Annotated in this window: 53 protein-coding genes and 1 pseudogene (2 of these 54 only partly in view); 39 read left to right on the top strand and 15 right to left on the bottom strand. The window is 57.7% G+C overall.

Annotated features, from left to right (window positions below):
- The 3 genes in view from DSM110093_RS12940 to DSM110093_RS12930 are tightly spaced (at most 10 nt apart) and all read left to right on the top strand, a layout consistent with a single transcriptional unit that may run on beyond the window.
- Positions 1-263, top strand: partial view of an iron ABC transporter permease gene (locus DSM110093_RS12940; protein ID WP_243265476.1) — the 3' end only. It extends 796 nt beyond the left edge of the window; 263 of the gene's 1,059 nt are visible here — the last part of the coding sequence; its start codon lies beyond the left edge, outside the window; its stop codon occupies positions 261-263.
- Complete coding sequence (locus tag DSM110093_RS12935) at positions 260-1,021, top strand: ABC transporter ATP-binding protein (protein ID WP_243265475.1); 762 nt, start codon at positions 260-262, stop codon at positions 1,019-1,021. Before DSM110093_RS12940 ends, DSM110093_RS12935 begins: the two co-directional genes overlap by 4 nt.
- Before the next feature lie 10 nt (positions 1,022-1,031).
- The gene (locus DSM110093_RS12930) at positions 1,032-1,442 is read left to right on the top strand and encodes a pseudoazurin (RefSeq protein WP_243265474.1); all 411 of its coding nucleotides are present in this window, start codon (positions 1,032-1,034) and stop codon (positions 1,440-1,442) included.
- A gap of 395 nt (positions 1,443-1,837) precedes the next feature.
- Here the strand turns inward: DSM110093_RS12930 and zigA are convergent, their stop codons facing one another.
- From zigA to DSM110093_RS12905, 5 genes are all read right to left on the bottom strand, one after another.
- Positions 1,838-3,058: a zinc metallochaperone GTPase ZigA gene (gene zigA, locus DSM110093_RS12925; protein ID WP_243265473.1), complete on the bottom strand. Its 1,221-nt coding sequence runs from the start codon at positions 3,056-3,058 to the stop codon at positions 1,838-1,840.
- Positions 3,059-3,200: 142 nt separating this feature from the next.
- Positions 3,201-3,836 (bottom strand): DUF1826 domain-containing protein, encoded by a 636-nt coding sequence (locus DSM110093_RS12920; RefSeq protein WP_243265472.1) that lies wholly within the window; start codon positions 3,834-3,836, stop codon positions 3,201-3,203.
- Positions 3,833-4,321, bottom strand: a complete 489-nt coding sequence (locus DSM110093_RS12915; RefSeq protein ID WP_243265471.1) for a phosphoribosyl-AMP cyclohydrolase — start codon at positions 4,319-4,321, stop codon at positions 3,833-3,835. The genes DSM110093_RS12920 and DSM110093_RS12915 overlap by 4 nt, the downstream gene beginning before the upstream one ends.
- A 23-nt stretch (positions 4,322-4,344) precedes the next feature.
- On the bottom strand, positions 4,345-6,267 hold the full coding sequence (gene thrS / locus DSM110093_RS12910; RefSeq protein WP_243265470.1) for a threonine--tRNA ligase: 1,923 nt from the start codon (positions 6,265-6,267) through the stop codon (positions 4,345-4,347).
- A gap of 75 nt (positions 6,268-6,342) precedes the next feature.
- The gene (locus tag DSM110093_RS12905) at positions 6,343-7,503 is read right to left on the bottom strand and encodes a GTP-binding protein (RefSeq protein ID WP_243265469.1); all 1,161 of its coding nucleotides are present in this window, start codon (positions 7,501-7,503) and stop codon (positions 6,343-6,345) included.
- 87 nt (positions 7,504-7,590) lie between these two features.
- On the opposite strand from DSM110093_RS12905, the gene hisI reads away from it, so the two are divergent.
- Positions 7,591-8,064 carry a phosphoribosyl-AMP cyclohydrolase gene (hisI, locus tag DSM110093_RS12900; protein WP_243265468.1) on the top strand — a complete coding sequence of 158 codons (474 nt, stop codon included), beginning with the start codon at positions 7,591-7,593 and terminating at the stop codon, positions 8,062-8,064.
- A gap of 829 nt (positions 8,065-8,893) precedes the next feature.
- Here the strand turns inward: hisI and DSM110093_RS12895 are convergent.
- Positions 8,894-9,835 (bottom strand): LysR family transcriptional regulator, encoded by a 942-nt coding sequence (locus tag DSM110093_RS12895; protein ID WP_243265467.1) that lies wholly within the window; start codon positions 9,833-9,835, stop codon positions 8,894-8,896.
- 131 nt (positions 9,836-9,966) lie between these two features.
- Here DSM110093_RS12895 and DSM110093_RS12890 point away from each other — a divergent pair, with 131 nt between their 5' ends.
- Together DSM110093_RS12890 and DSM110093_RS12885 are read left to right on the top strand one after the other, a co-directional pair.
- On the top strand, positions 9,967-10,986 hold the full coding sequence (locus tag DSM110093_RS12890; protein ID WP_243265466.1) for an MBL fold metallo-hydrolase: 1,020 nt from the start codon (positions 9,967-9,969) through the stop codon (positions 10,984-10,986).
- A 146-nt stretch (positions 10,987-11,132) separates the two neighbouring features.
- Complete coding sequence (locus tag DSM110093_RS12885; RefSeq protein WP_243265465.1) at positions 11,133-13,097, top strand: TonB-dependent receptor; 1,965 nt, start codon at positions 11,133-11,135, stop codon at positions 13,095-13,097.
- Between the two features lie 93 nt (positions 13,098-13,190).
- Here the strand turns inward: DSM110093_RS12885 and DSM110093_RS12880 are convergent, their stop codons facing one another.
- The gene (locus tag DSM110093_RS12880) at positions 13,191-13,928 is read right to left on the bottom strand and encodes a hypothetical protein (RefSeq protein ID WP_243265464.1); all 738 of its coding nucleotides are present in this window, start codon (positions 13,926-13,928) and stop codon (positions 13,191-13,193) included.
- A gap of 73 nt (positions 13,929-14,001) precedes the next feature.
- Between DSM110093_RS12880 and DSM110093_RS12875 the strand changes: the two genes are divergently transcribed.
- The 7 genes from DSM110093_RS12875 (at position 14,002) to DSM110093_RS12845 (ending at position 20,934) form a co-directional block, all read left to right on the top strand.
- On the top strand, positions 14,002-14,481 hold the full coding sequence (locus DSM110093_RS12875; protein WP_243265463.1) for a MarR family winged helix-turn-helix transcriptional regulator: 480 nt from the start codon (positions 14,002-14,004) through the stop codon (positions 14,479-14,481).
- On the top strand, positions 14,478-15,617 hold the full coding sequence (locus DSM110093_RS12870) for a YHYH protein (protein WP_243265462.1): 1,140 nt from the start codon (positions 14,478-14,480) through the stop codon (positions 15,615-15,617). The genes DSM110093_RS12875 and DSM110093_RS12870 overlap by 4 nt, the downstream gene beginning before the upstream one ends.
- A gap of 21 nt (positions 15,618-15,638) precedes the next feature.
- Positions 15,639-16,622, top strand: a complete 984-nt coding sequence (locus DSM110093_RS12865) for a YHYH protein (protein WP_243265461.1) — start codon at positions 15,639-15,641, stop codon at positions 16,620-16,622.
- A gap of 106 nt (positions 16,623-16,728) precedes the next feature.
- Complete coding sequence (locus DSM110093_RS12860; protein ID WP_243265460.1) at positions 16,729-17,265, top strand: cytochrome b; 537 nt, start codon at positions 16,729-16,731, stop codon at positions 17,263-17,265.
- Positions 17,266-17,401: 136 nt separating this feature from the next.
- On the top strand, positions 17,402-19,690 hold the full coding sequence (locus DSM110093_RS12855) for a Bcr/CflA family efflux MFS transporter (protein WP_243265459.1): 2,289 nt from the start codon (positions 17,402-17,404) through the stop codon (positions 19,688-19,690).
- A 25-nt stretch (positions 19,691-19,715) separates the two neighbouring features.
- On the top strand, positions 19,716-20,357 hold the full coding sequence (locus DSM110093_RS12850; protein WP_243265458.1) for a PEBP family protein: 642 nt from the start codon (positions 19,716-19,718) through the stop codon (positions 20,355-20,357).
- A gap of 46 nt (positions 20,358-20,403) precedes the next feature.
- Positions 20,404-20,934: an RICIN domain-containing protein gene (locus tag DSM110093_RS12845; RefSeq protein WP_243265457.1), complete on the top strand. Its 531-nt coding sequence runs from the start codon at positions 20,404-20,406 to the stop codon at positions 20,932-20,934.
- Between the two features lie 457 nt (positions 20,935-21,391).
- On the opposite strand, the gene DSM110093_RS12840 is transcribed toward DSM110093_RS12845, so the two are convergent.
- Positions 21,392-22,369, bottom strand: coding sequence for an AraC family transcriptional regulator (locus DSM110093_RS12840; RefSeq protein ID WP_243265456.1), 978 nt, complete (start codon positions 22,367-22,369; stop codon positions 21,392-21,394).
- 157 nt (positions 22,370-22,526) lie between these two features.
- On the opposite strand from DSM110093_RS12840, the gene DSM110093_RS12835 reads away from it, so the two are divergent.
- The 9 genes from DSM110093_RS12835 to DSM110093_RS12795 all read left to right on the top strand — a co-directional run bounded on the left by DSM110093_RS12835 (position 22,527) and on the right by DSM110093_RS12795 (position 30,180).
- On the top strand, positions 22,527-22,976 hold the full coding sequence (locus DSM110093_RS12835; RefSeq protein WP_243265455.1) for a cupin domain-containing protein: 450 nt from the start codon (positions 22,527-22,529) through the stop codon (positions 22,974-22,976).
- Between the two features lie 3 nt (positions 22,977-22,979).
- Positions 22,980-23,822 carry an alpha/beta hydrolase gene (locus DSM110093_RS12830; protein WP_243265454.1) on the top strand — a complete coding sequence of 281 codons (843 nt, stop codon included), beginning with the start codon at positions 22,980-22,982 and terminating at the stop codon, positions 23,820-23,822.
- Positions 23,819-24,289 carry a cupin domain-containing protein gene (locus DSM110093_RS12825; protein ID WP_243265453.1) on the top strand — a complete coding sequence of 157 codons (471 nt, stop codon included), beginning with the start codon at positions 23,819-23,821 and terminating at the stop codon, positions 24,287-24,289. The genes DSM110093_RS12830 and DSM110093_RS12825 overlap by 4 nt, the downstream gene beginning before the upstream one ends.
- Positions 24,286-25,530 (top strand): flavin-dependent oxidoreductase, encoded by a 1,245-nt coding sequence (locus DSM110093_RS12820; protein ID WP_243265452.1) that lies wholly within the window; start codon positions 24,286-24,288, stop codon positions 25,528-25,530. The genes DSM110093_RS12825 and DSM110093_RS12820 overlap by 4 nt, the downstream gene beginning before the upstream one ends.
- Before the next feature lie 92 nt (positions 25,531-25,622).
- The gene (locus DSM110093_RS12815; protein ID WP_243265451.1) at positions 25,623-26,792 is read left to right on the top strand and encodes an ABC transporter substrate-binding protein; all 1,170 of its coding nucleotides are present in this window, start codon (positions 25,623-25,625) and stop codon (positions 26,790-26,792) included.
- 73 nt (positions 26,793-26,865) lie between these two features.
- Positions 26,866-27,792: a branched-chain amino acid ABC transporter permease gene (locus tag DSM110093_RS12810; RefSeq protein WP_243265450.1), complete on the top strand. Its 927-nt coding sequence runs from the start codon at positions 26,866-26,868 to the stop codon at positions 27,790-27,792.
- On the top strand, positions 27,792-28,739 hold the full coding sequence (locus tag DSM110093_RS12805) for a branched-chain amino acid ABC transporter permease (RefSeq protein ID WP_243265449.1): 948 nt from the start codon (positions 27,792-27,794) through the stop codon (positions 28,737-28,739). Before DSM110093_RS12810 ends, DSM110093_RS12805 begins: the two co-directional genes overlap by 1 nt.
- Positions 28,736-29,482: an ABC transporter ATP-binding protein gene (locus tag DSM110093_RS12800; protein WP_243265448.1), complete on the top strand. Its 747-nt coding sequence runs from the start codon at positions 28,736-28,738 to the stop codon at positions 29,480-29,482. Before DSM110093_RS12805 ends, DSM110093_RS12800 begins: the two co-directional genes overlap by 4 nt.
- Complete coding sequence (locus tag DSM110093_RS12795; RefSeq protein WP_093928278.1) at positions 29,479-30,180, top strand: ABC transporter ATP-binding protein; 702 nt, start codon at positions 29,479-29,481, stop codon at positions 30,178-30,180. Before DSM110093_RS12800 ends, DSM110093_RS12795 begins: the two co-directional genes overlap by 4 nt.
- Before the next feature lie 106 nt (positions 30,181-30,286).
- Here DSM110093_RS12795 and rlmF read toward each other — a convergent pair whose 3' ends face one another.
- Complete coding sequence (gene rlmF / locus DSM110093_RS12790; RefSeq protein ID WP_243265447.1) at positions 30,287-31,192, bottom strand: 23S rRNA (adenine(1618)-N(6))-methyltransferase RlmF; 906 nt, start codon at positions 31,190-31,192, stop codon at positions 30,287-30,289.
- 486 nt (positions 31,193-31,678) lie between these two features.
- Here rlmF and urtA point away from each other — a divergent pair, with 486 nt between their 5' ends.
- From urtA to DSM110093_RS12760, 6 genes are all read left to right on the top strand, one after another.
- On the top strand, positions 31,679-32,965 hold the full coding sequence (gene urtA, locus DSM110093_RS12785) for an urea ABC transporter substrate-binding protein (RefSeq protein WP_243265446.1): 1,287 nt from the start codon (positions 31,679-31,681) through the stop codon (positions 32,963-32,965).
- A 78-nt stretch (positions 32,966-33,043) separates the two neighbouring features.
- Positions 33,044-34,972, top strand: a complete 1,929-nt coding sequence (gene urtB / locus DSM110093_RS12780; protein WP_243265445.1) for an urea ABC transporter permease subunit UrtB — start codon at positions 33,044-33,046, stop codon at positions 34,970-34,972.
- 3 nt (positions 34,973-34,975) lie between these two features.
- A complete protein-coding gene (gene urtC, locus DSM110093_RS12775; RefSeq protein ID WP_243265444.1) occupies positions 34,976-36,157 on the top strand; it encodes an urea ABC transporter permease subunit UrtC in 1,182 nt (393 codons plus the stop codon).
- Positions 36,154-36,909 (top strand): urea ABC transporter ATP-binding protein UrtD, encoded by a 756-nt coding sequence (gene urtD / locus DSM110093_RS12770; RefSeq protein WP_243265443.1) that lies wholly within the window; start codon positions 36,154-36,156, stop codon positions 36,907-36,909. The genes urtC and urtD overlap by 4 nt, the downstream gene beginning before the upstream one ends.
- Positions 36,896-37,591 carry an urea ABC transporter ATP-binding subunit UrtE gene (gene urtE / locus DSM110093_RS12765; protein WP_243265442.1) on the top strand — a complete coding sequence of 232 codons (696 nt, stop codon included), beginning with the start codon at positions 36,896-36,898 and terminating at the stop codon, positions 37,589-37,591. Before urtD ends, urtE begins: the two co-directional genes overlap by 14 nt.
- A gap of 121 nt (positions 37,592-37,712) precedes the next feature.
- Entirely contained in the window at positions 37,713-38,168 is a 456-nt protein-coding gene (locus DSM110093_RS12760; RefSeq protein ID WP_243265441.1) for a GNAT family N-acetyltransferase, read from the top strand.
- A 223-nt stretch (positions 38,169-38,391) separates the two neighbouring features.
- Here DSM110093_RS12760 and DSM110093_RS12755 read toward each other — a convergent pair whose 3' ends face one another.
- Positions 38,392-39,330 (bottom strand): LysR family transcriptional regulator, encoded by a 939-nt coding sequence (locus DSM110093_RS12755; protein ID WP_243265440.1) that lies wholly within the window; start codon positions 39,328-39,330, stop codon positions 38,392-38,394.
- A 199-nt stretch (positions 39,331-39,529) separates the two neighbouring features.
- Between DSM110093_RS12755 and DSM110093_RS12750 the strand changes: the two genes are divergently transcribed.
- The 7 genes from DSM110093_RS12750 (at position 39,530) to DSM110093_RS12720 (ending at position 47,220) form a co-directional block, all read left to right on the top strand.
- Positions 39,530-40,609 (top strand): TRAP transporter substrate-binding protein, encoded by a 1,080-nt coding sequence (locus DSM110093_RS12750; protein WP_243265439.1) that lies wholly within the window; start codon positions 39,530-39,532, stop codon positions 40,607-40,609.
- A gap of 63 nt (positions 40,610-40,672) precedes the next feature.
- A complete protein-coding gene (locus tag DSM110093_RS12745; protein ID WP_243265438.1) occupies positions 40,673-41,224 on the top strand; it encodes a TRAP transporter small permease subunit in 552 nt (183 codons plus the stop codon).
- Positions 41,221-42,846 carry a TRAP transporter large permease subunit gene (locus DSM110093_RS12740; protein ID WP_243265437.1) on the top strand — a complete coding sequence of 542 codons (1,626 nt, stop codon included), beginning with the start codon at positions 41,221-41,223 and terminating at the stop codon, positions 42,844-42,846. Before DSM110093_RS12745 ends, DSM110093_RS12740 begins: the two co-directional genes overlap by 4 nt.
- A 48-nt stretch (positions 42,847-42,894) precedes the next feature.
- A complete protein-coding gene (gene ilvD / locus DSM110093_RS12735; protein ID WP_243265436.1) occupies positions 42,895-44,607 on the top strand; it encodes a dihydroxy-acid dehydratase in 1,713 nt (570 codons plus the stop codon).
- Entirely contained in the window at positions 44,604-45,509 is a 906-nt protein-coding gene (locus DSM110093_RS12730) for an NAD(P)-dependent oxidoreductase (RefSeq protein ID WP_243265435.1), read from the top strand. The genes ilvD and DSM110093_RS12730 overlap by 4 nt, the downstream gene beginning before the upstream one ends.
- A complete protein-coding gene (locus DSM110093_RS12725; protein WP_243265434.1) occupies positions 45,506-46,273 on the top strand; it encodes an SDR family oxidoreductase in 768 nt (255 codons plus the stop codon). Before DSM110093_RS12730 ends, DSM110093_RS12725 begins: the two co-directional genes overlap by 4 nt.
- 23 nt (positions 46,274-46,296) lie before the next feature.
- Positions 46,297-47,220, top strand: a complete 924-nt coding sequence (locus DSM110093_RS12720; protein ID WP_243265433.1) for a 2-hydroxyacid dehydrogenase — start codon at positions 46,297-46,299, stop codon at positions 47,218-47,220.
- Between the two features lie 30 nt (positions 47,221-47,250).
- Here the strand turns inward: DSM110093_RS12720 and DSM110093_RS12715 are convergent, their stop codons facing one another.
- From DSM110093_RS12715 to rsgA, 3 genes and pseudogenes are all read right to left on the bottom strand, one after another.
- Entirely contained in the window at positions 47,251-47,532 is a 282-nt protein-coding gene (locus tag DSM110093_RS12715) for a hypothetical protein (RefSeq protein WP_243265432.1), read from the bottom strand.
- Between the two features lie 30 nt (positions 47,533-47,562).
- Positions 47,563-47,979, bottom strand: a pseudogene (locus DSM110093_RS12710) (CopG family transcriptional regulator).
- 152 nt (positions 47,980-48,131) lie between these two features.
- Positions 48,132-49,166, bottom strand: a complete 1,035-nt coding sequence (gene rsgA, locus DSM110093_RS12705; RefSeq protein WP_243265431.1) for a ribosome small subunit-dependent GTPase A — start codon at positions 49,164-49,166, stop codon at positions 48,132-48,134.
- A gap of 736 nt (positions 49,167-49,902) precedes the next feature.
- On the opposite strand from rsgA, the gene DSM110093_RS12700 reads away from it, so the two are divergent.
- From DSM110093_RS12700 to DSM110093_RS12685, 4 genes are all read left to right on the top strand, one after another.
- Positions 49,903-51,474, top strand: a complete 1,572-nt coding sequence (locus DSM110093_RS12700) for an ABC transporter substrate-binding protein (RefSeq protein ID WP_243265430.1) — start codon at positions 49,903-49,905, stop codon at positions 51,472-51,474.
- An 82-nt stretch (positions 51,475-51,556) separates the two neighbouring features.
- A complete protein-coding gene (locus DSM110093_RS12695) occupies positions 51,557-52,513 on the top strand; it encodes an ABC transporter permease (protein WP_243265429.1) in 957 nt (318 codons plus the stop codon).
- 2 nt (positions 52,514-52,515) lie between these two features.
- Positions 52,516-53,334, top strand: a complete 819-nt coding sequence (locus tag DSM110093_RS12690; RefSeq protein ID WP_201722017.1) for an ABC transporter permease — start codon at positions 52,516-52,518, stop codon at positions 53,332-53,334.
- Positions 53,335-53,352: 18 nt separating this feature from the next.
- Positions 53,353-54,969 (top strand): ABC transporter ATP-binding protein, encoded by a 1,617-nt coding sequence (locus DSM110093_RS12685; protein ID WP_243265428.1) that lies wholly within the window; start codon positions 53,353-53,355, stop codon positions 54,967-54,969.
- Between the two features lie 19 nt (positions 54,970-54,988).
- Here DSM110093_RS12685 and DSM110093_RS12680 read toward each other — a convergent pair whose 3' ends face one another.
- Positions 54,989-56,320, bottom strand: a complete 1,332-nt coding sequence (locus DSM110093_RS12680; protein ID WP_243265427.1) for an aspartate aminotransferase family protein — start codon at positions 56,318-56,320, stop codon at positions 54,989-54,991.
- A gap of 4 nt (positions 56,321-56,324) precedes the next feature.
- Positions 56,325-56,744, bottom strand: partial view of a phosphotransferase gene (locus DSM110093_RS12675; protein WP_243265426.1) — the final stretch only. It continues 693 nt past the right edge of the window; the window shows 420 of its 1,113 coding nt (coding positions 694-1,113); its start codon lies off the right edge, out of view — the gene reads right to left on this strand; its stop codon occupies positions 56,325-56,327.

Raw genomic sequence — 56,744 nt, 5'->3', positions numbered from 1 at the left:
TCATGGTCGGCGTTCTCGTCTCGAAGGTGGGGGCAATCGGCTTTGTCGGGCTGGTCGTTCCCCATGCTATGCGGTTTCTCGTAGGCACGCGCCACGACCGCTTAGTGCCCGCATCTGCCCTGGCCGGGGCAGTGTTCCTCGTCGCGGCCGATGTGATCAGCCGCGTTATAGTCCCGGGTCAGGTCCTCCCCATCGGAGTGGTGACTGCGCTCGTCGGCGCCCCGGCCTTTGCGCTGATCCTCGTTCGAGGTGCGCGGCGATGAGGATAGAGGTGCAGGCCCTGTCGGCGCGTGTGCATCGCACGCCGCTCCTTCAGGACATCACTCTCCGGATCGAACCTGGAGAGCTGTTCGGCCTGATCGGCCCCAACGGATCGGGCAAGTCGACGCTGATGCGCTGTCTGGCCGGGCTGCATCGGGCTTCCGTCGGGCGCGTCTTGGCTGAAGGTGCGGACCTTGTAAGGATTCCGGCTCGGACGCGCGCGCAACGCATCGCCTTCGTTGAGCAGCAAGCCGACACGACGGATCGCCTGACCGTCCTCGAAGCAGTTAAACTGGGGCGGACGCCCTACCTCTCGCCTCTGCGCGGGTGGCGCGGGGCCGACGATGCTGCGGTGTCGGACGCCCTTGGCGCGGTGGAGATGACCGCATTCGCCGATCGCCTCTGGCATACCCTCTCGGGCGGCGAACGGCAGCGCGTCCACATCGCCCGTGCGCTTGCGCAGACACCCGATCTCCTCCTGCTCGACGAGCCCACCAACCACCTCGACATCCGCCATCAGCTTTCGCTCATGGAGCTGGTCGGGAGCCTGCCGATAACCCGCGTCGTCGCGCTGCACGATCTGAATCAGGCCACGGCCTGCGACCGTATCGGGGTGCTCAGCGGTGGTCGCCTTTTCGCCACCGGCTCCCCGACCGAAGTTTTAAGCGAGCCGCTGCTTGCCGAAGTTTTCGGCGTGGCGGCCATGCGCCATTCGGCTCCGGACGGATCGCCACGCCTCCACTTTTCTCATGCTCTGTAAAGGATCACCCATGCGACTTCTGACCGCACTGATCATCTTTCCGCCGTCCATTGGATACGCCGAAACCCATGATGTGAAAATGCTCACGTGCGGAGACACCGGCGCGATGGTCTACGAGCCCGCCCATCTGCAGATCGCCCCCGGCGACACGGTCCGTTTCCAGCCAGCACAGCACGGCCACAACGCCGCGTCCATTTCCGAGATGTTGCCCGACGGTGCCGAACGCTTCATTGGGAAAATCGACGAAGAGGTCTCGGTCAGCTTCGGGATAGAGGGACGCTATGGCATCAAGTGCTCGCCGCATTACGCTATGGGGATGGTAATGATCGTCGATGTGGGAGAGGTTGATGACGCAGCGCCCCTGCCGTCTGCGTTGCCTACCCGTGCGCGAGCGCGGATGTCGGAGCTTCTTGGTCCATGACTGGCGAGTGACAGACAGAACTCGGCCCGCCGTTGATACATGAACTCCTGTGAACCGGGCCCACGTTCATGGCACGGCAAACGTTTGCTCCGTCCGGCACAGGCGACCGCAGCGAATGGCAGGAACGAACCCGTAATGACCGATGCTGCGCTATGCATGCCGCCACCGCACGCCGGAGGTTATGGCAGGGCCTGCGGCGGTCATCGACGGTGGATCGGTGGGCGGCGGGTTCGAAGCGTCCTATCGGCTGAATACATCTACCGACCCACTACCATCTACTTTGTTGCGATCCTCTCTGCGGTGTCCGTCTCCCTGTCGGGGTTGACGAGACATAGCTGGGAGACGCCTCGCCGGGCCGGGATGGTCTCCCGGCCCTGTATGTTCCGATGGTTGAGTCAGGCCGCTTCGGGAGCGCGTCGCCACCCCGGGAAGGGGTCGGGCAGATCTTCCCACTGGTGGGGTGCGAAGGTGCGTTCGTCGCCGACAAGGGCCGCATCGAGGGCTGCTGTGATTGCTGCCTTGTCCATGCCCGCGCCGATGAACACCAGTTCTTGCCGGCGATCACCGTAGGGTTCTTGCCAGTGTTGCGCGAGGTAGTCGCGCGCCTGCGGGTGATCGGGCCAGCGTTCGCGCGGCACCGTCGCCCACCAGTTGCCCATCGGCTTGATGCTGCTGAGCGCGCCGGCCAGCGAAAACTCCGCCAGCCAGTCCGGACGCGTCGCGATCCAGAAATGCCCCTTGGCACGGATCACGCCGGGCAGATCACCGCTGAGAACATCATGGACCTTCTGCGGGTGGAACGGCCGCCGAGCCCGGTAAACGAAGGACGACACGCCATACTCCTCGGTTTCCGGCACGTGATCGGCGAAGCCATAAAGCTCTTTGGCCCACATCGGGTGCAGATGCGCCTTGTCGAAGTCAAACAGCCCTGTACCCATGATGCGGTCGGCCGGAACCTTGCTTTGGTCGGTTTCGATAATCTGCGCATCGGGGTTCAGCGAAGCGATGATCTTACGCGCGGCATCGAGTTTTTCGGGCCCGGCATCGGACACCTTGTTGAGCACCACAACATCGGCAAATTCAATCTGGTCAACCAGCAAATCGACAAGGGTGCGGTCGTCCGCCTCGCCCAGGCTCTCGCCACGGTCACGAATGAAATCGTGGCTGGAATAATCGTTGAGCAGGTTTACCGTATCGACCACCGTCACCATCGTATCAAGCCGCGCGGCGTCAGACAGGCTTTCGCCGTTTTCGTCACGGAAATCGAAGGTCGCGGCCACCGGAAGCGGCTCTGAAACGCCGGTGCTTTCGATCAGCAGGTAGTCGAAGCGTCCCTCCTCGGCGAGGCGGCGCACTTCGACCAGCAGATCGTCGCGCAGCGTGCAGCATATGCAGCCGTTGGTCATCTCGACAAGCTTTTCCTCGGTCTGGCTCAGGTCGGCACCGCCGTCGCGCACGAGATCGGCGTCGATGTTGACCTCGGACATATCGTTGACGATCACCGCGACGCGGCGCCCTTCGCGGTTGTTTAGAACGTCATTGAGAAGCGTGGTCTTCCCGGCGCCGAGAAAGCCCGACAAGACGGTGACAGGCAGGCGGGTATTGCTGGGTGACATGGTGATCTCCTTGAGTGGAATGTTATAACATTACATTATTATGTTTGAGGGTGGCCCTGCAACCTGATTTACAGCCCGCGAGCGCCACGTAGGTCGCTTGCAATCAGAACGCCCCGAAATCGAAGACTAAGGGGCGTGCCTATCAGTGAAAATATCCGGCATCGTCTTCCTGCTCAGGATCGGCGATCGGGTCGAGCACCAGCAGCAGGCGTGTTTCTCCGGTCCCCGCGATCGGGGGCGAGCGATGCAGCAGACCCGCCGGTGGGCTTTCCGGCCAGCGCGTCCCGCGCAGAATGATTGGCGATCCAGTGGGGACTGTCAGAATCTCGACAGGGTCGTTGCCTGTTTCTGAGATGCCGCATTGCGTGCCGGTTCCGCGATAAGTGCACACCAGACGAGCGGTCACTGCGTCGATGTGGAACTTGCTGCAAGCATTGGTGTCGACGACGTCGAGGCGCAGCTGCACATGGTCGCAGCGCATCAGATCGCCGAAAATCAGTGCCAGTGCCGAGGCGTCTTCGATCAACATATTGCGCTCCGGGCAGTCCGGCATTTTGTGGAAATCCGTGATCTCGATCAGCGCGTTGCACACCGCCTCGGGCCGCAGGATGACGCGGGCGCGGGGCAGCTGGCTGGGGGGCAGGGCGTCGATCCAGTCTTGGAAACCGCGCAGCGGGGCGCGTTCCCAGACCGTCGCGGCGGTGCCGGGGGTATGAATGGCCGACATCCCAGAAGAATTGGTGCAGCGCTTCAACGGCGCGGTCGTGTCGAGGATCATGTTGCTGCCTTTGACGGCTGATAGGGCAAAGAGGAATGGTGCAAGACGATCCGCAGGGTGCCTGCCGCGTCCCTCTTGTAGCCGAAGCTCTTGTCGACCGTGGTGACGGTACCGTCCTTGTTGGTTAGGGTGATCCAGCCCATCCACATAGCGACATCGCCTTGGATGAAGCTGGCCGAGGTGATACTCTCGGAGGCGACCCAGCCCATGATCGCAAAGCCGTTGTCCAGCGGGTATTCCTCGGAATGGCCGCAGAAATAGGCGAGGGCCCCGGCCTTGGTCGGGCGGAAGGTCTTAGCGCCGCTGGCCATAGTGGGTTTGAACAGGACCGGACCGAGGTCGTAGCCATAGTAGCTATCGATATTGGCCGAGGCGACCTCGCGTGCGGCGTCGATCCCGCCCGCGTCAAATGCCTTGGAGATGGCGATTTTGCCATTGCCCCAGGTCTTTAGCGCTTGGTCGATGTCATCTTGGGTGATCTGCATGGGGTGTCCTTCTGTCCTGTCTGTCAATCTGCGGTGCTGGGGCGCTGGCTTTCAGCAACCAGCGCCAGTACGGCGTCGTCGAGCGTCATGGTCTCGGTTTTGTCGCTGCCGTGGCGACGCATGGTCACGCTGCGGGCCTCGGCCTCGCGCGCGCCAAGCGCGATCTGCAGGGGGATTTTCTGCAGCGCGTGCTCGCGGACCTTGTAACCGATCTTTTCGTTGCGCAGGTCGCTCTCTACCCGCAGGCCCGCGGCCTTGAGTGCCGCCGTGACCTCGCGCGCCCAGTCGTCGGCGGCCTCGGTAACCGTCGCCACGACTACCTGCACCGGTGCCAACCAAAGCGGCATATGGCCGGCGTGGTGTTCGATCAGGATGCCGGTGAAACGCTCTAATGAGCCAAAGAGTGCGCGGTGCAGCATGACTGGCGGCAAACGGTCGCCCGAGGCGGCCACATAGGTCGTGCCGAAGCGTTCCGGCAGGTTAAAGTCCACCTGCAGCGTGCCGCATTGCCAATCGCGCCCGATGGCGTCGCGCAGCACATACTCCAGCTTGGGCCCGTAAAAGGCGCCTTCGCCCTCGAAAATCGTGTAGGGATGCGCGGCCTTATCCAAGGCCTGCCGCAACGCCTCCTCGGAGCGGTCCCAGCTTTCGTCGCTGCCGATCCGGGCTTCGGGGCGGGTCGAGAGTTTGATGCGCACGTCCTCGAAGCCGAAATCGCGATAGATCGACAGGACCAGATCGTTGACCTTGAGGCACTCCTCGGTCAGTTGGTCCGGCGTGCAATAGATGTGTGCGTCGTCCTGCGTGAGGCTGCGCACGCGCAGCAACCCATGCAGCGCGCCCGATGGCTCGTAGCGATGCACTTTGCCGAACTCCGCGATCTTCAGCGGCAGGTCGCGGTAGCTCTTGGTGCCTTGGCCGTAGATCAACATGTGGCCGGGGCAGTTCATCGGTTTCAGCGCATAGTCGCGGTGGTCCTCAGTCTTGGCCAAGAACATATTCTGGCGGTAGTTCTGCCAGTGGCCCGAGGTCTCCCAAAGCGCGCGGTCCATGATGTCGGGGGAATTGACCTCGATATAGTCGGCCGCTTCCTGACGGTCGCGCATATAGCCGATTAGGGTCTGGAACAGGCGCCAGCCCTTGGCGTGCCAAAAGACCGAACCGGGGGCCACTTCCTCGAAATGAAACAGGTTCATCTCGCGCCCAAGGCGGCGGTGGTCGCGCTTTTCGGCCTCGGCCATCATCTGCATATGCGCGTCGAGCGCTGGCTGGTCAGCAAAGGCCACGCCATAGATGCGGCTGAGCATCTGGTTGTCGCTGTCGCCGCGCCAATAGGCGCCCGCCACGCGGGTCAGCTTGAAGGCGCTGCCGGCATCATGGGTGCTGCGCATATGCGGGCCGCGGCACAGGTCGAGCCAATCGCCCTGGCGATAAATCTTGACCGGCTCGCCCTCCGGGATCGCATCCAGCAGCGCCAGCTTATAGGTCTCGCCCGCGGCGGCAAAATGCTCTCGCGCCGCATCGCGGCTCCATTCTTCGTAGGTGAACGGGGTCTTGGCGGCGATGATCTCGCGCATTTTCTTTTCGATGACCGGCAGGTCTTCGGGGGTGAAGGGGGTGTCTCGCTCGAAGTCATAGTAGAACCCATGCTCGATGGCCGGACCGATGGCCGCCTTGGTGCCGGGCCAGAGCGTCTGCACTGCTTCGGCGAGTATATGGGCAAGGTCGTGGCGGATCAGTTCCAGAGTGCGCGGATCGTCGCGCGACATGAGCTCAACGTCGGCGCCATCGGGCAGGGGGGCCGAGAGATCGGCGACCGTGCCATCGACGACGGCAGCCACCGTACGTCTGGCAAGGCTGGGGCTGATGCTGGCGGCAAGATCGGCGGCGGTGCTTGTGGAGTCAAGCGCGCGGGTCGCACCGTCTGGCAAGCGGATATGGATCATGGAGGGTCTTTCTTTCGGATGGGCGCGGGGACGGTCTGCGCTGGCGTTGGTCTTGGGCCTTTGCGGCGCGGCCGATTAATCATGGAGCTCGGTGCTGTCGGCCATCATGCCACCCGGCGGAGTTTCACTCGGCGTCCAATTCTCGGGACGCATCAAAAGCGCCTCGAGACTTTCGGCCAGTTCCGCCTCATCGACATTGCGCGCGATGACCACGACCCGGCTAGTGGTGTCCTTACCGGACCAAGACTTCAGCGGTACAGGGGCGTCGAAGATGTGCTGCACGCCGTGGAACACAAAGGGATATTGCAGGCCCTCGACGTGCAGAATGCCCTTCATGCGCAGAATATCGGGGCCCCGGAGCATCATGAGCGTATCCAGCCATGTATCAAAGACTTCGGCGGGAATGGGGTGGGACACCTCGATCGAGGCCGAGCAGATCCCGTGGTCGTGCCCGCGGTGCTGCGTTGGGGGCGATGGATTGAAAGTCGCAGGCGCGTCAGGTTTGACAGCAATCCCCGAGAGGCCAGCCAACGGATCGGGCTTGGCCGCCCTCTCGGTTTGCGTCGCCGCCAGACCCAGCCAGTTGTCAACATCCGAAGAGGTCACATCCGCGCGCATCGCGGTCAGACCAAAGAGCGTGCCGACCGGCACCTTGCCGTGGTCGGCACGGACATAGCGCGCCGTGGTGTTGAGCTTGCTCAACCGCTTCTCGAACCGGGAAAGATCAAAGGGATCGACGAGATCGGTCTTTGACAGGATCAGCAGGTCGGCGATGGCCACCTGATGCACCGCCTCGAATTGCTGATCGAGCGTTTTCATCCCAGTCGCCGCATCCGCCAGCGTCACGACGCCATCGAGCCGGAAGGCCTCGGCAATGTTGTAGTCGGTCACCATGGTATGCACGATTGGCCCCGGATCGGCGATTCCGCTGGTTTCGATCACAACGCGGTCGAAGTCGATGAGCCCTTCTTCGCGCTTGTCCATTAGGCTGTCGAAGGTTTCGACCAAATCGCCCAGAACAGCGCAGCACAGACAGCCCGATTGCAGCAGAATGGTTTCCTCGGTCATCTCCTCGATCAGGTCGTGATCCAGACCGACATCGCCAAATTCGTTCATGATCACGGCGATCCGACCGGCCTCGGGATCGCGGATCAGGTGGTTCAGCAGCGTCGTCTTTCCCGAGCCCAGAAACCCCGTCAACAAGGTGACCGGAACGCGTGTATCCTCGACTGTCATGTGGTCCCCCTTCCGTGGAATATTTGCTTTTCGCCATGTTTGTTATGATATAACATAGCTTCACGCAAGGGACTCGAAAGGACCAAGATGCCGGCATTGAACTTTGAAGCCCGCCGCTCCGTGGAGCAGGTCGAGGAAAGCACTGATCTTGCGCCCAAGTTCGGCCCTGATGGCCTGATGCCCTGCGTCACCACTGATGCCGCTACGGGAGAGGTCTTGATGCTGGGCTGGATGAACGCCGAGGCTTTCCGCCTGACCATCCAGACCGGAGAGGCGCATTACTTTAGCCGGGCGCGGCAGGTCCTATGGCACAAGGGCGCGACCTCTGGACTGGTTCAGAAGCTGGTCGAAGCGCGGATCGACGACGATCAAGATGCGCTGTGGCTGCGCGTCGCCGTCAACGGCTCAGGCGCGTCTTGCCATGTAGGCTACCGCTCCTGCTTTTACCGGGCCGTCCCGCATGGGGCAGATGCCGGTGCGCCGCTGGCCTTTGTTGAGGATAATAAGACATTCGATCCCGTGGCCGTCTACGGTGACGTGCCGAACCCAACCCAACTCTGATCCGTTCTCGGACGGGGACGTCGAGGATGCGCGATTGAATGGGCGCAACCGAAAGGTTTGAAGGAGGGCGGCCCGATGCGCCGCAGGCGATAGGCTGAGAGGATTGTTTTGACAAACCCGAATGCAATGGAGACAGCAAAAGCCCTCTGGCATAGGCAGCGGATCAAGCGGCTGGTGCGGTCCCGACTTGGCCACGGGGTCGCCTGCCTTGTCTCTGTGCGCGAGACAATCTGCACGGACCCGGACTGTCCGGGTCCGGCAACTGAAGTTCGCGTGGTCAATGTCAGCATGCAGGAATTCAGGCTTACGATCCACAAGCCACTGGATGCTGTTGTAATTGCGGATATCTCGGGCGTTATCTGAGGCGGGATCCGGTGGCCGGAACAGCGATGCCACATGATAACGGCCAAACGACAGGTTGCTTCGCATTGCGGGCAACCGATGTAGCGAAGTTAAAGCTCGCAACCCGATCTATCTAACGATGGCATCGGCGACTGCGGGAATTCTCAGGCTCACAAGAAATCGTAAATACTTTCGCAAGCGGGTCTCTAAATGATAAAAGGATTCGGTTAGTGCAAATGGCTGCAACGCAGCATTTTGAGCTGTCGCCAAAGGTGCCTTTGGGTCGAACATCCTCGTTAGAAATGAGCGGATCGCAGGCATTTGCTGCAGCATGCGCGTCAGTGCTAACGCGGCCCTCCAGTTGGGGCCATGCTATTGAGCGCTGTGTGAACTACGCACGGCTTAATAGCAGACCGTCAATTGGAGCGCAGTGCTGCACTTTCTAAGTGATGCCAATGGTCTCAGCTCAGCTCAGTACCAGGGTCTGTTATGACATGAATCGATAATCGGCTAAGAATTTTGCGAATTTGCGAACGCCGACCCGGCCATTTTCCGGCTTCCACATGAAACCCAACGGGGCGAGCGGCTCGGTCAGCGGTGATATAACCTCTTTTAGCGCGCCCGTTTCAATTTCTGCCAATAACACGCTACGCGGTAATAACGCGGCATAACCGCAAGATACTAACAGATCTCGGGTTAGGCTGGGGATATGCACGTCGATCTGACAGAGCTTCAAGGATGGCCAATCATGTCGAGCGGCCCTGTTCTCAAGCTTGTTTCGCGCGACGGAGCCCACCCGATGCAACATCCAAGTCGCCTCAGAAAGATCGGTATCGCTTGGGCGCTCACAGGAGATAAGCGGATGCGAAGGTGCGCAGACAGCCGTCAGCCTATCATCAACCAGTTCAACGAATGACCATCCCTCTGGGGTCGCGGTCGGAGCGCGCATGAGGATTAAATCGCTATTGTTGTCCAAGGCTTCACTTATCGAGTTTCCATCGCGCAGCGGAACGATATGAAGTTGAATGTCGGGATGCGTGCGGCTGAACGCGGCGAGAGTGCCTTGAAGCACGCCGCCCACGGCCGCGGGGCTTGCCGCGATACGAACGACGCCACCTTTCTGCTGCATCTCATTGGCTATCCGCTCGGCCGCATCGCCTAAAATGGACAGAATTTGCTGTGCGGCGGGTAAAAGCTCTGCTCCGGCAGTTGTGAGGGATACGCCGCGCGCATGGCGCAAGAAAAGCTTTGTCTCCATCAGACGCTCTAATTCAGCCACTGTTTGTGACACCGCAGGCTGTGTCATGTTCAACTGGATTGCCGCTTTTCGCATGCTGCCAAATTCCGCGAGAGCAATCAGAAGATGCATATGCCGAAATTTCGCGCGAAGCGTAAAACGGTTGAGCAAAATGGATGCATTCAGGCCCACGATATGCACTATCCTTATCGACTATTTTTATAAGTTATCGCCTGCGAGGGGAGCCTTGCAAGGTATTCTACAGTACAGCGGTTCCTATCGAGGCGGCTCTTTGTCCGTCAATGCGTTTGAGGAGAATGGTGTTGCTGAAGACCTTGGGTATATTGATGTGTTGTGTCTGCCTGCCCGGCGGAGGGCTGCTGGCCGATGTTGGTAAATCCAAAGAAGAATACGCCGTCCTCGGGCGTGCCGCTGCGGGGGCGGGCTTTGATGGGTACGCGTCGCTTTGCGACCTTGAAAGGCCCATCCGCAACGTGAACGTTAAACGCGAACGCAAGCCGCGCCCAAGTGGCAAAGATGGGCAACGCCGTCCGACCAATCGGTATGAGTTCAAACCCATCCCGGCCACCCAAGTTTTCGACAATCTTTGGTTTCTCGGCACGCCGTCTGTGACGACTTGGCTGTATGGCACCCCCGAAGGCTACCTATTGATTGACGGCCTTGGGACGGACGAAGATGCGCAAAAACATGTGTTGGACGCTATGCAAGATGTGGGGCTCGACCCTTCGGCGATTGAGGCGATTTTGGTCACACATGGGCATGGCGATCACTATGGCGGCGCTGATTACCTGTCCGAGGCCCTCAATGTGCCGATCTTGATGACACAAGAAGACTGGACGCTTGTCGGTGGGCTTGGGGTGCACCCGCGCTTTGGCCCCGCGCCGGAACAGGGCGGGACTGTTGAAGACGGACAGACTTTGAAGTTCGGCAATTCCTCACTTCAGGTTCACTCCACGCCGGGTCATACGCCGGGGACAGTCTCACCGATATTTACGGTCTACGACGGGGAAGACGTGCATTCTGCGTTGCTATGGGGGGGTACTGGCTTTAATTTTGGCCCGGTTGTCGAGATATTCGAGTCCTATGCCGCCTCAGCACGGAAGATGCGCCGGCATGCGCAGCGTGCCGATGTCGATGTTTTCATCTCCGGCCACCCGGGGCGCGACGGCACTGTCCAGCGTCTAAAGGAACTGCAGGGCCGTGCGCCGGGCGAGCCCCATCCGTTCGTCAGGCAGCATGAAGGGGAGCTGTTTGACGTGCTTGAAAACTGCGCACTTGCGCAGGCAGAGCGATTTCGGGCGGTCACCAAAACCGATAAGTAATTCCGATACCTTAATCGCGCAAATGATGGCACATCTACGCCTCTGCGCTTGTCCGGCGTGTAGACGCCTCATAAACAGTTCCCTAACGGCCCAGGCAGTGTCGCAGCACACGCCCCCAGGCGACGTCTCAAATCCAGGATAGAGTTATGCGTACACTTTCACGGGCTTCCCAAGCCCTGTTTTCGACCACGATCCTTTTGACCAGTCCAAGCTTGGTCTCGGCGCAGAATAGCGAAAGCTATGAACTGGGCACCTTGGTCCTGTCTGCCGCTGGAGTTGCCACCGATCCGCTGACGGCGCCTGCCAGCGTTACCGTTCTCAAAGGTGCGGACCTCGAAGCGGAAAGCTACACCGACCTGACCGACGCAGTTGAAGACGAGGCCGGTGTTTTTGTAGACAACAATGACAACATCACCTTCCGCGGGTTGCGGGCAGAAGATACATTGATCTTGATCGACGGACAGCGGGTCAACACCCGCCAGTCGCGCACCAATGGTTCAGGGGGATTGGATCAGCTTTATGTGCCGCCCGCTTCGGCCATTGACCGCATTGAGGTCGTGCGTGGGCCGATGTCCTCGCTTTACGGCTCTGAGGCGCTTGGCGGGGTGGTGAATATCATCACCAAACCTGTGGCCGAAGCTTGGACAGGCTCCCTAACGTTTGAAAGCCTGATCCCCGAAAGCTCGGAAGATCGGCGCTCAAACCAAGCTTCATTCTATCTCAGTGGTCCGCTGGTCGGGGATGCGGTTGGGCTTAAACTTTGGGGGCGGACACTGGGCCGCAACAGCAGTACCGATGTGGGCAGCAGTGACCGCGACTTGACTGACCTCAACGCCGTTCTGAATTGGGTCATCGCGCCGGATCATGAAGTCTCGTTGCGCTATGGGCGTTCTGACACAACCAACGAAGACGAGAGCCTGCGCGGCTCCACAATGGTCTCTACCCTGCGCGAAGATGAGCGTGAGACTCTGGGCTTGGGCTATGAGGGCTACCTGAGCGGTTGGGATGTAACAGCCCTATTGGCGTATGAGAAAGCCAAACGCGCCACGCCCACCTCGTCGGTCGGACGCATCATCGACTTTGAGACGACAACCTTGGATGTCAAAGCCTCCCGCGAGTTGGAGTGGCACGGCCTGCATCAATTCACGGTGGGAGGGCAGTATCTTTCCTCTGACTTGACCGATATGAACCTCGGCTCAACCGACACCACCCAACGGTTTGAATTTAGCAACTCTCAAACTTCCCTGTTTGTCGAAGACATCTGGTCCATCACAGACCGTTTCGATCTGACACTCGGTGCGCGCTATACCGATGACGAACGCTTTGGCGGCAAGCTCACGCCGCGGATCTGGGGATCGTACGAACTTGCCTCGGACTTCTACATCAACGGAGGCATTTCCAGTGGGTACAAGACACCGGAATTGCGGGATGCGAATGAAAACTACTACCTGCCCACAAACGGCAGCCGGAGTGGCGATGCAATCCAAGGCAATCCGGACCTCAAAGCGGAAAGCAGCCGGAACTATGAGTTTGGCCTGCGCTTTGACAATGGTCAAAGCAGCTTCTCAGCCACGATGTTTCAGATCGATTTCGACGACAAGATCGACAGCCAACTCGTGGCCACAGGTGGCGCTCCGCAGGGTGGTGATCTTTACCGCTATGTAAACGTCGATCACGTGCGCAACCGAGGGCTTGAATTCGCCGCCGGGCACTTTTTGACCAATAATCTTGAGCTTAGTGGCAGCGTTACCTTGCTCGAATCCGAGCAACGCAGCGGCGTATTCGCAGGCCAACCCTTAAACCGCACGCCTGAGACCCAAGCCAAGCTCCGTCTTGATTGGCAGTCCCCTGCGCCGGAGCTCGCGCTTTGGGGCACGGCGAATTACATCGGCACATCGTTATCGGCCTCGCAGGACAGAACTGGTGCGGTGGTTGTAAGCGATTATGATAGTTACGCCACGGTTGATATCGGCGCAAACTACAGGGTGAACGACAGTGTCAGTCTTAGTGGCGCGATCTACAATCTCACGGATCGAGACATCAACAGTGATGACCATGGTAAAACCCAGAACGGAAGAACGTTCTGGGTCAGCTTGACGACAAAGTTCTAATTGCCGGCTTAGCAGTGCGGCGCAGGGGGTAATCAGTCCCCTGCGCAGCGGGTTTGGGCCACATTCTGGGCGTTTCAGATTGGGTGGCGATTGCTAGTTCATCCACGGCGGCACGGCCAAAACCACATGCGTCACTGCCGCGTCGACAGCATAGAAGGACCAGTGCAGTCCATAGGCCCACCGGAACCCGTATCGCGTACGTAGATAGAGATAAGGGATCACCAGACCGAAGATCGCAGCGGCGATGGTGAAGCGTGCAACGTAGAGCGACGTGAAGCCGTCGAAAATCAACATCAGATGAAAACCACCGAACATCACGGCCATACCGATAGAGATTAAGCGCAGTCTGAAACCCGCGCGATGCGCGCTCAATACCATCGCTGCGACTAAGGTTTGCTGGAATAGGATGTCGGCGGATTTGGGCAGGTAATACCATGCAGAGGCGAACATGAACTCCGGCGGGTTCGGTGGCGCGCGCACTTCGGACACGTCTGGCAGCAAAGGCAGGACCAGCGTCACGAACGCTCCATAGATCAGCAGGATCGGCAGCAAAGCCACAATGTGTCCCATAATCCGGCGTAGTGTGACGTGCATCGAAAAGAGGGGGCGGAAGAGCGCCAGCGCCACGGCGCTCCAAACCAGATAGAAGCCGGTGAATAGGATCGGCGCATCGTCATAGCCGCTTTCGAACGACCATCCGTTGACCAGCGCGTAATAGCACCAACTTGACACTGTCCAGAGGACCGCCACCGTCACGATGACGAGGCCCAGCATTTGGGCGGGTCGCGGCGGGCCGACGGCAAAAAGGGATGCGACGCGCGTGTTTGGCATGAATTGGCCCTTATCTGTGGTGGTTTGAGAAATGGGTTGCGCTCGAAAATCAGTTAGCATACGAACTGTAAGTATGGCAACTGACTTATTCAAACTTCACTTCCTGCTTCATTCCGCCACGTTGGTGGAGGAGGAGCTGCGCAAGCGTCTTGCGCGTATTGACATGCGACCAAGGCAGGCGCGGATGATTGACGCGCTTGCCCGGATGGAGCCTGCGTCACAGGTGACGTTGGCCCGCGCGTTCGGCATCACCCCCTCCAGTATGAGCACCATGACGGCGCGCCTGATAGATGGGGGCTACATCACCCGCGTTATCGACCCCAATGAGACCCGAAGTAACATCCTTCGACTGACGGATAGGGGCCGCGATTTGCTCGCGGATATTCATGAAGCATGGCGCGATATCGACGCGATGATCGCTGCGCGTTTGGGTGAAACTGACGCGCAAACGCTTTCCACTTTAACGCGCGCGCTGCGCGACAGCCTGGGCGGTCACGCCCCCGGTCGCGCTGTGCATGCCGAACAAACCGAACCATTGGAGACAAATAGATGAGACCATCCACACTCCTGGCAGCGTCAGCGTCATTTGCGCTGCTCATCCCTGGTGCGGTTTACGCACATCCCGACCCCGCCCAGTTTGCGCAAACTGCGTTTACGCAAGATCCTGCAATCGTCGAATGCGCGCTTGAGGATGGCACCCAAGCCGAGTGCTATGAGTTCACAGTCGCATACAAACCGGACGGGCTGGAGACCGGGCCGTTTTGCCCATCCAACCTCGCCGAGATAGGCGGCATCTGGGATTGGGACGGCGAAGAGGCTGGGCTTTATCGGCTTGACCGCGCCCTTTTCGAGATGCTGGCCGCTCAGGGCTATCAATTCTATGACGACAACGGCGACATCGCGATCAGCGATCCCGGAGCAGGCGGCCGCCCCGATGCAGATCATGCTTGTCTGGAAGCATCCGAAGATGACACTGTCGTGATCACGATGCGCCTGCCGGTGGATCCGGTCATGGCGGAAACGCCGACCGACCTCGGCACTGTGGCATCGGTTGGCGTTGCACTCGACGGGGTGCCAATCTTTGCCGACGCACCTTCGGTGTTGGACACCGGCCATCTGCCTGCGCTGGACGTTTGCGGCGGGCACATTGACCCCGGTGGCTGGTATCACTGGCACGGCACGTCTACCGACATTGAAACCGCGCTGGAAGCCGAAGGCGTTTCGGCCGATTGCGCACTGACGCAGGATGCGAGCGCGCAGTTCGGTTACGCCTTCGATGGCTTTCCAATGTTCGGCAGCATGGAAGCTGATGGTAAAGGGCCGGAAGGGCTGGACGCATGCGGCGGGCACATCGGACCGACAGTGCTTGGCGAGACCTATCACTACCATGCCTCTGAAAGCTTTCCGAACCTGCCCGCGTGCCTGGTTGGCGTGATGGCCGAGGACAATTTCGCGACAACGGCGGATGGGGGGATCGGCGCAGAAAGAGCGAACGGTGGCCCCCAAGGCGGTCAGTTGCCGCCGGGTTTTGATGAGGCGGCCGCGTCCCTTGGCGTGACAGCCGAAGCATTGATGCAAGCGATTGACGATGCCGGTGGTCGTGAGGCCGACCTTGCCGAGGTCGCCGAAACGCTCGGCGTGGATGATGCTGCGCTGCGCGACGCCCTGCCAACACCACCCAACCAATAGTACTTCATCGAGGCGTCTGAAATGAACCGCACCTATCTTTCCGCACTCCTTGTCGCAGTCAGCGCAACCAGTGCCTTTGCCCAGACCGATGAACGTCTGGCCGAGATTTCCACCTTCTTCGTCTCAGCGGATGTCATTTCCGGCCCCGAGGTCGTGGAATGCACACTTTCGGGCGGCGCGCAGACCGAATGTTTTTCTATCACGGTCAGCGGCAATCCGTTGGATTACACACCTGGCCCGTGGTGCCCGACCAACATTTCGCAAGGCCCAGAAGCGGGCGGCATCTGGCTGGAAAACGGCGAGGTCCATGATGTCGACGGCGACTTTATTGCTAACCTCGCCGAATTTTATGGCGACACGAACTGGCAACTGTTTGATGAAACCACCGGAGATGTCCGCTACACAGGCACGCTTGAGGCTTGCGAAGCAGCGGCACGTCCCGATGTTGCGGAGGAATACCAGAACTACTGTGTCCAATGCCTTCCGGAATATATTTCTGACGACACCACACTGACCTATGTGATCCCGCTTGAACCCATCGCCGCCGATAATGCGGGCGAGACGGGTCGCACCGGGTCCGGGGTCGCTTATAACGGCGTGCGGTTGGATGGTCCTGCGCCGGTTGATGCAATCCTAAGCGCCTACACGATTGCGGCCTTCGATGATTGCGGTGGGCACATCAATCCCCATGTCGGCTACCATTATCATGCTGTCACCGATTGTCTGGAAGATAGCCCTGTCGCGACTGACGACGGTGGCAAAGGCGCACAAATTGGCATCGCGATGGATGGCTACGCGATCTTTCCGCACCTGATGGCAGATGGGTCGCATCCCACAGGTCTTGACCAATGTAACGGCCGCGTCGGGGATGATGGCGTTTATTACTACCACGCGGGTGCGGCAGGTTCGAACGCGATCTTAGGCTGTATGACTGCGCAAGCCGGTTGCACACTGAATAACCCTGACGGCATCTGTGACGCCTCCGCGCGTCCACAGCGCCCATAGGGAAAAAGGTGAGATGCCGGGACGGTCGGGAACCGGCCCGACCAACCGGAACGGCGTAAATTAAGACACCGAATGTAAAAACTGGAAACCTAAGGCTAATATCAAAGTGACACTTTCAGACACACCCGCCCGCTACGGTCTTGTCAGTCGATTGCTGCACTGGGGCATGGCGGCCCTTTTTGCGGCGCAGTTTGTTTCTGCCGCCGCGCATTGGGCTTTGCCGCGCGAGAACGCCTTGCGCGAAGCTCTATGGAGCTATCACACCGACCTCGGAATCACGCTGTTCTTTCTGGTTCTGGTCCGGGGGGTCTGGGGCTTAATGAACATTTCCAAGCGCCCAGAACAATCTGGCCGCATTGGAACGGCCGCGGTCGCAGGACACGCCGCGATCTATGCCCTTATGGTGATCGTCCCGGCCAGCCGTATTCTGGCGGCCGCAGGCAGCACCCGCGGGTTTAGTTATCTCGGCATTGAGATTTTCGCGCCGCGCGCGGTCGAGGTTGCGTGGATGCAGGTCGCATCCGAATGGCATGGCGAGATGGGTTGGGTTCTGGCGCTTTTGGTGCTCGGGCATATCGCAATGGCCGTCATCTGGCACAGAATAGTGCGACAGGACGGCGTACTGGAGCGCATGGCCGGATGAAATTAGAAAGAGTGGCAAAATTAGTCACACTTTCAGCGATCCCGATAGATGCTGTTGCGGAAGTCTTGGAATTGCCCGGCATGCCGCCCCCTCGAAAGCGCAGGACCATACAATACTCTTGGAAGGACAGATTCCGATGAAAGTTGAGCAACCGGCATTGGGCAGGAAAGGAATTCTATTTTTCTTGATCGTGTTGGGTGCATTTCCGCCTCTGACGATGGATCTTTACCTGCCTGCCCTGCCGAAAATGGCCGAGATCTTCTCAACCAGCACCGCGATGGTGAACCTGACGCTCGGAGCCTACATGGTCGCCTTCGCCGTGGGCATGCTGTTCTGGGGACCACTGAGCGAACGCACCGGTCGCAAACCGATCCTGTTTGCCGCACTGGGGCTGTATATCCCAGGCAGCCTTCTGTGCGCATTCGCGTTCAACATCGAAGCGCTGATCGCGTTCCGCGTGCTGCAGGGATTTGGTGGCGGTGGCGTCACTGTCATCGGCACTACGATCGTCAAGGATTTGTTCGACGGTCGCGACCGGGAGAAAGCACTGGCGATCATCATGTCACTGGTTATCGTGGCTCCTATGGTTGCGCCGGTACTGGGGGCCTTCCTGCTTAAGATCGCGTCTTGGCAGATATTGTTCATCGTTCTTGCCGGTTTCGGCTGCGTCGCAGCTTCGCTCGTCATACTTTATCGGGAGACGCTTGAAGAGAAATCGACTGACCCTGTCCTGAAGACTTGGAACCGATTGGGTGCAGTTCTCGCAAACTCGCGCTTCGCCTACCTGTTATTGATCTTCTCAATGGCTCCCATGTGCCTGATGGCGTTTATCGGTATCGCCGCTTATGTCTATATCGACGGGTTCGGCATGTCCGAGCAGGGGTTCAGCTTCATTTTCGCTTTCAATGCCATATGCGCCGCCTTCGGACCCGTCCTGTATCTGCGACTTGCGCGTGTCATCCCGGTTCAAAGCATCGTTCTGGGTAGCTTTGTGGTGGTGGTGCTGGCTGGCATAGCAATGTTGCTTGTCGGAGGGCTGTCGCCTTGGCTATTCGCTGCGCTGGTTGCGCCAACAACAGTCGCGGTTATCACCGTACGCGTTCCCGGCGCGAACCTGATGCTGGACCAGCAATCTCGTGATACCGGCTCGGCTGCGGCACTTATCCAGTTCAGCGTTACGATGATGGGTGCTGTCGGCATTCAGGTTGTTTCCATGAATTCGCAAAACTTGATTTGGACCTACGGACTGCTGTTGGCCTTTGTCGGAACCACATGCGCCGTTTTGTGGATGATGGTTGACACCGGCAATTCGTCGCCAACACCGCAACCATTTCTGCTCAGCCCAATCAAGATGTCATCTCGGCTCCTTGAACGTGTAACGCTTGAAGCAAAATCAAACCGGATTAAAGATAATCGCATGCTGACATTGCTAAGAACCTTACCTCTGACTGTCCTTGTCCTCAGCAGCGCTGCAAACGCCCAATCGGCAGCAGAGGTTGCGCGGTATGACCAGCTCGTGGCTCGGTTTCAGACCGCCACGGTTGTCGGCCTCCCCGAGATCGCTGACTGCACGTTGTCGGGCGGAACACAGACTAGCTGTTTGAAGATCACGGTCGTCGCCGCCCCGTCCGATCACATCACCGGCCCCTTTTGCCCGCGCACGATCACGGACACGGCAGAGGATGGCGGTAAATGGTTCGTTGACGGTAAGGTGCGTGATGTGGATGGCGCATTTATCGTGAACCTTGCTAAAATCTACGGTGACGATGCCTGGCAGATGTTCGATCCCGAAACCGGCGAAGTCTACGTTCGCGCGGGCGAGATTGGCTGTATCGTCGCGGGCGATCCGACCAACGAAACGGGCCAGCCTGACAATATTTGCGTGGAATGCGAACTTGGCTATGTCGGCCACACCGTCACGCAGACCTATTTCATCCCGCTGACTCCTGTTCCCGTTGCACAATCGGACGATCGGATCGGGGCGAGCACGGGGATTGGGCTTGCCTTCAACGGGGTGAAATTTTACGCCCCGGCACCCCTAGACCTGATCCTTGGCGGGCACACGCTGGGGCCGTTTGATGATTGCACCGGGCACATCAATCCGCACACAGGCTATCACTACCACGGTGTCACCGAAGGCTGCGGCGCGCGCGTTGCGGCTGTGGTGGTGGGGCACGCCGACATGATCGGCGTCGCGATGGACGGCTTCGACATTTACGACCGTTTGGACGCGGATGGCATTGAACCCGATGACCTCGATACTTGCCGTGGTCATGAGGTTGAAGGTCTCGGCTACCACTATCACGTCAACCCGACTGCCGAAAATCAGGTCATCGGATGTTTCGCCGCCGAGACCGGATGCAGCAGTGGCGACGCAGAGGCGACATGCGATGCGTCAACACAGCAACGCCCCCCGCGACCATAACTTCATTTCCATCAGGAGACCTTCCATGAGACGCGCTCTCACCGCCACTGCCCTACTTGCGCTATACGCAACAAACCTATCTGCCGAAGTCTTCTCTGCCGACGTCTGGGCTGACAACTGGTTCGAAATGCACATCAATGGCGAACAGGTCGCAATAGACAGCGTTCCGATCACAACAGAGCGTTCCTTCAATGCCGAGAGTTTTCAGTTTGAGGCCGAGCGCCCCTTTACGATCGGCCTTGTCGCCAAGGATTTCATCGAGAATGATACCGGCCTCGAATACATCGGCACAGGCCGACAGCAAATGGGCGATGGCGGCATCATCGCGCAGATCTTGGATGCGACCGGCGCACCTGTTGCGGTCAGCAACGCCGACTGGCAATGCCAGGTCATCCATACCGCACCGCTCGATAAAGCCTGCGAGGACGAAGCCAACCCCGTCGCAGGCGAAGGGGTCTGTGACAACGACATCACTGATGAACCCGAAGGCTGGGATGTCGCTGGTTTTGACGCATCCCATTGGCCGCAAGCCGACGTCTATACTGCCGCACAGGTGGACCCCAAGATGGGCTACGGTGACGTCACATGGACCGGAACTGCCGAGTTCATCTGGGGGCCGGACCTTGAGCAAAGCAATACGGTGCTGTGTCGCCTGACGGTTGAATGAGTGCCACCAAAGCTGAAAGCCAACACCACAAACAAGGAAAATTACCATGAACGGTCAACCAATCTGCACAACTATTGCCGCCTTGCTCATCGCCACGGCGGCTCAAGCCGAAACCGTCGAGATCAATCTTATTGATATGCTCGACAACACTCAGGACGGCTACTGCATCGATATCTCCGGCGGGCAGGGCGCGCAGGCTGACCCCGCTGATGGGTTGCAAGGCCACACCTGCTATAGTCCGCAGGGCGAAATCTTTGTTGATCAGGGATTTGATTCCGACCAGTTCGCCGAAGGTGTTTTCTATATGCCCAAGTTCGACGTCTGTATGCAGGCCGCCTCGACCGAGGCAGGTTCGGCACTTGAACTGGCATCCTGTGACGGGTCTGACGCGCAGAGCTTTACCTTTACCGATGCGGGAACAATCACACCCGCCTCGGCCCCAGAAACGTGTGTGACACTTGGCGAAGATACGCGCTCGGGCCGAAGCGATACCAATCAGATCAAGGCAATGACACTGGAGTCCTGCGACGACGCCAAGATGGCGTATCAGGCCTGGAGCTTCCGCACGGCGGAATAATTTGCGATAAGCGCGGCACAGGCGGCTGCCCCCCTAGGGTGGCCGTCTTGTTCAATGGTTGGACAGTTGAATTGTCCATTGATCCGCAACTCCAAGTGGCATTCGGCCCGTGCTTCATAAGCTGAGACACGGTTGGATAGGCGGGGCGGACAAAAGCTTGGCCTGTTTTCAGGGCATAAGGCCGAGGCTTGTACGGTACTCGATTGCGCTGCTGGCTGACCAAAGTTGGGTAGCAGAACAGGTGGGCTGAGCCTCCGCCACTTCACTACATGATAGCTATGAGACTGTGATTGAATGTGTGAAACCCTGGGTGACCCCATCCTCGATATGTCTGCCTTATTGATGTTGTGTTATTTGGTTCGCTCTGGGGGGTAGACGCCGTTAAGATAGGGGCAGGATCCAGGGCAGGGAATGTATTATGTTTCGCCTACAGCGGCCACAAATTACTCATTCCAGTTCACTTGCGCTTACAAGGCGTGTGGCCAAATCGAGTGCGGTAGTAAGATGCAAAGCGACCCATGTGCGAGAAGCCGCAAGAATAAGCGGCCTCGGAAACGCTGGGCACATCACGCCGGGCATGGAGCAGGTAATGCGCCGCGTCCAATCGGGTATCGCGCAAGACCTGCATCGGTGTCTTTCGAAAAACCCGCAGAAATGATTTTTGCAGCGTACGGACATTCACTTCGGCCGCGGTCGCGATATCAAGCACTGTGATCTGTTCGGCTAGGTTGGCATGCATGAACTCGAGCGCATGGCGGATGTCGCGGGGTCTGGTGCCGCCATCCGATCGGGCAATTATATGAGAAATATTGCTCTTTTGGAGTGTCAGTAACGCATAAACCAAATCATGCTCAACCTGCAGGTCACTGCCCGAAAGGGGGCGCTGAAACAGCCCGCCGTTTTCAATCGCAGCCGCGCATGCGGCAAAGGCGCGTTGCAGTTTTCTACCGTTGGGTCGTGTGAAATCGACCTTCATATCAAAGCGGATCGGGCCGGGAGGCGGTGCCCCTGTGAGATTGCGGGCAACGGTCTCAAGATGCGCACTATCGATCTGGAACAAGAGCTTTTGACAGCTTTCCCCCCACCGCAAAAGCGCAGAGCGGTCAGGATTTAAAATCGTTCCCATGCCGACATGCGCAGTCATCTCGTCGCCCCGGTGCGCAACGCTGGCTTTGCCCGACAACGGCATCTGGAACAAATAGAAAGAGCCTAATTCGCCCGGATCAACGGTGACCTCGGCTCCGTAAGATAGATAATTTACCGATAAATGCTGCCCGCGCACTGCGTTGTGGGTCACTGAAAGCTGTGAGTTGCGATTGCTCACATCCAACCGGTGATCGCAGAACCTTTGCGACACTTTAAAGCGCGCCTCGTCAAGATCGCGCGTGCGCAAGACAGGATGGTCTGAAAAGTATGACTGGCGGTGCAGTGACATGGTGATCGGTTATACTCCTTAGAGGCAGGCTAGAGAGAACCACGTTTATTTCAAGCTTAAAGCATCCGGCGCAAACTTACGTTCGTTTTCTGGATAACCGGTTTGGCACCTTCTGGTGCAGTGTCTGTAAAAAGTTTCACCAAATCGGGGTATCAAGATGAAAAACGCTGTCACCAAAGCCAATCGTGGATTGAACGATCATAGCTGGAATGTCGTAGGGCAGACCTATGTTCCAAAGCTCTATAGCGAGGATACATTTGTTTGGCATGCTGCGCTTCCTGCCGACAGTTTTGTGCCGCCACATATCCATCCCCATCAAGATGAATGGATCTATGTGCTTGAGGGAGACCTTGAGGTTGAGTTCGGGCCGGAACTGCATAAAGCGGGGCCGGGCGACACTATAAAAATGCCCCGCGGCGAAGCGCATGGCATATTCAACCGCTCTGGCAAGCCTGCCACCTGCATCTTTGGGGTGGCCCCTTCCCGTAAGCTTTACGAGCTTTTTATAGAGTTGGACGGTGTCACTGATCCTGCGGAACTGGTGCGGATTTCGGCGCTGTATGAGGTCGATTTCCTGCCGCCTCCTGACGCGCCAGAGCAGGTTTAAAAAATGCAATCAATCGATTGGGATGATGCTTTTGCCAATATGGCATATGTGGAAAATTCTCATCTGTTGCCGGATTTTTGGGCAAACCGCGCCGCAAGCTATCGCGCGGATTTGTCGGATCGGCGGCTAGAGGAAGACATCCCTTACGGCGATGAGCCACGTCAGAAGCTTGATATCGTCTGGCCCGACGGCGCTCCGAAAGGTCTTGCAGTTTTTGTGCATGGCGGATTTTGGATGCGCTTAAATAAGTCTCACTGGACGGACTTTGCGGAAGGAATGCGCGCTGCGGGCTGGGCTGTGTGCATCCCTAGCTATACATTAACCCCGCAGGCCCGAATTGCGCAGATCACCCGCGAAATTGGCCGGGCGATTACCGTGGCTGCCGCGCGCGTGGACGGGCCGATCCATCTGGCCGGGCATTCAGCGGGCGGACATCTGGCGACGCGGATGCTGTGCGATGACTGCCCCCTCGAGCCGGAAGTGCAGGCGCGCATTGAGCATACGTTGTCGATCAGCGGGCTCCATGATTTGCGCCCTTTGATGCACACGAAGATGAATGAGACGCTGAAACTTGATGCACAGGAGGCGCGCGCCGAAAGTGCCGTGCTGCGTGATCCCGTTTGCGCGGGTACGTTGACCTGCTGGGTTGGCGGGGGCGAGCGGCCTGAATTCATCCGGCAAACCAGCCTATTGCCCATGATGTGGCAAGGTTTGGGCGTCGCAGCGCGGCATCACATAGAGGGCTTGCATAATCACTTCACAGTTCTTGAAGGCCTCAAACTGCCAAACTCGCCAATTACTGACGCTTTCTTAGGCAGCGCAAAACTTAAAGGAACCGACACATGACAGAAATGGAAGCTGGCATTGTTAAATCCCAAGACAGTATGGATGCTATTCGTTGGAATATCCTTGGGCAAATTTATGTTCCCAAGCAACTGACGGAGGATTGTTTTTCATGGCATGCAACCTTGCCGCCGGGGACATTTGTGCCGCCTCACATCCATCCCGAACAGGATGAATTCCTTTATATTCTTGAGGGTAAATTCGATTTTTTGCTTGATGGCGTGGAAATGATCGCCGAGCCGGGTGACCTTGTAAAACTCCCGCGCGGTATTCCGCATGGCATCTTTAACAAGACGCCTAGTGCGGTCAAAACATTGTTCTGGGTGACCCCGTCCTTGCGGCTTTATGATCTGTTTTGGGCACTGAATAATTTGGGGCCTGACGCCAATCCAGCGGATGTTGTTGCGGTGTCAGCGGCCCATGCGATTGATTTCCTGCCGCCCCCAGAGGGGGAGGGAGATAGCGCATGACTATCCTGATTGCAGGCGCTGGCATTGGCGGGCTGACCGCCGCGCTGATGTTGCACAAGCGCGGCATCAAATCACAGGTGATCGAGCAGGCCACACAGGTGCGCGAAGTGGGTGTTGGCATCAACACCTTGCCTCATTCAATCGCCGAGCTTGCCGAGCTTGGTCTGTTGTCGCGGCTGGACGAGGTGGGGCTGCGCACGCGCGAGCTGCGTTATCTTACCCGAACGGGCCAAGAAGTGTGGCGCGAATTGCGCGGCACACATGCAGGTCATGAGCACCCCCAGTTTTCGATCCACCGCGGGCGGTTGCAAAAACTGCTGCTCGATGCGGTGATCGAACGGATGGGGCCGGAGGCGGTGCAAACAGGGCTGCGTCTGGCTGGTTTCGTGCAAGACGATGCAGGTGTCAGCGCGCATTTCACAGATGCGCATGACGGGTGTTCTTCGCGCACGTTGCGTGGCGAAGTGCTTATCTGTGCAGACGGCATTCACAGTGTGGGACGCCGCCAATTTTACCCAAGCGAAGGCCCTCCCAGCTGGGCGGGGGTGGTCATGTGGCGCGGCGCCGCTGAATGGCCGGTTTGGGAGGACGGCGAGACAATGGCGATTGCTGGCGGGCTGGGGGGCAAACTTGTTCTTTATCCGATTGCACCAGCCAAGGATGGCCGTCAGCTGATGAACTGGGTGGTGAACATCCGCATGGCAGATGCAAGTGTTTCCCCACCGCCGCCTGAAAGTTGGTCGAAAATGGCACCGTTGGCAAAGGTGCTGCCCTACGCAAAGCGCTTTCACGTGCCGGGAATGGACGTTGAGGCGCTTGTGCGAGCAAGCGGTCCGATCTTTGAGTATCCAATGGCGGACCGTGATCCGTTGCCGCGTTGGACACATGGGCGCGTGACCCTGCTCGGGGATGCCGCGCATCCGATGTATCCGGTTGGATCAAATGGAGCCGCGCAGGCGATTTTGGATGCGCGCTGTCTGGCGGATCAACTGGCAAAAGCCGAACACCCGCGCGAAGCTTTGTACCGCTATGAGTTGGAACGTTTGCCCAAGACCGCCGAAATTGTGAGGACAAACCGCATCGGAGGCCCGGAGCGGGTGATTGATGAGGTTGAGCGACTCAAACCTGCAGGTTTTGATAACATCAATGATATCTTGAGTGTTGCCGACAGAGAGAGCATCGTCAAAGGCTATGCAACAATGGCAGGCTTCTCTGCTCAACAGCCAGTCAATGGTAGCTGAAAAAACGCGATAAGGATGTAAGACTGGCTCGCATAAAGCCGGAACAACTAAGCCCCGCAAAATAACAAGGGGCAAACCAGGGAGAAACGAACATGAAGAAACATCTTAAATATCTGACAGCGAGTCTTGCGATGAGCACGGCGCTAGGGTCGATGGCCCTTGCCGAAGACATCAAAATTGGGATGGTCGTAACACTTTCCGGCCCTCCCGCAGCGCTCGGGCAGCAGATCGTTGACGGGTTCCAGCTTGCGCTGGACGAAAAAGACGGCATGTTGGGTGGCCAGAAAATCGAACTGATCGTCGAAGACGATGAACTCAAGCCAGATGTGGCTCTGCTCAAAGCCACCTCACTTGTTGAACGCGATGAGGTTGATTTTGTCGTCGGTACCGTGTTTTCGAACATGCTTCAGGCGATTTTCAAGCCTGTTGTGCAATCAGAGACGTTCTTGGTCAGCCCAAATGCGGGCCCGTCGACCTTTGCGGGGCGCAATTGTAACCCCTATTTCTTTGTAACCTCTTATCAGAATAACCAGAACGCAGAAATCAGCGGCATGATCGCCAATGAAGAAGGGTTCGAAAGTGTGTTTACCATGGTTCCCAACTATCAGGCGGGTCGTGACAACATTGAAGGTTTCAAACAAACCTTTGAAGGCACAGTCACCGACGAGGTTTTCACGCCACTAGGGCATCAAGATTTCTCGGCTGAACTGGCGCGGATTTCCACTTCGGATGCTGATGCAGTCTTTACCTTTATGCCCGGCGGCATGGGTGTGCGTTTGGTCAATCAGTTCGCCAATGCGGGCCTGTCTGAAAATACAAAATTCATGTCCGTTTTCACCACAGATGAAACAACATTGCCGGGGCAAAAAGATGCGGCTGTTGGGTTCCTTGCGGCAGGTTCATGGGCGCCGGATCTGGCCAATGACGCAAACACCGCCTTTGTTTCTGCGTTTGAAGCGAAATACGGCTATGTGCCGGGCTCTTACGCGATGCAGGCCTACGATGCAGCCAGCCTTATCGACAGTGCCGTTGCCAAAACCGACGGCGACCTGAGCGATAAAGATGCGGTGCGCGCAGCCCTCAAAGAGGCTGATTTCACCTCCCTGCGCGGCGATTTTTCATTCAACAATAACCACTATCCCGTTCAGGATTTTCACATGTTGAACGTGATCAAACGGGATGACGGCAATTACCAAACCTCTTTTGTGCGCACTATCGCCGAAGATTACTCCGATAGCTTCCACCAAGAGTGCAAAATGTAACTTTTGATACCTCAAAAGGGAGCCTGGCCATATTGGCCAGGCATTTTCTCTCTAATCTAAAAGGCACATTTTGATGTCTACGACACTGTTTCTAATTCTGTGCCTGAACGGCCTTCAATACGGCATGCTGTTGTTTTTGATTGCTGCGGGGCTGACGCTTGTATTCGGCGTGATGGGTTTCATCAACCTGGCCCATGGGGTGCAATATATGGTCGGCGCATATCTGGTCTATGCCTATGTGCAATTGACTGGCAGCTTTATTGTTGCAGTGTTCTTGTCGCTCGGCACCGCGTTGATATTTGGCCTATTACTAGAGGTTTTTGTCTTCCGGCACCTCTACACCCGCAGCCACCTAGATCAGGTGCTGGCAACATTCGGCATCATCATTTTTCTAAACGAGTTGGCCAAGGTTGTTTTTGGGCCGGCCACCTTGTCTGTTGCGCCGCCTGAATTTCTGGCGGGTTCCATTCAGTTGACAGAAACGCTGCGCTATCCGGTCTACCGCTTCGCCACCATAATTTCGGGGCTTGTTGTGGCGGCAGTGCTTTATTTCACCATCAGTTACACGCGCATCGGCATGTTGATCCGCGCCGGGGCTACCTCGGCTGAAATGGTTTCCGCGCTTGGGGTGAACATCCAGCGTCTGTTTATGATCGTGTTTGGTGTGGGCGCCATGCTGGCCGGTTTCGCAGGCGTCATCGCCGCGCCGATATTCGCGATCGAGCCGGGCATGGGAGACAATATTCTCATCGTCACCTTTGTTGTCATCATCATTGGCGGGATCGGGTCAATTGGCGGCGCATTTATTGCAGCGCTACTCGTCGGGTTGATCGACACACTTGGGCGCAGTTTCGCGACCGAAATCCTCTCAACCTTGTTTTCACCGTCATTTGCCAACCAGATCGGGCCAGCCTTGGCGTCGATGCTGATCTACATCCTGATGGCTGCGATCCTCGTGTTCCGTCCAAAGGGGCTGTTGCCTGCCAAAGGGGTCGCATGATGGATCGTTCACTGGTTTTTGCGGCGATCCTATTTGGTCTGCTGCTGTTGATGCCCTTCTTGCTGCCTTTGTTCGGGTCAGAGTATCTGATCGGATTGATCATCAAAGCGATGCTCCTCGCCATTGCCGCCATCTCGCTTGACCTGCTGATCGGGCATGGCGGAATGGTCAGCTTGGGGCATGCGGCCTTTGTTGGTGTTGGTGCCTATGCGACGGCGATCGGGCTGGAAAATGGTATTGAAAACATCCTTTTGCTGCTGGTCATTACGCTTGCTGTGACGGGTTTTGTTGCCTTGGTTACGGGCAGCCTCGCGCTGCGCACCAGCGGGGTTTATTTCCTGATGATCACACTCGCGTTCGGACAAATGACCTATTTTACGCTGACCTCCCTTGCGGCCTATGGCGGTGATGACGGTCTTACCCTGTGGTCGCTGGCGACCCTATTTGGCAGCGATATTGTGCAAAGTGGTAGTGGGCTTTATTTCCTTGTTGTCGGGACGCTTTTTGCAACGTGGTGGGGCGTTTTCCAGATCAGCCGCTCGCGGTTTGGCCGGGTGCTGCGGGCGGCGCGGGACAATCCTGAACGAGCAGAGGTGATGGGATATGCCGTGACCCGCTATCGCCTTATTGCCTATCTGATTGCCGCCATGATTGCCGGTGTCTCAGGCCTATTGCTGGTGCAGCACGCCGAATTTGTCAGCCCTGCACTTGCCACATGGCAGCGTTCGGGGGATTTGATTGTGGTCGTGGTTCTGGGTGGGCTGGGAAGCCGCAATGGCGCGATCCTTGGCGCGTTTTTTATCGTGATTATTGAGGAAGTGCTGGGCTCGTTTCTCCATGAATGGCGGCTAATCTATGGCCCTGTTTTGGTGCTCATGGTGCTATTTGCAAAAGGCGGTATCGCTGACTTGTTTGTGTCTAAAGACGCAAAGGGGCGCGCAGCATGAGCAGTTTGGAAATACGCAACCTGAACAAAAGCTTTGGTGCACTGACGGTCAGCCGAGATATTTCAATCAGCATTGGTACAGGTCAATGTCATGCACTGATTGGTCCAAACGGCGCGGGAAAGACGACGCTGATCCACCAAATCTCGGGGGGGTTACGCTCGGATTCGGGCAACATCCTGATGGATGGCCAAGAGATTTCGCACATGTCCGTTTCGCGGCGGGTACAAGCCGGACTGGGCCGCACGTTCCAGATCACAACAGTTTTGCCCAGCTTTACCGCGTTGGAAAACACCGCCATTGCTGCGCAGGCCAAATCGGGATCGAGCTTGCGGTTTTTCCGCAATGCCGCGCGCGAAGCTGCGCTTAATGAGTTTGCCCTTGTCACCTTGCAGCGTGTCGGGCTTGAACACCGCGCCAACATCCCGGCGATGGATCTGTCGCATGGGGAGTTGCGCCTGCTGGAATTGGCGATCGCGCTTGCGGGGAGGCCGAAGTTTCTGCTGCTAGATGAACCAATGGCCGGGCTTGGCCGGGCAGAAGGTGTCGCATTGGTGGCCCTCTTGGCCAGCCTGCGCGGATCGCTTCCGATGCTTATGGTGGAACATGATATGGATGCGATTTTTCAGTTGGCCGATACGGTTTCGGTGTTGGTTGATGGCAGTATCGTGGCCCAAGGCACACCTGATGAAGTGCGCGCCGATCCCGTCGCGCGCGCGGCCTATTTGGGAGAGGCCGGGAAATGAACACGCTGGTTAATATTGAGAATCTGCATGCCGGATACGGCAATACGCAGATCCTGTCGGGCGTTGATCTGGACATCACCGAAGGTCAGGTCAGCACCCTTATGGGGCGCAATGGCATGGGGAAAACTACAACCATTCGCTGCCTGATGGGCTTGCTCAAACCTTTTAAGGGGCAGATCACCATTGCGCAAAAAGACATGATCGGCGCTGCCCCCTACCAGATCGCGCAAGCGGGTGTGGGGCTGGTGCCTGAGGGGCGCCACATTTTCCCTTCCCTCACGGTAGCCGAGAACCTGCGTGCCACCGCCCGTCCCATTGCTGATGGTTGGACGCAAGAGCGCGTTTATGATGCCTTTCCCCGCTTGAGCCAGCGGGTGAATAACCTTGGGTTTCAATTGTCAGGTGGGGAACAGCAGATGCTGGCCATCGGGCGCGCGTTGATGACCAATCCTAAACTGCTTATTCTTGACGAAGCAACTGAAGGTTTGGCACCGCTTATCCGCGAGGAGATTTGGTCAATGTTGGGCAGGTTAAAAAAGGACGGCCTGTCGATTTTATTGATTGATAAAAACCTCGACGAGCTCTCTCGGATTTCTGATCGCTATTTCGTCATCGAAAAAGGGGAGATTGTCTGGAAAGGCGATTCACCTGCTTTTCATAAGGAGCGGGATCACGTGGAGCAGTTCTTGCATTTGTGAATGGATGGGTTCCGTGGTCATCGCGCTTGCTCAATCGGGAACCTCAACCTCTCAAAACCAAACCTGCATACTCTCGTTATGAATGAGGGACCAGCGAGGGGGCAGGTTAGGTGCGTTGCTTCTTCTTGATGTAGGTCCAAGCGATAAAGCGACTTGTTTTTTGCCCCTGTGCCATTTCGACGACTTTGTATTCAGCGACCTTGGCTTTTCCTAGAATTCGATGGAGCGGCTGGAGATTGTCTTTCTTTGATACCAATGAGGTAAACCAAAGACACTGTTTGGCGAACTCCGTGCTCTCATTAACCATGCGGGCGATAAACTTTATCTCGCCACCCGGGTACCAAAGTTCAGCATCGCGACCACCGAAATTGAGTTTTGCCGAGCGCCCTTTGCCAAGGCCCGCCCACTTGCGTTGAGTCCCCTTTTTTGCTTGTTCTTTAGACCCGTGGAACGGTGGGTTGCACATGGTGACATGAAAAGCATCGTCGGGCTGGATCACACCGCGAAAGATATTCTCGGGGTTCGTCTGTAGCCTAAGGTCGATGTCTAACCCGTTAGATTCGCAAATTTGGCGTGCCGATTTGATCGCGCCTGCGTCTACATCGACGCCAGTAAAGTGCCAGCCATACTCGCTCTGGCCCGTTAGGGGGTACACCAAGCTTGCGCCGGTGCCGATGTCCAACACCCTGATATTCCGCCCCCGCGGGGGGACCTCGTTTTCATTTCCGTCGGTAAGCAAGTCTGCAAGATGGTGGATGTAGTCCACGCGGCCCGGTATTGGAGGGCAGAGATAGCCGGCGGGGATATCCCAAGACTTGATACTATAATGCGTCCTTAGCAACGCCTGATTGAGCGTCCGAACAGCCGCCGGGTTCTGAAAGCTTATCGTCGGCCGACCAACAGGACTATTGATTATGAAGGGCTCAAGCTCAGGTGTCTGTGCGACCAACCGCTTGAAGTCATATCCTTCTAAGTGCTGGTTACGGGGGTGGAGTTTCGCTTTACTGGCCATGGGGCGCCTTTGTTAAAGTTTGGAGGGCATGGCTCGCCAGACAGTTTCTTAAGCTTTCATCTCCGAAGTGTAAAATTGTAACTTGCTATATCGAAAGGAGCCGAGAGCGACCGGTCGGTGACAATGGGCGCGGCACCCCTAGGTCCAACTGCAAATCTGAAATTTGCGCAGACGCGGTAGGCGCTCATTACAGACAGGAAGGTTCCGCATTCCATGAGTCCAGCGCTCAAATTTTAGAGGTTCGGCTACAATTTGCACATCTTCCAAGCACATATGCTGCGGTGCAGAAATTTCCCTCAGCTTGGGGCTTGTTGGTTCGTCCATCAAAATTGACGTTGTAACAGCTTCGGTATGGAGCGCCGCGAACGGGATAGTCTTGCAGGAACCTAGCCATTCGCAGCTACAGCAAACGCTGTGTGGAAAAGCATTGGGCCTATTGGGATGTTTGCGTCTCCGCTCTTCCGCACACCAAACGGGGATACCGTAATGAGATTTTCCACCAAACGAACTTTTACTGCGACCGCTGCCCTTTTGATCGCAGGTTCAGCGGCCAGCGCGGAATGCGAGGACCCGATCAAGGTTGGCGTGCTGCACTCCCTGTCCGGCACGATGGCCATTTCCGAGACAACATTGAAAGACACGATGGAGTTGTTGATTGCGCAGCAAAACGCCGCAGGCGGCCTGTTGGATTGCGAAATCGAAGCCGTTGTCGTTGACCCCGCTTCTGACTGGCCTTTGTTCGCTGAGAAAGCGCGTGAGCTTTTGACGGTGTCTGAGGTTGATGTCATCTTCGGCTCTTGGACATCTGTTTCGCGTAAATCGGCATTGCCTGTTTTGGAAGAGTTGAACGGCCTGATGTTCTACCCGGTTCAATATGAAGGCGAAGAAAGTTCACGCAACGTGTTCTATACCGGCGCCGCCCCGAACCAGCAGGCAATCCCTGCCACCGATTATTTCTTGGAGGAACTGGGCGTTGAGAAATTTGCTCTGCTCGGCACAGACTATGTCTATCCCAGAACCACCAACAACATTCTTGAACAATATCTGCTAGATAAGGGCATCCCCGAAGAAAACATCTTTGTAAACTATACGCCGTTCGGTCATTCCGATTGGTCCACCATTGTGGCGGATGTGGTTGAACTGGGCGCAGACGGCTCTCAGGTCGGCGTGATCTCGACCATCAACGGCGACGCAAATATCGGCTTTTACAAGGAGTTGGCGGCTGCCGGTATCTCGGCTGATGACATTCCGGTCGTTGCATTTTCGGTCGGTGAAGAAGAGCTTTCGGGCCTCGATACCACTGACCTTGTCGGCCACCTCGCGGCGTGGAACTACTTTCAATCCGCAGAATCCGACGCGAACGACGAATGGGTCGCCGCTTGGAAAGAGGCGATGGGCGAAGACCGCGTGACCAATGACCCGATGGAAGCCCATTACATTGGCTTCAATATGTGGGTGAATGCGGTCACCGATGCGGGCACCACGGATGTGGATGCGGTGCGTGCGGCGATGTATGGGCAGGAATTCCCGAACCTTACTGGCGGGACGGCTGTCATGCTACCCAATCACCACCTCGCCAAGCCCGTCTTGATTGGTGAAATCACCGCAGACGGCCAGTTCGACATCATCAGCCAGACCAAAGAGGTTCCGGGCGATGCATGGACGGACTTCCTGCCTGAATCGGCTGTTCTGGTGTCCGATTGGAAAGAGCTTGAGTGCGGTATGTACAATACCGAGACCGAGACCTGCGTTCAGCTGACATCGAACTACTAATATCAACTGTCGGGCGCGCTAATGAGCGTGCCCGACAGCATTCTGAATACTCCCCCCTGACCGAAAGTCCCATATAGTATGGTTCGTATTCTACTCTGCCTGATGTGCTTGCTGACATCTGTCAGTGTCGCTTCAGCCCAAGACCTTCAGTCTATCTTGCAGACGCACAGCGACGAAGTAGCCAAGCCATCGCGCAACTCGGTCGGCGTATTGTTGGATGACATGGTGGCCTCGGGCCTGTCGCAGGTTCCTGCATTTCTTGAGCAATGGGTGGGACGAAGCGTTTGGCAAGACGATACAACAGGCCAATTTTATATCGCGACCGAAGTCGACGATACGCTAACGCTGCGCAACATTGATACGGGCCAAGAAACGACTGCTTTGGCAGATGGTTTCAGTCAGTTGCGCCCCAATGGCGGCGTGCGGCGGGTTATCGGTACCGCATTGGTGCAGTTTCAACTGTCCGATCCCGATCCAGAACGCCGCCACGCTGCCCTTGAAAGTATTGCCCGACGGAGTGATGCCAGCCAGTTTGAGCCGCTTATGGCATCACTAAATGGGGAAGAAGACCCGGCCTTGCGCGCCCGCAAGGTGCAATTGATCAATTTCTTAACCGCCCGATTTGGGGATGCTTCCGAAGATCGCATTCGCGCTATTGAAAGCCTTTCATCCGACACGTCCCTCGAAGCCCGCGCGGTGTTAAGTCAGATCCTTTCTGTGACGACTGGCGTGGCAGTACAGCAGCCCGATGGCAACATCGCCCGCATTCTCGATCCCATGGCGGACCCTTCCGCGAACTACGAAAAACTTGTTGGGGCCGAACTCGCTCCGGCTATCGTACCTCCCGGTGAAATCCGCGCCGCGCTTGAGGCCAATATAGTCGAAAGTCGCGTCGGCGGCATCCCTTTGGCGCGGTTGGATGATCCAGAAAGGCGGGTGGATGCATATCGCACGCTTGCCGACGCCGGTGCCGTGCCACCTTTGGTGACTCAGGATGATATTAACACTGCTTTGCAGGATGCCGTCTTTTACGAACTCTATGACGAGGACGAGGTTGCGATCACTGACGCTGCCCGCGCCACGCTCGACGCGGTTGAAACGCGGGTCGGCTGGGCGCAGACGTTTGATTTGACGTTGGACGGCCTATCGCTGGCCTCGATCTACTTTCTCGCCGCGATTGGGCTTGCGATTACCTTTGGGCAGATGGGGGTCATCAACATGGCCCATGGCGAGTTTATCATGATGGGTGCCTACACCGGCTATGCCGTGCAGCTCATCGTTCCCGACTACACGGTCTCGTTGCTCATCGCGCTGCCGCTTGCCTTTGCCGTTACCTTTGGGGCGGGTGTCGCGATGGAGCGGCTGGTGATCCGGCATCTCTATCATCGCCCGCTTGAGACCTTGTTGGCGACCTTCGGCATCTCGATCGCCTTGCAGCAAATCGCCAAGAACATCTTTGGCACGCAGGCCCGCCCACTCACATCGCCGGATTGGCTAGGGGGTGCGCTTGTGATCTCGGATGTGGTTCAAATCAGTTACATCCGCATCGCCATATTCGTGCTCGCGCTGATTTTCCTCTTCGTTCTGCTGTATATCCTCAAGCGTACGCGCCTTGGATTAGAGGTGCGCGCGGTCACGCAAAATCCTGGCATGGCGGCATCGATGGGCATCAACCCTGATCGCATCAATATGATGACCTTTGGGCTCGGGTCAGGCATTGCAGGGGTCGCGGGCGTCGGCATCGGCCTTTACGCGCAGGTCACCTCTGAGATGGGCGCGAACTATATCGTGCAAAGCTTCATGACCGTCGTGGTAGGGGGTGTCGGGTCGGTATTCGGCACGTTGGCTGGCGCGGGGCTGATTGGCTTCTTGCAAAAGGGGATCGAGTGGTTGAACCCGTCCAACACGCTGGCGGCACAGACATATATGATCCTGTTCATCATCTTGTTCATTCAATTTCGGCCCAAGGGCATTGTCGCCCCCAAAGGCCGTGCAGCGGCGGATTGAGCCATGACCCAGACGCACAACGAACAAAGGTCATTCATCGGGCGCAATCCTTCGGTCCTCTACTTTCTCGGCGCTCTCGGGCTTTTTACAGCCATTGTGGCGGTGATGTCGGAAGCCACCGGCGCGGGGCTCATCTCGACCTCATTCATCAAAACACTGGGCAAAACCCTGTGCCTTTGCCTTGTTGCCATCGCGATGGATGTCGTTTGGGGCTATTGTGGCATTCTTAGCCTTGGTCATTTCGCTTTTTTCGGGATCGGGGGTTACGCTATTGGCATGTGGCTTATGTATGCCCGCACTGAAATCATCGTCGCTGAAAGCCTCGCAGGTCAGATTATCCCACCAACTCCGCAGGAGATATCAGACGCTATCGGAAATCAGATCTTCGGCGTTGTCGGGTCATCAGAGTTCCCAATAATTTGGGCCTTTGCGGACAACCTCTTTATCCAATTAGCTTTTGTCGTGCTGATCCCCGGTGCCCTCGCGTTAGTCTTTGGCTGGCTGGCGTTTCGTAGCCGTGTGACTGGCGTTTATCTGTCGATCCTCACCCAAGCCATGACGCTGGCGCTTGCGCTCTACCTTTTCCAGAACGACAGCGGCTTGCGTGGCAACAACGGCCTGTCGGGCCTGCAAAACATCCCCGGCTTCGCCGAAAGCGGCCAAGACGTGGTCTCTATCGTCTTCTTCCTCGCCTCTGCCTTGGCGCTTGCTCTGGGCTATCTGTTTTTCGCGTGGATCACCGACAGCAAGCTGGGCAATGTCATCCAAGCCATCCGCGACGATGAATCGCGCGTTCGTTTTCTGGGCTACCATGTAGAGAGCTATAAACTCTTCGTTTTCACCATCACCGCCACCGTCGCAGGCATCGCCGGCGCGCTTTATTACCCGCAAGCAGGCATCATCAACCCGGCTGAAATCGCGCCCATCGCGTCGATCTATCTCGCGGTATGGGTCGCCATCGGCGGGCGTGGCCGGCTTTACGGCGCGGTGATCGGCGCGGCAGTGGTTTCGCTTTTGTCCAGTTGGTTTACGGGCGGTGGCGCGCCCAGCATCAATCTGGGGGTCTATACGATCCACTGGGTCGATTGGTGGCTGGTGCTGCTCGGTCTTAGCTTTGTACTTATCACGTTGTTTGCCCCCAAGGGCATCGGTGGCCTCTTTGACAAACTGGTACGCAAATCATGAGTTCACTATTAGAAATGTCCGGAATCTCGAAGTCTTTTGACGGGTTTCAGGCGATCAAGAACCTTAGTCTACAGATCGGTGAACCGGAATTGCGCGCGGTGATCGGCCCCAATGGCGCTGGCAAGACGACCTTTATGGACATCATCACCGGCAAGACAAAGCCGGATGAAGGCTATATTCTGTTTGGTGATGACAGCCGCTCTCTTATTGGCATGTCGGAAAGCCAGATCGCCATGCTTGGGATTGGGCGCAAGTTTCAAAAGCCGACAGTGTTTGAGGCGCAAACCGTGCGCGAAAACCTTGCCATGGCATTAAAGAACCCGCGGGGTGCATTCTCGGTCCTTTTTTATCGCAAAAACCCTGAGGGGGCCGCGCGACTAGAAAAGATTGCTGACGAAATCAACCTGACCGACCATCTCACACGCCCCGCCGGAGAGTTAAGCCATGGGCAAAAGCAATGGCTTGAGATCGGGATGCTGCTTGCGCAATCGCCCCGCTTGTTGTTGGTCGATGAACCTGCCGCTGGCATGACAGCACATGAACGCGAACACACCACAGATATTTTGAAAAAGGCCGCCGAGACCCGCGCCGTGATTGTGGTGGAGCATGATATGGAATTCGTGCGGCGCCTGAACTGCAAGGTGACGGTGCTACACGAAGGGTCTGTTCTGGCCGAAGGGTCGCTTGATCATGTGACTAACAACCAGACTGTTGTAGATGTTTATTTAGGGCGCACCGATGCTGGAGATTGAGAACCTAAGCCTGAAATACGGGCAGTCCCAGATACTTCATGACATAACATTAAGCGCACCTGTGGGCCAAGTTACCTGCGTGACGGGCACAAACGGGGTCGGCAAAACGAGCCTTCTGAAAGCCATCGCTGGGCGGCACCCTTTCTCAGCCGGGACGATCACGCTTGACGGGGCTTACCTGCATTCGGGGCGTGCCGCCCTGTCGGCCAAAGCTGGCGTCGGATACGTGCCGCAGGGGCGGGAGATATTCCCCCTCATGACTGTTGAAGAGAACCTTGAAACGGGCTTTGCCTGCCTTCCTAAATCTGAGCATAAGATCCCGGATGACATATTCGACCTTTTCCCGGTCCTCGCCGAAATGAGGGCCCGGCGCGGAGGTGACTTGTCTGGTGGCCAGCAACAACAACTTTCCATTGCCCGCGCGCTTATCGCCCGCCCTAAGGTGTTGCTTTTGGATGAACCGACCGAAGGCATCCAGCCCAATATCATCCAGATGATCGGTCGCACCATCCGGCTGCTGCGCGATCGGGGTGAATTGGCAATCATACTTGTCGAGCAGAACTTCGAATTTGCTTACCTCAACTCCGATCATTTCCACATCATGCAGCGCGGACATTTCACAAAATCCATCCCAAAGTCCCAGGCACAAAGGGAGGCACTTTTGGACGCGCTCGCGCTATAGGTGAGCGATGTAGAACAGGGTTGCGGAAGAACCCATGCAGTAAGCGCATTTCCCATGCCCAGATATACATCTTCTACGGGCTTTGTCGGGCTCCCATCTCTTAGTTGAGATTGGAGACATCATGCAAACGGCCGTTCCAGAGACCCTATCCTTCCCCCTTCCGCTTTTGCAGCAGACTCTATGCGAGCATTATCGGCGCCTTAGCCCCGCCTCGCGGAAGCTGCGGTTTATGGGTGGGCTCAATGACGATGCCTTGGTGCGCGTGGTTCACGCCTCCAACCCTGACCTGACCCTCGGTATCGAATGCGATGATGCCCTGCGCGCAATACTGGAGCTTTATTTCGTTGACGGTATCCATGCTGAAATTGGTCTTTCGGTTGAAGACGCCTATCAGGGGCGCGGCTATGGCCGGACACTGTTCCATCGCGGCCTAGCTGAAGCGCGCGCGCGGAATATGGAGACTGTGGATGTGAATTTTTTACGCAGCAACCTCGCGATCAAGAAGTTCTGCATCGAAGAGGGGGGAGAGGTTCGCTGCCGTGGAGCTGAATGTGTTTCGCAGCTATCGTTGAAGTGACACAGATATCCAAGGCGAGCATGCGTACTTTGCCCGCGATTATCAGATAATAGGCCACCAGATACGCTGCAGTAGCCAATCCTCACGACTATGCCGCAACTGGTCCGAAATTCCGCGACCACCTCTGTGGCAATGTTGCGGTTAATGTTTCCCGTAAGAACCGATGCCTATAGCTGTTTTGCTGTGTCACCCAACCCGCTCTTACCGTGTTCTATGGCCCCTGTTATATTGGCGATGAACCAAGACCCTGCGGTTCGTCTGGTGCGATTCCGGCAAAGAATTGGTCAAACCGGCACGTCTCTTGGATCAGTTCAATTAGGGCCAACACTGCCGGGCTGCGGGTGCTTTCTGAGTACGCGACCACATAGGCCAGCGGGTCGGGTTTCAGGTCTGGCGAAATGCGGCTGACCGCGGCGGAAAATGGAGCCGTATCAAGTATGAAATCGGGCAATACAGAAATACCGTAGTTTGAAGTGACTAAGGCGATCATTGCCAGCAGACCGTCCGCGACGATGACACCACCTAAGTCAGGACCTTCTGCGCGAGGTCCGCGTGCTATGACTTGATCAAAAAGGGTATTTTCCTGCGCGATCAGGGGCGTTCCGGTCAGGAGGTCTGAGTTCAGGGGGGTGTCTTGCGGGAATTCCCCCCGTGCCGCGCAAAACGATGTCGTCAAGGAGCCAACCGTTTCAAGGGTAAAGCCCGGCGGGTAAAGCGCGGAAGGAACCACCACGAGATCAAGCTCGTTCTCGACAAGCATCTGGCGCAACTTAAAGGCAGACCCCACCCGAAGGTCTAGTTCGAGCCTTGGAAAAGTGGCGTGAACCCTACGCATAAAGTCGGGGATCCAGCTGAAGGAGGAGAGTTCGGTCACGCCAATAGAGACACGGCGCGCGATCATCTCGGGCGAGGACAAACCAGCCACCAACTGATCTGTGCTTTCCAGAATGCCCGCGGCCTGCAGGCAGGCTTCTTGGCCCCGACGGGATAGGGTTGGAACACGGGTGGTTCGATCAAACAAGGCGGCTCCGGTCACTTGTTCGAAGTCTTGGATGCGCCGGGTGATGGTTGACTGCGATGTTTGCAAGTGCCGTGCGGCGGCCTCAAAGCTTCCCAAGCGGCCGATCCAATAGAGCGCTTCCAACTGTTTCAACGTTACCATGCGAAGGCCTCACCTAACGAAAGCTGCGAAAGGGCCGCAGCATAGAAGTGCTATGTTTGCCCTAACTGTTGCAGAAAGTGAAACTCAAAATTAAAAATATTCCGTATTGCGGAACTAAATCAGTTCGACCTATGGTGCGTGCGACGAGGTTGGTGCGCGACCGTATCTCCCTTGTTCACATCAGGGAGGATGATCACCAATGAAACGCAGAACAGTATTGTCTGGTGCCGCATTTGGCGCTGCCGCCTTAACACTTGCCGCACCAGCCGTGGCGCAGAACAAACGTATCCTAAAGTTGGTTGGGACATTCCCGCGCGGGTTTCCCGGGCTTGGACATGCTGCTGAAAATATTGCCAAGCAGGTTACCGCCGCTACGGACGGCGCGCTGACGGTCGAGTATTTCGGCGGTGGCGAATTGGTGCCCCCTTACGGTGTGAATGATGCAGTATCTACCGGTGCCGCAGAAATGGGTCATACATCGCCCTATTTCGCCGCCGGCAAGATCAAAGCGTCAATGTATTATACTAACATGCCCTACGGCCTTTCGGCAGGCGAGCTTGCAGGCTGGATCCGTTATGGCGGCGGACAGGAGCTGTGGGATGAGGCTTATGGGCCGTTCAACCTCAAGCCATTCTGGGCGGGCAGTTCAATGGCGCAGGCCGGTGGGTGGTTCAAGAAGCCGATCAATTCGCTGGATGACATGCAGGGTTTGAAGATGCGCATCGCTGGATTGGGGGGTGCGATCATGCAAAAGATTGGGGTTTCCTCGGTCAACTTGCCTGCAGGGGAAATCTTCCCCGCGTTGCAATCCGGCGTCGTCGACGCGGCGGAGTTTGTTGGGCCGTGGAACGACAAGGCGCTCGGCTTGGCCAAAGTCGCGCCGCATTACTATATGCCAGCCCCACACGAAACGGGCGCAGGTCTGGAATGTATCGTGCGCCAAGACGTGTGGGAAGAGTTCACTCCCGCGCAGAAGGTCATTGTTGAATCGGTCATTTCTGCTGTCGCGGATGAGACGACTTCGGCCTTCGCCTATAACAACGTCGTCGCCTTGCAGCAGTTGATCGCAGAAGGCGTGACACCGTCAGTATTCCCCGATGACGTCGTTGATGCATTGGGTAAGGCTTCGGTCGAGGTGATGGAAGCCTACCCAGACGGTGATGAGATGTCTGAAAAGATTCACGGGCCTTATGTCGAGTACCTCAAGCAGGCCGTGTTCTGCGGCAAGCTTCTGGAAGGTCAGATGTACGCTGACCGTGCCCGCGCCTGGGGCATCTAATCTTTAGAAACGCATCGGCGGGGCGCGATTGCGCCCCGCCTTCGTGGCGAAAAGGACAACCTCATGAAACAGATTGCCGCCGCGATTGATGCGGTGAACGACCTTACCGGGCGCGTGATCTGCTGGGGCATCTTGTTGATGGTGATCTTGCAGTTTGCCGTCGTCATCGCCCGCTACGTTTTCTCGACGTCGACGCTGTTTGGCATTCCCGCAGTGTGGTTTCAGGAGGGGGTAGTCTACCTGCATGGTATGACCATTCTGCTGGGCACCGCATATGCGATGCTTTGGAACAAGAACGTCCGCGTTGATATTCTGTATGACAAAGCCAGCCCACGTGTGCAGGATCTAACCGAATTTTTCGGCAGCCTGCTGTTCGTGTTGCCGCTTTGCTTGGTGATTGGCTGGTCTGCGCTGCCCAACGTTGTCGGTGCTTGGGCGGTCAAGGAAGGGTCGCTCGAACCCAATGGCATTCCGCTCCGCTATGTTCTCAAGGCGTTATCGCTCGTTTTCTGCGTGCTCGTTTCCGCGCAAGCCCTCTCGACGATGATCAAAGCATTCTTGCGTCTGACAGGGCGCTCAAGCGACCCGATTTATGAAGTGAGTGATGAACTGTGAGCGGATTGATAGCACATCTTGACCTGTTGATGTTCCCGGTGGCGATTGTCTTGCTCCTTCGCGGTTTCCCGGTCGCCTTTACGCTGGCCGGTGTTGGTTTGCTCTTTTCAGTGCTGGGCGCTGTTTTTCAGGTTGGCTTTTTTGCGGGGGGCGACCTTTCATTCCTTCGGGCCTTGTTTGGCCGCATCTTCGGGCTGATGGACGAAACAAACGAAGTCCTCGTCGCGGTTCCGCTATTTGTGTTCATGGGCGTGACATTGGAGCGTAGCGGCGTCGCCGCAGATTTGCTGAGCTCAATGGCCAAAATCTTTGGCCGCTTGCCGGGCGGCCTTGGTATCTCTGTTGCCATCGTCGGGATGTTGCTGGCGGCCTCCACCGGTATCGTGGGCGCGACGGTCGTCACGATGGGCCTGATTTCATTGCCCACCATGCTGAAGGCCAATTACGACAAACGTCTATCAACAGGCATTATCGCTGCGTCTGGCACGCTGGGGCAGATCATTCCCCCATCGCTGGTTTTGATCATTCTCGGCGATGTGCTGTCGAACTCCTATATCACTGCGCGCCGCAATGCCGGGGATTGGGCACCTGATCCGGTTTCGGTCGGCGATATCTTTGCGGGTGCCCTTTTGCCCGGGCTGATCCTTGTCGGTGCTTATGTGCTCTATATCCTTTGCGTAGCTCTTTTTGCTCCGCACCGCGCGCCAAGTGTGGTGGCCGAGGGGGAAAAGGTATCGCTTGGCCCTGTTTTGCTGCTGCTAGCCCCGCCGCTTTTGTTGATCGTTGCTGTGTTGGGCTCCATCCTTTTCGGTGTCGCCACCCCGACCGAGGCTGCCTCAATCGGATCCATTGGTGCGATCCTGCTGGCGGGGCAACGCCTTTCGGATCGATCTTCGCTGCCGCAGTTGGTGGCCGTGATCGGCGCGATCATCGTTGTCTACTTCGTGTTGAACTTTGATCTGCGCCTCGCAAAATCTACGATCACCTCAGGTGATAAGATCAACATCGCTATTGTCTCTCTTGGCTTGATCGCCTTCACTTGGGGCAGTGCTGTAAGCCTTTGGCGGATCTGGCTGTCGAAGACAGCGGATGAGCCGTCTGTCCTCACATCTATTCTGCGCGCCTCGTTGCATATGTCGGTCATGGTTTTTGCCATCTATATCGGCGCGCAGGTCTTTAACCTCGCTTTCCGCGGTCTTGGCGGTGAGGAAACGGTTAATGAGTTCTTCACAGGTCTCCCCGGCGGGCCGTGGATTGCATTGGGCAGCATGCTATTGATCATGTTCCTATTGGGGTTCTTCCTCGACTTCCTAGAGATCGTTTTCGTCGTCACTCCGATTATGGCGCCAGTGCTCTTCTCCTTCAGCGGTGCTGATGGGTCGGTCCTGTTCCATCCGGTCTGGATTGCCGTCGTGATGGGGCTGAACTTGCAGACATCGTTCCTGACACCGCCGTTCGGGTTTGCACTGTTCTATCTGCGCGCTGTCGCCCCCAAAGAGGTGACCACCGGAGATATCTATCGCGGCATCATTCCCTTTGTCGTCATCCAGATCATCATTCTGGCTGTGGTCCTTTGCTGGAGCGATTTGGCCACATGGCTGCCTGCGCTTTTGACGAGTTGATCGCTCCGCCATCTCTTCTAAACACACTAATTTCCTAGGACACCGTTCATGAAAACGCCGCGCTTTCGCTCCGAAACCATCCGTGATGGCATCATCCGCAGCACCACACGCAGCTTTCTCTATGCGCTTGGTCTGGACGATGAGGATATCTCGAACCCGCATGTGGCGGTGATCCATACCGGTGGGGATATGAGCCCATGCAACACCAGTTTGCGCGATCAGGCTCAGCACGCGAAGACCGGTGTTTTCGCAGCGGGGGGCACGCCGCATGAATGTCCCGTGGTTTCGGTGTCGGATGGCCTTAGTGTAGCGCATTCCGGCATGCGGTTCTCACTCATCTCGCGCGATCTGATCGCCGATAGTGTTGAGGCAACTGTGCGCGGCCACCAGTGGGACGGCATTTTTGGCATCGGCGGCTGCGATAAGAACATGCCGGGCCTGATGATGGGGATGACGCGCTGCAACGTGCCGTCGTTGTTTTTGTATGGAGGGTCGTCGCTGCCCGGTCAAATAGGCGGCAAAGATGTTAATATCGTCGATACCTATGAGACGATTGGCAAAGTTCTGGCAGGCGAGGCGACCGAAGAAGAACTGGATCAGATGACCCGCAGTTGCCTGCCCACCTCAGGCGCTTGCGCGGGGCAGTTCACCGCGAATACGATGGGTATGGTCTCAGAGATTTTGGGCTTTGCGCTGATGGGCTCGTCCATGGTCCCCGCGGTCTATGCCGCGCGCGCGCCACTGGCCCGCCGTGCGGGTAAAGTGTTGATGCAGGCTGTGAAGGGCGACGCGCCTCTGCCGCGTGATCTGGTCACCCGCAAATCGCTTGAAAACGCCTGCGCCGTGGTTGCTGCGACAGGCGGATCAACCAATGCCGCGCTGCATATCCCTGCGATCGCGCATGAGGCGGGCATTGCATTCCACCTTGATGATGTTGCCGAGGTATTTGCCCGCACGCCGCTGATCGCGGACCTTAAGCCGGGCGGTCGCTTTCTTGCGCGGGACGTATTCTATGCCGGTAGCGCGCCTGCAATCTTTAAATCTCTGTTGGATGGCGGGTTTTTGCATGGTGAATGCCTGTCGATCACGGGCAAGACCATCGCCGAAGAGCTTTGCGAAACCCCAAAGCCTGATGGCGAAGTCGTTCGTCCCACTGCGAAGGCCATTGCGCCGACTGGCGGGGTTGTTGTGCTCAAGGGTAATCTGGCGCCGGATGGTGCATTGCTGAAAGTCGCTGGTCTGAAAAAGCTCGTCCACAGCGGCCCGGCGCGGGTCTTCGAGTGCGAAGAAGACTGTTTGAAAGCGATCCGAACGCTGGACTACGCCGAAGGCGACGTGATCGTGATCCGCAACGAAGGGCCGCGCGGTGGGCCGGGTATGCGCGAGATGCTGGGCATTACCGCGTTGATTTATGGGCAGGGCAACGGTGAAAAAGTCGCATTGATCACTGACGGCCGCTTCTCCGGGGCGACCCGCGGGATGTGCATCGGCTATGTCTGCCCAGAGGCGGCAAGCGATGGCCCCGTGGGGCTGCTGAAGGACGGAGACATCATCGACATCGATGCGAACGCGGGAGTTTGCACCCTTGCCATGCAGGTGGATGATGAAACCCTTGCCCAACGCCGAAAGGAGCGCATTGAGCGTCCAACAATCGCCAAAGGCGGATTGCTTGAGAAATATGCAGCCACGGTTGGGCCTGCCGACAAAGGGGCAGTCACCCATAGTGGCAATGTCGTGTGGGAGAAGGATCCGATTGGATGAGGATCGGCTTTGTAGGGTTGGGTGACATGGGGCTGCCGATGGCCCAGTGCCTTTTGGTAGCAGGTCACGATGTTGTCGCTTGGAATAGATCTCCAACGCCGCTGGCTACATTGGCCGCGAAAGGCGCAATCGCCGCCGCGTCGCCCGCTGAGGTTATGAAGAAGGCAGATATTATCGGGGTTTGCGTTTCTTCCCATGACGTTGTGGAAGCCGTTGCCTTTGGTGCCGATGGTCTGTTTTCAGCCCCTGCAATCAAAGCGCGTGCGATCGCCGATTTCTCAACCGGCGCGGCAGATGCATCGCGGACCTTTGCCGAACGTGCAGCCAAGCTGGGTGTCGCGTGGGTCGACGCCCCGGTGAGCGGCGGTGTCGAGGCCGCGCAAAAGGGTGAGTTGATCGTTTTCGCTGGCGGAACGGCAGCAGGTATCAACGCGCTTGGGCCTCTGTTGGACGCAGTTTCGGCGCGGGTGACACATATGGGCGCGTCGGGTAGCGGGCAGGTGACAAAAATCTGCAACCAAATGATCGTCGCCGCAAATGTCATCGCCATCGCTGAGACGACAGCCTTCGCTCGTAAGGCGGGCGTAGACGTTGCTGCTCTTGCTCCGGCGCTCGCAGGTGGTTTCGCGGATTCTGCTCCTTTGCGTATTTTCGGTCCTCGCATGGCAACTCGAACTTTTACGCCTCGGCTGGGCGCTATCGAATTGATGCGCAAGGATGTGGGGCTCGCACAATCGTTGGCAGCAGAAATAGGCGCCGACGTCCCGCTGACCGACGCAGCGCGTGCCGTATATGACCGGGCAGGCGAACATCGTTCTGTGTCGTTAGAGGCCGATCTTTCTGCGTTGGTCTGTCTCTATGAAGACGCGATTGCCCATTCCGACGAAGGAGAGCCAAAATGACGAAAACAGTTTTGATCACGGGTGGCGCTTCGGGGATTGGACGCGCCTGCTCTCAGTACTTCATGCAGAACGGTTGGAACGTCGTTCTCAGCTACCTTCTCGACAGTGAGAAAGCCGCCGCTGATGCCTTGGCGGAAGAGGCCAAAGAAGCGAATGTTCAAGCGATCTCATTGCAATCGGATGTAACCAAAGACGATGATTGCAGAGAACTGGCGGCACTTGCCACTAAGACCTTTGGCCGGATCGACGCTCTTGTCTCCTCGGCAGGGACGACACGGTTGGTTCCGCATGGTGACCTTGATGCGCTGACGATGGATGACTTCATGAAGACCACTGCCGTGAATACGGCTGGCCCATTTCAGATCGTGCGGGCCTGTGCAGAAGCGCTTAAGGCTGGGGACGGCGGTAGCGTGGTCATCGTTTCGTCCTACGGGGCGATTTGGGGAACCGGATCGTCAATCGCCTATGCAGCATCAAAAGGGGCAACCAACACGTTGACCATGTCCTTGGCACGGGTGTTGGCGCCCAAGGTTAGGGTAAATGCCGTTTGCCCGGCTTTGATTGCTGGCGGATTTGTCGAACGCATGGACAAGAAGGTGTTTGACGCGCGGGTCGAGTTGCAAGAGGCGCGGGCACCTTTGCAGATGGTCGGCCAGCCTGAAGATGTAGCCGCAGATGTGTTCTGGCTGTCTACTGGTGCGCGGCTGATGACCGGTTCGGTGTTGTCACTCGACAGTGGCTTGCATTTGAACGGCGATAGTTAAGTCTTCTAATCTTAAGGAACATTATGTCTGATCTCCTCCTGCTTACAAACATTACGGATGATATGCGCGCACAGCTTGCGCAGGTATTCACCCTTCATAAGGCCGACGATTATCCAGCGGAGAAGATTACCCATGTCCTCACCAGTGGCAGCGTCGGTATTCCATGCGCAACGATGGAAACCTTGCCAAACCTCAAGGCAATCAGCAATTACGGCGTCGGATATGATGCCATCGACATTGATGCTGCGATTGCTCAAGGTGTCATGGTATCACACACTCCCAATGTTTTGAATTCAGACGTGGCGACGACTGCCGTCATGCTGATGCTGATGTGTTACCGAGAGGCCTTGCGCGATGATGCATGGGCGCGCTCAGGAGATTGGGAAAATTTGGGCGCGGCGCCACTGACCCGTTCCCCTGACAATCAGACCATCGGTATCCTAGGATTGGGGCGGATCGGGCAGGCGATCGCTGACAAGCTCGCCCCGTGGAACCCAGCTATCGTCTACCACTCACGCAACGAAAAAGACGTGGCCTACACCTATTATCGTGATGTGGTGGAAATGGCTGCAGATTGTGATGTCCTGATATGTGTAACCCCCGGTGGCGCAGGAACCAAAGGCATCGTGAATGCCGATGTCCTCGCGGCTTTGGGTCCTCAAGGCACCTTGGTGAACGTCAGTCGCGGTTCAGTTGTGGATGAAGCGGCCCTCATCGAGGCTCTAGAGACGGGCAAGCTGGGCTGGGCAGGTTTGGATGTTTTTGAGGCTGAGCCCGCCATTCCACAGGCATTGAAAAACCTGTCGAACACAGTGTTGCTGCCCCATGTCGGCAGCGCGACCGTAGAGACGCGTTTGGCGATGGGGCAGCTTGCTGTGGACAATATCATTCAACACCAGCGCGATGGCACGATGCTTACAAAAGTGCCTGAGCATGAGAGCGGTTAAACGGCAAGAGGTCCGCACGTTAGGCTGGCATTAGAAAGGCCCGACTGCCTGCCGTGCAGGTGTATGTATCAGACGAAAGGCAGCCCCTTTGGGGATGTCCGTCTGCGGGGCGCGGGGCTTTGGGGCTGAGGTCCCGAGTTTCGACAGCATCTCTGTGACAGAGGGCATAGCCGCCACGCCTGCACCTTTCATAGGCGCAGCTTGCCCGGCAAGACCATGCTGCGCCAGTGTGCGTTGAACCAGATCGTTGGCAGCCCTCAGGCGTGCGGCATGGGTCGCCCGATGCGTTGCACCGGCGTTAAAGTGTTTCATCTCATCTCTCCTGATTAAGGGGGTGGCGTCCTATTTGATGCGGTCGGCAAGGGCCTTTTTGATATCCGCACTGGCCTGTAATGCCCCCAGCACTGTGACTGAGCCGATGGTTTTCAGTGCCAATTCTGGGGTGACATCGGCGGCGATACGCGCCAGTCCGACGACTTTGACGTGCAACACCTCTCCGGCAGCTTGCAGCGCCTCAAGATCGGCCACCGTGTAATCGCGCAGGCCAAGCTCCATCGTGTGACGCTCGGGCGATGTGCTGACAACCTCCACATGGCTCTCAAGTTGGTTGCGGATTGCCGTGCGGATAAAATCGCACCGGTTGGAGTAGAAGCCTTCCTACACCAACAGGTCGATCCTTCCCAAATCCACATAGCCCAGATTGATTGTTATTTTCTCGCTGTCAGGGGTCTTTTCACGCAGCTGCCGAACATTGCCCATCTTCAATTATCCATCCGTTTGGATGGTACGTGGATGTTAGGCTGTGGCTCTGCAAGAGTGGAGCGCAGTTTGACCGCCGCTGCACCCACATAGAGCGGCGGCATTCAGCTGCGGTGCCGGGCGAGGATCCTACCGTCGAAATCAGACCGCAGTCAGCGGAACTTTCCGCGCGGGCCGGATTTCTTGTTCCCCCGCGCGCCGGTCACGGCAGGTGTGTTCTGTTGATTTTCTTCATGCAGTTTGCGCCAGCGTTCTAAACGCGCTGGGTCTAACGTCCCCGCAGCAACCGCCGCCTGAACCGCGCAGCCGGGTTCATGTAGATGTGTGCAATCGCGAAATCGGCAGTCAGGCGCAAGTTCGATAATCTCTGCAAAGAGCGCCTCAAGCCCAAAGGACACATCGCTTACATGAAGGGTGCGCATGCCGGGGGTATCAATGACCCATCCGCCACCTGCGATCCGGTGCAGCGATCGCACGGTGGTCGTGTGCCGACCTTTGGCATCATCTTCCCGGATCGCGCCCGTGGCCTGTTTTGCCTCATCAGATTTACGCGCAAGCGTGTTGAGCAGCGTCGATTTCCCAACCCCGGATGACCCGATGAGCGCGACTGTCTGCCCAGTGCCACACCACGGAGCCAGTGCCGCTACGGCATCCAATGAGCGTGCGTTGACGGTGACGACGTCAAGTCCGCGTTGAAGGGCTGCGGCCTGTGCCTCATAGGGCGCCGGATCAGCCGCTTGATCGGCTTTCGTTAAGACGATCACAGCCCGCGTGCCCGCCTCGTTGGCAAAAGCCAGATAACGTTCCAGCCGCGCTGGATTAAAATCGTCGTTGCACGAGGTGACGACAAAGACCGTATCCACATTCGCGGCGATCAGTTGCGGATTGAGTGCGCCGACCGTCTGACGCTCAAGCAAAGACCGCCGTTCAAGTCGCCGAACAAGGAGGTGACTCTGTGGATGCGCCAGAACCCAGTCACCAACCGCAAAATTCGATGTGTTTACATGTGCTGGCAGGCTGATCCTGACCGGGCCATGGGTGGATTCACCTTTCATCCGGGACCGGTGCACAGAACTGATGCGCAGGGCATCATACTCTTCGTCTTCGGGGGTAAGTTGCTCTTCATAGAAGGGTGCCCAACCAAGGCTTGGCAAGGTGACAGTTGCAGAGGGGGCGTTATTATTCATGTTCAATTTCGATAAAGTGGCAATCTCGGTCCGGCTTTTGTCCATGATCGGTTCGGCGGGCGGCTACAACCTGATCTCTACGCATAGACGTTGCCTAGGTCACCAAAAAACCGAAAGCTCATGCCGTCCACTATCCGTAAATGCTGCCCTTGTCGTTGAGGGTTGCAGGGCAAAGCGGCCCACTCTCTAAATTTGGCGTAAGTATCTCGCAGTGCTCTGCAGGCATCTGGCCTTATTTCTGTTCTTCATCGGATTGACTGAGGGGGGGAAGGGGGGAGATTGAGCGGATGGAAACCATATCTGACAGATGATCCAATCGGGCGCTTGCAGGCCACAGTGCCGAGAGTGCTGCGCGTTACGCAATTTGGAGGAAAGACGCGTGAGCGTAGGCAGCGGGGTCATCTTTGCAGGGCAATTAACGACTTGATATTGCGCCGAAAACCCCATCCGCCGTAGCGTAAGTTGGCACCACTCCGTTCAGGCATCTATACCCCAGCCAAAGAACGGGCTATGCCTATGGCACAGATCATATGAGCGGGGTGAATGACCGTGAATGATCGCTTGGCGGACAAATGCGCGCTGCTGTTTGCAGCCGTCGCGTTTAGACTACGATGGCGGGCCGAGATGTCACGCCTATGCAGACGCGAAGGCGAGATGGATCGCCGCGCGACCGCAAAATTATTCTGGGCGCTCAGAAAGAGCGTTTGACCAAAGAAAATAACTCAAGGGGGATACGATGACCAATTTTACAAAACCCAACGCCGGACCAAACCGCCGCGGCTTTCTTGCCGGGAGTGCGGCTGCCGTCGGTGCAGGGCTGATCCTGCCGCACGGCGCTTTCGCGCAGGCGCAGCCCAAAAAGGGCGGCACGTTGCGGGTTGGCTTCACCCAAGGGTCGACTTCGGACAGCCTTGATCCCGCGACATTCAACAACGATTTTATGTTCGCCAGCGGTTATGCGGTCTTTAACACTCTGACGGAAATTGCCCCCGATGGCACCGCACAGCCTGACCTCGCGGAAAGCTTTGAGGCCAGCAGCGATGCCGCCACATGGACTTTCCGCCTGCGCGACAACGCGCAATTCTCGGACGGCAAAACGGCGACGGCGAATGACGTGATCGCCTCGATCCGCCACCACATGGGGCCCGAGTCCAAATCCGGTATCAAACCGCTGCTTGAGCAGATCACCGACATCCGCGCCGATGGCGACAAGGTCGTGGTGTTTGAACTGGCCGCTGGGAACGCGGATTTCCCGTTCATCTTCAACGACTACCACCTCGGCATTCGCCAAGACACCGGCGATGGGACGATCGATCCCAACAGTCGCATCGGCACCGGCGGCTATGTGATCGACGTTTTCGAGCCGGGCGTGCGGGTCGAACTGACGCGCCGCGATGACTACTGGAAAGAGGGCCGCGCGCATTTCGACAAGGTGGTGATCCTGAAAGTCGGCGATCCGGCTGCCCGGATGAACGCGCTGATGACAGGGGAAGTAGACCTTATCGACCGGCCAGACCTCAAGACGATCAACCTGCTGGGCCGCGCGCCCAATGTGAAAATCCACACCCAAGACGGCACGTTGCATTACATCATGCCGATGCAGACCAACACGGCCCCGTTCGATGACATGAACGTGCGCATGGCGCTGAAATACGGCATCAACCGCGAAGACATGATTGAGAAGGTTCTGCGCGGCTATGGCACCGTGGGCAATGACCAACCGATCTCGCGCTCTATGCCCTATTACAACGACGACCTTGAGCAGATCACCTATGATCCGGAGCGGGCGAAGTACCATCTGAAACAGGCGGGGCTTGAAAGCCTTGATGTGACGCTGTCCACCTCGGATGCGGCCTTTAACGGGGCGGTGGATGCTTCGGTTCTTTTTGCCGAAAACGCGCGGCCTGCGGGGCTGAACATCGACGTGAAGCGTGAGCCGGATGATGGCTATTGGTCGAATGTCTGGCTGCAAAAGCCCTTCTGCTGCTCCTATTGGGGTGGCCGTCCGACGCCGGACTTGATGTTCTCGACCGGCTATGCCGCCGATGCGGAGTGGAACGAGACCAAATGGGACAACGAGCGTTTCAATGAGCTGCTGTTGCAAGCGCGGCCTGAGCTGGACCAGACCCGCCGCGCCGAGATGTACGGCGAGATGCAGAAGATCGTGAAAGAGCAGGGCGGCGCGCTGATCCCGGCCTTTGGTCAATATGTCTCGGCCATGAGCGAAAGCGTTCAGATGCCCGAGGAAGTGTCCGAGATGTGGGATCTCGACAGCCAGCGCTTCATCGAACGCTGGTGGATGTCCTAAGCCACAGCCTCTTCCGGGCGGCCCCAAGGGGCCGTCCGTTTCCCGCACCAATGGCCCGATCCGGGCCGGAGAAAACCTTAAAATGTCCCGGCTTCAGAAGCTTGTTATCGGCCGAGTGTCCCTCGGCATTCTGACCCTCTTTGTCGTATCCGCCCTCATGTTCGTTGGCATCGAACTCTTGCCCGGCGATCTGGCGCAGCAGATCCTTGGCCAATCCGCGACCGAGTCCACCCTTGCGGCATTCCGCGCCGAATTGGGCCTCGATCAGCCCGCGCATCTTCGGTATTTCGATTGGCTCGGCGGCGTGCTGCAAGGTGATTTTGGCACCTCGCTGGCCTCGGGGCGCGAAGTGTCCGAGCTTTTGGGGCCGCGGCTTGCCAATACCATGTTTCTGGCCACCTATGCCGCCGTCATCGCCGCTCCGCTGGCAGTGATCCTTGGGCTTCTGGCGGCGCTGTGGCGCAACACGCTGTTTGACCGTGGCGTCAACCTGACCGCGCTTTCCGCGATCTCCATGCCCGAATTTTTCGTGGGCTATGTTCTGATCCTGTTTCTGTCGATCAAGGCCGGCGTCTTTCCGACGCTGGCACGGATCGACAGCGCCACGGGGCTGTGGGACGCGCTTTACCGCAGTTTCCTGCCTGCGCTGACGCTTATTCTGGTGGTGGTGGCGCATATGATGCGGATGACGCGAGCGGCCATCATCAACGTGCTGGCCTCGCCCTATATCGAGATGGCGCGCCTTAAAGGTGTGCCGCGCTGGCGCATTATCGTGCAGCACGCGCTGCCCAATGCATTGGCGCCGATCGTCAACGTCGTGGCGCTGAACCTTGCCTATCTGGTGGTCGGCGTGGTGGTGGTAGAGGTCGTCTTTTCCTACCCCGGTCTTGGGCAGTTGTTGGTGGATGCGGTCTCCAGCCGGGATTTCCCGGTGGTGCAGGCGGTGGGGCTGTTCTTTGCCGCTGTTTATATCACGCTCAACGTTTTGGCCGACATCATCTCGATCATGTCGAACCCGCGTCTGCGGCACGGGAGATAACGATGAAATCTTTGCTGAAATCCGCGCCCCCCTCGGCGATCTTTGGGATGGTGGTGCTGGCCATCGTCGCCTTTACGGGGGTATTCGCGCCCATCGTCGCGCCCTACGGCGAGACTCAGGTGGTGGGCGATGCCTATCTGCCATGGAGCGCCGCGCATCCGTTGGGCACCGACAATCTGGGTCGGGATATGCTGTCGCGTATGATCTTTGGGGCGCGCAATACGGTCGGGCTGGCGCTGCTGACCACGGCTATTTCCTTTTCGGTCGGGTCGACGCTGGGGATGCTGGCCGCGCTCAAAGGCGGCTGGCTGGACGAAGTCCTGTCGCGCTTGGTCGATGTGCTGATGGCCGTGCCGCCGCTGATCCTAGCGCTAATGCTCTTGGCCATCGTCGGCCCATCGATTCCCAATATGGTCGGGGTGATCGCGGTGATCTATGTGGCGCCGGTCTACCGGCTGTCGCGGGCTGCGGCGATGAATGTGGTCGGCCTTGATTTCGTCGAAGCCGCAAGGCTGCGCGGAGAGCGCACACCATGGCTGCTACGCCGCGAAATTTTGCCCAACATCTGGTCGACCTTGATCGCCGAGTTTGGGGTGCGCTTTTGTTTTGTGTTCCTCTTTATCGCGGCGCTGTCCTTTCTTGGCATTGGCATCCAGCCGCCCACGGCAGACTGGGGGTCGATGGTGAAAGAGAATGCGACGTTGATCAGTTTCGGGGATATTACCCCGCTCATTCCGGCCGCTGCCATCGCATTGCTGACCGTCGCGATCAATCTGATCGTCGATTGGATGCTGCACCGCGCCAGCGGATTGAAAAGTTAATCGAGCAGGGCCAAGCATATGGGAAATCTACTGAACATTCGCGGTCTCCGGCTTGAAGCAGGGGACAGGGCGCAGCCAACGGTCATCCTCAAAGGGCTTGATCTGGAATTGGACCGCGGTGAGGTGCTGGGCCTTGTCGGTGAAAGCGGCGCGGGCAAAAGCTCGGCCGGGTTGGCGGCGATGGGCTATGTCCGCGACGGCGTCAGGTTCACCGGGGGCAGCGTCGAATTCGACGGGACGGAATTGATCGGCATGGGGCGCGGGCAACTGCGCCGGTTGCATGGCAAGCGCATCGCCTATGTCGCGCAGTCCGCCGCGGCCAGTTTTAACCCCGCCAAGACGCTGATTGACCAATATACCGAAGCGCCGCGACTGCACGGCGTCTCGACACGCGACGCCGCCGCGCAAGACGCTGTCGCCCTCTACCGTCAGATGCAACTGCCCAACCCCGAAGAGATCGGCTTTCGCTATCCGCACCAAGTGTCGGGCGGCCAGTTGCAGCGGGCGATGACAGCGATGGCCATGGCCTGCCGCCCCGACCTGATCATCTTTGACGAGCCGACTACTGCGCTGGATGTGACCACCCAGATCGAAGTGTTGGGGGCCATTCGAGACATTGTAGAGCAATATAATAGTGCGGCGATCTACATCACCCATGACCTTGCGGTGGTAAGTCAGATGGCCGACCGCATCTGCGTAATGAAAGACGGTGAAGAGGTTGAAACCGCGCCCACTAAAACGATGCTCGACGCCCCACAGGACGACTACACACGCTCTCTCTGGGCTGTGCGGTCCTTCCGCCGCCCTGACGCCGAGTTGGGCACCGCGCCATCGCTGATCCGCTGCGAGGGGGTATCGGCCGCTTATGGCCCGATGACGGTGCTGGCCGACCTGAACTTTACTTTTCCGCGCGGCGAGACCACGGCAGTGGTGGGCGAAAGTGGATCGGGTAAATCCACCCTTGCGCGGGTGATTGCGGGCCTGCTGCCCCCAACAGAAGGGCAGTTTTTCTGGGATGACGCCCCGCTGGAGCCACGGCTGGCCAAGCGCGACCCCGAAACGCTGCGCAACATTCAGATGATCTATCAATCGGCGGACACCTCGCTGAACCCAAGGCACCGTATCCGCGAGATTTTGGCCCGTCCGGTACGCAAATTCACGGGGCGCAAGGGACGTGCGTTGCAAGCGCGGGTCGAAGAGTTGATGGATTTGGTCGACCTCGACCGCGCCTTCCTTGACCGCAAACCCAGCGAACTCTCGGGTGGGCAGAAGCAGCGTGTGGGCATCGCCCGCGCACTCGCAGCCGAGCCTGAATTCATCATCTGCGATGAGGTGACCAGCGCGCTGGACCAACTGGTGGCCGAAGGTATCCTGCGCCTATTGGTCCGTTTGCAGACCGAGTTGAACCTGACTTTCATGTTCATCACCCATGACTTGGCCACGGTTGAGGCGATTGCCCATAAGGTGATTGTCCTGAAGAACGGCCAGATTGTTGAACAAGGCGGGCGCGATGAGATCTTCGGCGCGCCACAGCAGGATTACACCAAACGTCTGTTAGCTTCGGTCCCGCAGATGGACCCAGAGTGGCTTACCAATGCCCGTGAGGGGGCGCGTGAACTGCGCGAGGCGCTGTGAAGGGCCAAGTCGATTGGCGCTAAACGCCTTCGGCCTCCGCTGCAGCAAAAGCGACCTCTAGGGCATCAAGAAACAGCTGTGCTTCTGTCTGTTGCAACACAAGCGGCGGACGGATTTTTAAGATGTTCGCACCCGGTCCCGTGGCGCTGATTAGAACACCGTTCTTACGCAGGTGGTTCACCACGAACTTCGCGCAGGCGGAGTCAGCTTCGTTGGTCTCGCACGAGGTAACGCATTCGACCGCCAGAAACAGCCCGGCACCGCGCACATGGCCGATCTTGGGGTAACGCCCTCCGATGTCATTCAGCCCGTCTTTCAGGAACCCGCCGACCTTGGCGGCATTGCGCTGCAACCCTTCATCCGCGATCACGTCAAGCACCGCCATACCCGCCGCCGCGGCCACCGGGTTGCCGCCAAAGGTGTTGAAATACCGCGCTTTTTCGCCGAACTCTTGAACCAGTTCCGGGCGCATCGCGGTGCCGGAGAGGGGGAAACCATTGCCCATCGGCTTGCCCATCGTGACCATGTCAGGCACCAGCCCGTGGCGCTGAAACCCCCAGAAGGCGTCGCCGGTGCGGGCAAAGCCGGGTTGCACTTCGTCCGCGATAAAAAGACCGCCTTCGGCGCGGATCAGGTCGACCGCCGGCTGCAGGAATCCCGCCGGATCAGGGTGCAGCCCGTCACTGGAGAAGATGGTGTCGACAATGAAGGCCGCAGGCTCGATCCCATCGGCGCGCATCTCGGCAATCGCTTGGGCCAAATCGGCGGCGAGTTTGGCGCCTTGCTCGGCTGCCGGGATGCGCAGCGTGTCAGGCGCGTCGATCAGCCGGATGCGCGGGCTGCGCGGGGTGAAATCGCCCAAGGACGGGGACAGTTCGGCCACCGCTTCGGTCAGCCCGTGATAGGCAAGCCGGGTGACGATCACGCCTTCGCGCCGGGTATAGCTGCGGGCGATGCGCAGGGCGATGTCATTCGCCTCGGACCCGGTGCAGGTGAACATGACATGGCCGAGTGTGTCGGGCATCGTGGCGAGCAGCCGTTCGGCGTAAGTCACCACGTTTTCATGTAGATAGCGGGTGTGAGTGTTGAGCACGCCCAATTGGCGGGTGATCGCCTCGACCACGCGCGGATGACAATGACCGACCGAGGCCACGTTGTTATAGGCATCAAGGTATTTGCGCCCGTCCTTGTCCCACAGCCAAACGCCTTCGCTGCGCTGGATGTGCAGCGGTTGATCGTAGAACAGCCGGTAAGCAGGGCCAAGCGCCTTGGCGCGGCGGTCGATCAGGTTGCGGTCGGCTGCCGTCAAGGCATCCGCTTGGGCGCTGTCATAGGCGTTGATCATGGTCATGGGATCACTCCGTTCCCGCAGCACGCTGCAGGGTTTCGATCGCGGCGGCGTCGCCAATTTGGTCGAGCGCTGCCAGCCCGCGCAGCGTGGCGGCGGCGTTGCGCAGGATATAGGCGGCATTCTCGGGATAGCGCCGCGCGCGGGAGGCGCCGATGGCCAGTGTCGTGGCGTGGCGCAGACGGATCAGGCCGGGTAACAGCGCGATCTCTTCCGGTTCCAGCGGCAGCCGTTTGGCATAGCCCGCGATCATCTCGCTGACGGCGTGCAGCGGGTCGGGGCCTTGGCCGATCTGATAGGAACACGCCACTGCCAAATCGCAAGCCAGCGGCGTATGCACCGTGTCGCCGAAATCAATCAGCCCGACGGGATGCTGGGCCTCTGGCCCATCGACCAGAATATTGTGCGGATTGAAGTCGTTATGAAC

Origin of the sequence: Sulfitobacter sp. DSM 110093, from assembly GCF_022788715.1 — a bacterium.
GTDB lineage: Bacteria > Pseudomonadota > Alphaproteobacteria > Rhodobacterales > Rhodobacteraceae > Sulfitobacter.
Note: the sequence above shows the minus strand (reverse complement) of the source record. Positions and strands in the feature narration are given on the sequence as shown.

Excerpts from the sequence above, each read along its gene's own strand:
- DSM110093_RS12935 (WP_243265475.1), top strand. The coding sequence starts at position 260 with ATGAGGATAGAGGTGCAGGCCCTGTCGGCGCGTGTGCATCGCACGCCG.
- DSM110093_RS12930 (WP_243265474.1), top strand. The coding sequence starts at position 1,032 with ATGCGACTTCTGACCGCACTGATCATCTTTCCGCCGTCCATTGGATAC.
- zigA (WP_243265473.1), bottom strand. The coding sequence starts at position 3,058 with ATGTCACCCAGCAATACCCGCCTGCCTGTCACCGTCTTGTCGGGCTTT.
- DSM110093_RS12920 (WP_243265472.1), bottom strand. The coding sequence starts at position 3,836 with ATGATCCTCGACACGACCGCGCCGTTGAAGCGCTGCACCAATTCTTCT.
- DSM110093_RS12915 (WP_243265471.1), bottom strand. The coding sequence starts at position 4,321 with ATGCAGATCACCCAAGATGACATCGACCAAGCGCTAAAGACCTGGGGC.
- thrS (WP_243265470.1), bottom strand. The coding sequence starts at position 6,267 with ATGATCCATATCCGCTTGCCAGACGGTGCGACCCGCGCGCTTGACTCC.
- DSM110093_RS12905 (WP_243265469.1), bottom strand. The coding sequence starts at position 7,503 with ATGACAGTCGAGGATACACGCGTTCCGGTCACCTTGTTGACGGGGTTT.
- hisI (WP_243265468.1), top strand. The coding sequence starts at position 7,591 with ATGCCGGCATTGAACTTTGAAGCCCGCCGCTCCGTGGAGCAGGTCGAG.
- DSM110093_RS12885 (WP_243265465.1), top strand. The coding sequence starts at position 11,133 with ATGCGTACACTTTCACGGGCTTCCCAAGCCCTGTTTTCGACCACGATC.
- DSM110093_RS12880 (WP_243265464.1), bottom strand. The coding sequence starts at position 13,928 with ATGCCAAACACGCGCGTCGCATCCCTTTTTGCCGTCGGCCCGCCGCGA.
- DSM110093_RS12875 (WP_243265463.1), top strand. The coding sequence starts at position 14,002 with ATGGCAACTGACTTATTCAAACTTCACTTCCTGCTTCATTCCGCCACG.
- DSM110093_RS12870 (WP_243265462.1), top strand. The coding sequence starts at position 14,478 with ATGAGACCATCCACACTCCTGGCAGCGTCAGCGTCATTTGCGCTGCTC.
- DSM110093_RS12865 (WP_243265461.1), top strand. The coding sequence starts at position 15,639 with ATGAACCGCACCTATCTTTCCGCACTCCTTGTCGCAGTCAGCGCAACC.
- DSM110093_RS12855 (WP_243265459.1), top strand. The coding sequence starts at position 17,402 with ATGAAAGTTGAGCAACCGGCATTGGGCAGGAAAGGAATTCTATTTTTC.
- DSM110093_RS12850 (WP_243265458.1), top strand. The coding sequence starts at position 19,716 with ATGAGACGCGCTCTCACCGCCACTGCCCTACTTGCGCTATACGCAACA.
- DSM110093_RS12845 (WP_243265457.1), top strand. The coding sequence starts at position 20,404 with ATGAACGGTCAACCAATCTGCACAACTATTGCCGCCTTGCTCATCGCC.
- DSM110093_RS12840 (WP_243265456.1), bottom strand. The coding sequence starts at position 22,369 with ATGTCACTGCACCGCCAGTCATACTTTTCAGACCATCCTGTCTTGCGC.
- DSM110093_RS12835 (WP_243265455.1), top strand. The coding sequence starts at position 22,527 with ATGAAAAACGCTGTCACCAAAGCCAATCGTGGATTGAACGATCATAGC.
- DSM110093_RS12830 (WP_243265454.1), top strand. The coding sequence starts at position 22,980 with ATGCAATCAATCGATTGGGATGATGCTTTTGCCAATATGGCATATGTG.
- DSM110093_RS12825 (WP_243265453.1), top strand. The coding sequence starts at position 23,819 with ATGACAGAAATGGAAGCTGGCATTGTTAAATCCCAAGACAGTATGGAT.
- DSM110093_RS12820 (WP_243265452.1), top strand. The coding sequence starts at position 24,286 with ATGACTATCCTGATTGCAGGCGCTGGCATTGGCGGGCTGACCGCCGCG.
- DSM110093_RS12815 (WP_243265451.1), top strand. The coding sequence starts at position 25,623 with ATGAAGAAACATCTTAAATATCTGACAGCGAGTCTTGCGATGAGCACG.
- DSM110093_RS12810 (WP_243265450.1), top strand. The coding sequence starts at position 26,866 with ATGTCTACGACACTGTTTCTAATTCTGTGCCTGAACGGCCTTCAATAC.
- DSM110093_RS12805 (WP_243265449.1), top strand. The coding sequence starts at position 27,792 with ATGGATCGTTCACTGGTTTTTGCGGCGATCCTATTTGGTCTGCTGCTG.
- DSM110093_RS12800 (WP_243265448.1), top strand. The coding sequence starts at position 28,736 with ATGAGCAGTTTGGAAATACGCAACCTGAACAAAAGCTTTGGTGCACTG.
- DSM110093_RS12795 (WP_093928278.1), top strand. The coding sequence starts at position 29,479 with ATGAACACGCTGGTTAATATTGAGAATCTGCATGCCGGATACGGCAAT.
- rlmF (WP_243265447.1), bottom strand. The coding sequence starts at position 31,192 with ATGGCCAGTAAAGCGAAACTCCACCCCCGTAACCAGCACTTAGAAGGA.
- urtA (WP_243265446.1), top strand. The coding sequence starts at position 31,679 with ATGAGATTTTCCACCAAACGAACTTTTACTGCGACCGCTGCCCTTTTG.
- urtB (WP_243265445.1), top strand. The coding sequence starts at position 33,044 with ATGGTTCGTATTCTACTCTGCCTGATGTGCTTGCTGACATCTGTCAGT.
- urtC (WP_243265444.1), top strand. The coding sequence starts at position 34,976 with ATGACCCAGACGCACAACGAACAAAGGTCATTCATCGGGCGCAATCCT.
- urtD (WP_243265443.1), top strand. The coding sequence starts at position 36,154 with ATGAGTTCACTATTAGAAATGTCCGGAATCTCGAAGTCTTTTGACGGG.
- urtE (WP_243265442.1), top strand. The coding sequence starts at position 36,896 with ATGCTGGAGATTGAGAACCTAAGCCTGAAATACGGGCAGTCCCAGATA.
- DSM110093_RS12760 (WP_243265441.1), top strand. The coding sequence starts at position 37,713 with ATGCAAACGGCCGTTCCAGAGACCCTATCCTTCCCCCTTCCGCTTTTG.
- DSM110093_RS12755 (WP_243265440.1), bottom strand. The coding sequence starts at position 39,330 with ATGGTAACGTTGAAACAGTTGGAAGCGCTCTATTGGATCGGCCGCTTG.
- DSM110093_RS12750 (WP_243265439.1), top strand. The coding sequence starts at position 39,530 with ATGAAACGCAGAACAGTATTGTCTGGTGCCGCATTTGGCGCTGCCGCC.
- DSM110093_RS12745 (WP_243265438.1), top strand. The coding sequence starts at position 40,673 with ATGAAACAGATTGCCGCCGCGATTGATGCGGTGAACGACCTTACCGGG.
- ilvD (WP_243265436.1), top strand. The coding sequence starts at position 42,895 with ATGAAAACGCCGCGCTTTCGCTCCGAAACCATCCGTGATGGCATCATC.
- DSM110093_RS12730 (WP_243265435.1), top strand. The coding sequence starts at position 44,604 with ATGAGGATCGGCTTTGTAGGGTTGGGTGACATGGGGCTGCCGATGGCC.
- DSM110093_RS12725 (WP_243265434.1), top strand. The coding sequence starts at position 45,506 with ATGACGAAAACAGTTTTGATCACGGGTGGCGCTTCGGGGATTGGACGC.
- DSM110093_RS12720 (WP_243265433.1), top strand. The coding sequence starts at position 46,297 with ATGTCTGATCTCCTCCTGCTTACAAACATTACGGATGATATGCGCGCA.
- DSM110093_RS12715 (WP_243265432.1), bottom strand. The coding sequence starts at position 47,532 with ATGAAACACTTTAACGCCGGTGCAACGCATCGGGCGACCCATGCCGCA.
- rsgA (WP_243265431.1), bottom strand. The coding sequence starts at position 49,166 with ATGAATAATAACGCCCCCTCTGCAACTGTCACCTTGCCAAGCCTTGGT.
- DSM110093_RS12700 (WP_243265430.1), top strand. The coding sequence starts at position 49,903 with ATGACCAATTTTACAAAACCCAACGCCGGACCAAACCGCCGCGGCTTT.
- DSM110093_RS12695 (WP_243265429.1), top strand. The coding sequence starts at position 51,557 with ATGTCCCGGCTTCAGAAGCTTGTTATCGGCCGAGTGTCCCTCGGCATT.
- DSM110093_RS12690 (WP_201722017.1), top strand. The coding sequence starts at position 52,516 with ATGAAATCTTTGCTGAAATCCGCGCCCCCCTCGGCGATCTTTGGGATG.
- DSM110093_RS12685 (WP_243265428.1), top strand. The coding sequence starts at position 53,353 with ATGGGAAATCTACTGAACATTCGCGGTCTCCGGCTTGAAGCAGGGGAC.
- DSM110093_RS12680 (WP_243265427.1), bottom strand. The coding sequence starts at position 56,320 with ATGACCATGATCAACGCCTATGACAGCGCCCAAGCGGATGCCTTGACG.